Source organism: Paenibacillus marinisediminis (assembly GCF_054343325.1).
Genome location: NZ_JBTGUH010000004.1, coordinates 1 through 57,671 on the forward strand (window position 1 = coordinate 1; position 57,671 = coordinate 57,671).

General features: G+C 48.7%; 48 protein-coding genes, 1 rRNA gene and 2 other annotated features (1 of these 51 running past the window's edge). Of the genes, 2 read left to right on the top strand and 47 right to left on the bottom strand.

Going from position 1 to position 57,671, the window contains the following annotated elements:
• The 16 genes from ACXX53_RS11240 to ACXX53_RS11315 all read right to left on the bottom strand — a co-directional run.
• Positions 1-66 (bottom strand): 16S ribosomal RNA (locus tag ACXX53_RS11240); the annotation flags it as partial.
• Positions 67-417: 351 nt separating this feature from the next.
• Entirely contained in the window at positions 418-1,998 is a 1,581-nt protein-coding gene (locus ACXX53_RS11245) for a LysM peptidoglycan-binding domain-containing protein (protein ID WP_458568746.1), read from the bottom strand.
• Between the two features lie 449 nt (positions 1,999-2,447).
• Positions 2,448-3,329, bottom strand: a complete 882-nt coding sequence (pheA, locus tag ACXX53_RS11250) for a prephenate dehydratase (protein WP_458568747.1) — start codon at positions 3,327-3,329, stop codon at positions 2,448-2,450.
• A 63-nt stretch (positions 3,330-3,392) separates the two neighbouring features.
• Positions 3,393-4,355, bottom strand: coding sequence for a homoserine kinase (gene thrB, locus ACXX53_RS11255; protein ID WP_458568748.1), 963 nt, complete (start codon positions 4,353-4,355; stop codon positions 3,393-3,395).
• A complete protein-coding gene (thrC, locus tag ACXX53_RS11260) occupies positions 4,355-5,422 on the bottom strand; it encodes a threonine synthase (protein ID WP_458568749.1) in 1,068 nt (355 codons plus the stop codon). The genes thrB and thrC overlap by 1 nt, the downstream gene beginning before the upstream one ends.
• Before the next feature lie 37 nt (positions 5,423-5,459).
• A complete protein-coding gene (locus ACXX53_RS11265; protein ID WP_458568750.1) occupies positions 5,460-6,746 on the bottom strand; it encodes a homoserine dehydrogenase in 1,287 nt (428 codons plus the stop codon).
• Positions 6,747-6,779: 33 nt separating this feature from the next.
• On the bottom strand, positions 6,780-7,217 hold the full coding sequence (locus ACXX53_RS11270; protein ID WP_458568751.1) for an ACT domain-containing protein: 438 nt from the start codon (positions 7,215-7,217) through the stop codon (positions 6,780-6,782).
• 260 nt (positions 7,218-7,477) lie between these two features.
• A complete protein-coding gene (locus ACXX53_RS11275; RefSeq protein WP_458568752.1) occupies positions 7,478-8,431 on the bottom strand; it encodes a carbohydrate ABC transporter permease in 954 nt (317 codons plus the stop codon).
• Positions 8,432-8,445: 14 nt separating this feature from the next.
• Entirely contained in the window at positions 8,446-9,336 is an 891-nt protein-coding gene (locus ACXX53_RS11280; RefSeq protein ID WP_458568753.1) for a carbohydrate ABC transporter permease, read from the bottom strand.
• A complete protein-coding gene (locus ACXX53_RS11285) occupies positions 9,333-11,954 on the bottom strand; it encodes a DUF5696 domain-containing protein (RefSeq protein ID WP_458568754.1) in 2,622 nt (873 codons plus the stop codon). Before ACXX53_RS11285 ends, ACXX53_RS11280 begins: the two co-directional genes overlap by 4 nt.
• A gap of 9 nt (positions 11,955-11,963) precedes the next feature.
• Positions 11,964-14,027, bottom strand: coding sequence for a YIP1 family protein (locus tag ACXX53_RS11290; protein WP_458568755.1), 2,064 nt, complete (start codon positions 14,025-14,027; stop codon positions 11,964-11,966).
• A 15-nt stretch (positions 14,028-14,042) separates the two neighbouring features.
• Complete coding sequence (locus ACXX53_RS11295) at positions 14,043-14,912, bottom strand: carbohydrate ABC transporter permease (protein ID WP_458568756.1); 870 nt, start codon at positions 14,910-14,912, stop codon at positions 14,043-14,045.
• A 5-nt stretch (positions 14,913-14,917) separates the two neighbouring features.
• Complete coding sequence (locus tag ACXX53_RS11300; protein WP_458568757.1) at positions 14,918-15,898, bottom strand: carbohydrate ABC transporter permease; 981 nt, start codon at positions 15,896-15,898, stop codon at positions 14,918-14,920.
• 11 nt (positions 15,899-15,909) lie between these two features.
• Positions 15,910-18,855: an extracellular solute-binding protein gene (locus ACXX53_RS11305; RefSeq protein ID WP_458568758.1), complete on the bottom strand. Its 2,946-nt coding sequence runs from the start codon at positions 18,853-18,855 to the stop codon at positions 15,910-15,912.
• Positions 18,856-18,950: 95 nt separating this feature from the next.
• The gene (locus ACXX53_RS11310; RefSeq protein ID WP_458568759.1) at positions 18,951-20,378 is read right to left on the bottom strand and encodes an ABC transporter substrate-binding protein; all 1,428 of its coding nucleotides are present in this window, start codon (positions 20,376-20,378) and stop codon (positions 18,951-18,953) included.
• Positions 20,379-20,659: 281 nt separating this feature from the next.
• A complete protein-coding gene (locus tag ACXX53_RS11315) occupies positions 20,660-21,814 on the bottom strand; it encodes a GntR family transcriptional regulator (protein ID WP_458568760.1) in 1,155 nt (384 codons plus the stop codon).
• A gap of 335 nt (positions 21,815-22,149) precedes the next feature.
• Between ACXX53_RS11315 and ACXX53_RS11320 the strand changes: the two genes are divergently transcribed.
• Positions 22,150-22,971 (top strand): hypothetical protein, encoded by an 822-nt coding sequence (locus ACXX53_RS11320; RefSeq protein ID WP_458568761.1) that lies wholly within the window; start codon positions 22,150-22,152, stop codon positions 22,969-22,971.
• Positions 22,972-23,041: 70 nt separating this feature from the next.
• Here ACXX53_RS11320 and obgE read toward each other — a convergent pair whose 3' ends face one another.
• The 23 genes from obgE to hemL all read right to left on the bottom strand — a co-directional run bounded on the left by obgE (position 23,042) and on the right by hemL (position 48,865).
• A complete protein-coding gene (obgE, locus tag ACXX53_RS11325; RefSeq protein ID WP_458568762.1) occupies positions 23,042-24,352 on the bottom strand; it encodes a GTPase ObgE in 1,311 nt (436 codons plus the stop codon).
• A 9-nt stretch (positions 24,353-24,361) separates the two neighbouring features.
• The gene (locus tag ACXX53_RS11330) at positions 24,362-25,138 is read right to left on the bottom strand and encodes a Spo0B domain-containing protein (protein ID WP_458568763.1); all 777 of its coding nucleotides are present in this window, start codon (positions 25,136-25,138) and stop codon (positions 24,362-24,364) included.
• A 128-nt stretch (positions 25,139-25,266) separates the two neighbouring features.
• A complete protein-coding gene (gene rpmA, locus ACXX53_RS11335) occupies positions 25,267-25,578 on the bottom strand; it encodes a 50S ribosomal protein L27 (protein ID WP_458568764.1) in 312 nt (103 codons plus the stop codon).
• A 14-nt stretch (positions 25,579-25,592) separates the two neighbouring features.
• Entirely contained in the window at positions 25,593-25,928 is a 336-nt protein-coding gene (locus ACXX53_RS11340) for a ribosomal-processing cysteine protease Prp (protein WP_458568765.1), read from the bottom strand.
• 10 nt (positions 25,929-25,938) lie between these two features.
• Entirely contained in the window at positions 25,939-26,250 is a 312-nt protein-coding gene (rplU, locus tag ACXX53_RS11345; protein ID WP_458568766.1) for a 50S ribosomal protein L21, read from the bottom strand.
• A 13-nt stretch (positions 26,251-26,263) separates the two neighbouring features.
• Positions 26,264-26,343, bottom strand: a sequence feature (ribosomal protein L21 leader region).
• A gap of 68 nt (positions 26,344-26,411) precedes the next feature.
• A complete protein-coding gene (locus tag ACXX53_RS11350) occupies positions 26,412-27,659 on the bottom strand; it encodes an Rne/Rng family ribonuclease (protein ID WP_458568767.1) in 1,248 nt (415 codons plus the stop codon).
• A 122-nt stretch (positions 27,660-27,781) separates the two neighbouring features.
• Entirely contained in the window at positions 27,782-28,678 is an 897-nt protein-coding gene (locus ACXX53_RS11355; RefSeq protein WP_458568768.1) for a M50 family metallopeptidase, read from the bottom strand.
• Positions 28,671-29,621 (bottom strand): peptidoglycan DD-metalloendopeptidase family protein, encoded by a 951-nt coding sequence (locus ACXX53_RS11360; RefSeq protein ID WP_458568769.1) that lies wholly within the window; start codon positions 29,619-29,621, stop codon positions 28,671-28,673. The genes ACXX53_RS11355 and ACXX53_RS11360 overlap by 8 nt, the downstream gene beginning before the upstream one ends.
• A gap of 173 nt (positions 29,622-29,794) precedes the next feature.
• On the bottom strand, positions 29,795-30,946 hold the full coding sequence (locus ACXX53_RS11365; protein ID WP_458568770.1) for an FtsW/RodA/SpoVE family cell cycle protein: 1,152 nt from the start codon (positions 30,944-30,946) through the stop codon (positions 29,795-29,797).
• 7 nt (positions 30,947-30,953) lie between these two features.
• Positions 30,954-31,748, bottom strand: a complete 795-nt coding sequence (gene minD / locus ACXX53_RS11370; RefSeq protein WP_458568771.1) for a septum site-determining protein MinD — start codon at positions 31,746-31,748, stop codon at positions 30,954-30,956.
• 5 nt (positions 31,749-31,753) lie between these two features.
• A complete protein-coding gene (gene minC / locus ACXX53_RS11375) occupies positions 31,754-32,413 on the bottom strand; it encodes a septum site-determining protein MinC (protein WP_458568772.1) in 660 nt (219 codons plus the stop codon).
• A gap of 124 nt (positions 32,414-32,537) precedes the next feature.
• On the bottom strand, positions 32,538-33,065 hold the full coding sequence (mreD, locus tag ACXX53_RS11380; protein ID WP_458568773.1) for a rod shape-determining protein MreD: 528 nt from the start codon (positions 33,063-33,065) through the stop codon (positions 32,538-32,540).
• The gene (gene mreC, locus ACXX53_RS11385; protein ID WP_458568774.1) at positions 33,065-33,961 is read right to left on the bottom strand and encodes a rod shape-determining protein MreC; all 897 of its coding nucleotides are present in this window, start codon (positions 33,959-33,961) and stop codon (positions 33,065-33,067) included. Before mreC ends, mreD begins: the two co-directional genes overlap by 1 nt.
• A 97-nt stretch (positions 33,962-34,058) precedes the next feature.
• The gene (locus ACXX53_RS11390; RefSeq protein WP_458568775.1) at positions 34,059-35,093 is read right to left on the bottom strand and encodes a rod shape-determining protein; all 1,035 of its coding nucleotides are present in this window, start codon (positions 35,091-35,093) and stop codon (positions 34,059-34,061) included.
• Positions 35,094-35,136: 43 nt separating this feature from the next.
• Positions 35,137-35,823, bottom strand: a complete 687-nt coding sequence (gene radC / locus ACXX53_RS11395; RefSeq protein ID WP_458568776.1) for a RadC family protein — start codon at positions 35,821-35,823, stop codon at positions 35,137-35,139.
• A gap of 95 nt (positions 35,824-35,918) precedes the next feature.
• On the bottom strand, positions 35,919-36,527 hold the full coding sequence (locus ACXX53_RS11400; protein WP_458569048.1) for a Maf family protein: 609 nt from the start codon (positions 36,525-36,527) through the stop codon (positions 35,919-35,921).
• Between the two features lie 295 nt (positions 36,528-36,822).
• Positions 36,823-38,103, bottom strand: a complete 1,281-nt coding sequence (locus ACXX53_RS11405) for an SPOR domain-containing protein (protein WP_458568777.1) — start codon at positions 38,101-38,103, stop codon at positions 36,823-36,825.
• A gap of 204 nt (positions 38,104-38,307) precedes the next feature.
• A complete protein-coding gene (gene murC / locus ACXX53_RS11410; protein WP_458568778.1) occupies positions 38,308-39,681 on the bottom strand; it encodes a UDP-N-acetylmuramate--L-alanine ligase in 1,374 nt (457 codons plus the stop codon).
• Positions 39,682-39,685: 4 nt separating this feature from the next.
• Complete coding sequence (locus tag ACXX53_RS11415; RefSeq protein WP_458569049.1) at positions 39,686-41,062, bottom strand: bifunctional folylpolyglutamate synthase/dihydrofolate synthase; 1,377 nt, start codon at positions 41,060-41,062, stop codon at positions 39,686-39,688.
• A 118-nt stretch (positions 41,063-41,180) separates the two neighbouring features.
• Positions 41,181-43,850 carry a valine--tRNA ligase gene (locus ACXX53_RS11420; protein WP_458568779.1) on the bottom strand — a complete coding sequence of 890 codons (2,670 nt, stop codon included), beginning with the start codon at positions 43,848-43,850 and terminating at the stop codon, positions 41,181-41,183.
• A 78-nt stretch (positions 43,851-43,928) separates the two neighbouring features.
• Positions 43,929-44,229 (bottom strand) — a binding site (T-box leader).
• A 707-nt stretch (positions 44,230-44,936) separates the two neighbouring features.
• Positions 44,937-46,490, bottom strand: coding sequence for a LysM peptidoglycan-binding domain-containing protein (locus ACXX53_RS11425; RefSeq protein ID WP_458568780.1), 1,554 nt, complete (start codon positions 46,488-46,490; stop codon positions 44,937-44,939).
• Positions 46,491-46,598: 108 nt separating this feature from the next.
• Positions 46,599-47,489, bottom strand: coding sequence for an RluA family pseudouridine synthase (locus tag ACXX53_RS11430; protein WP_458568781.1), 891 nt, complete (start codon positions 47,487-47,489; stop codon positions 46,599-46,601).
• A gap of 74 nt (positions 47,490-47,563) precedes the next feature.
• Entirely contained in the window at positions 47,564-48,865 is a 1,302-nt protein-coding gene (gene hemL, locus ACXX53_RS11435) for a glutamate-1-semialdehyde 2,1-aminomutase (protein ID WP_458568782.1), read from the bottom strand.
• A gap of 82 nt (positions 48,866-48,947) precedes the next feature.
• On the opposite strand from hemL, the gene ACXX53_RS11440 reads away from it, so the two are divergent.
• Entirely contained in the window at positions 48,948-49,625 is a 678-nt protein-coding gene (locus ACXX53_RS11440) for a Crp/Fnr family transcriptional regulator (protein ID WP_458568783.1), read from the top strand.
• 85 nt (positions 49,626-49,710) lie between these two features.
• On the opposite strand, the gene hemB is transcribed toward ACXX53_RS11440, so the two are convergent.
• From hemB to ACXX53_RS11480, 8 genes are all read right to left on the bottom strand, one after another.
• Entirely contained in the window at positions 49,711-50,709 is a 999-nt protein-coding gene (gene hemB / locus ACXX53_RS11445; RefSeq protein ID WP_458568784.1) for a porphobilinogen synthase, read from the bottom strand.
• Positions 50,710-50,789: 80 nt separating this feature from the next.
• A complete protein-coding gene (cobA, locus tag ACXX53_RS11450) occupies positions 50,790-52,412 on the bottom strand; it encodes a uroporphyrinogen-III C-methyltransferase (protein ID WP_458568785.1) in 1,623 nt (540 codons plus the stop codon).
• The gene (gene hemC / locus ACXX53_RS11455; protein ID WP_458568786.1) at positions 52,409-53,341 is read right to left on the bottom strand and encodes a hydroxymethylbilane synthase; all 933 of its coding nucleotides are present in this window, start codon (positions 53,339-53,341) and stop codon (positions 52,409-52,411) included. The genes cobA and hemC overlap by 4 nt, the downstream gene beginning before the upstream one ends.
• On the bottom strand, positions 53,338-54,039 hold the full coding sequence (locus ACXX53_RS11460; RefSeq protein ID WP_458568787.1) for a precorrin-2 dehydrogenase/sirohydrochlorin ferrochelatase family protein: 702 nt from the start codon (positions 54,037-54,039) through the stop codon (positions 53,338-53,340). The genes hemC and ACXX53_RS11460 overlap by 4 nt, the downstream gene beginning before the upstream one ends.
• A 5-nt stretch (positions 54,040-54,044) precedes the next feature.
• The gene (locus ACXX53_RS11465) at positions 54,045-54,872 is read right to left on the bottom strand and encodes a cytochrome C assembly family protein (RefSeq protein ID WP_458568788.1); all 828 of its coding nucleotides are present in this window, start codon (positions 54,870-54,872) and stop codon (positions 54,045-54,047) included.
• Positions 54,873-54,902: 30 nt separating this feature from the next.
• On the bottom strand, positions 54,903-56,318 hold the full coding sequence (gene hemA, locus ACXX53_RS11470) for a glutamyl-tRNA reductase (protein WP_458568789.1): 1,416 nt from the start codon (positions 56,316-56,318) through the stop codon (positions 54,903-54,905).
• A gap of 328 nt (positions 56,319-56,646) precedes the next feature.
• Positions 56,647-57,045 carry an adenosylmethionine decarboxylase gene (speD, locus tag ACXX53_RS11475; protein WP_458568790.1) on the bottom strand — a complete coding sequence of 133 codons (399 nt, stop codon included), beginning with the start codon at positions 57,043-57,045 and terminating at the stop codon, positions 56,647-56,649.
• Positions 57,046-57,582: 537 nt separating this feature from the next.
• Positions 57,583-57,671 carry the 3' end of a non-ribosomal peptide synthetase module gene (locus ACXX53_RS11480; protein WP_458568791.1) on the bottom strand. 499 nt of this gene lie beyond the right edge of the window, so the window shows 89 of its 588 coding nt (coding positions 500-588); the start codon falls outside the window, past its right edge; its stop codon occupies positions 57,583-57,585.

Genomic DNA, 57,671 nt, shown 5'->3' on the forward strand with positions numbered 1-57,671 from the left:
CTCGACTTGCATGTATTAGGCACGCCGCCAGCGTTCGTCCTGAGCCAGGATCAAACTCTCCATAAAAGTGTTTGACTTGCTCATTTGTATTGCTGACGAGTTTAACTCGTTAATTTCTAACATTCGCTCGTTGTTCAGTTTTCAAAGAACAATTATGATACTCTGTCGCTTCAGCGCTTCAAATGATTCGCTCAGCAACAGGATCTAATGTTATCACATTGAGTTGAAGATTGTCAACATTGTTTTTAAACTTTTTTAAAGCTGTTCAAGTTGACATTCATCGTTTCATCCTGTGTCCGACGCGATATCTCGCGGCCGGATTTATAATATATCACGGCCTGTCCATTTCTAGCAACAGGAAATATCAACCACAACAATATGTAATCATCATGGTTGATCAATTCCTGTTGTGCATCATTATCTATTAATCCAAGGTGTACTACTCCGTTTCAATTGAGACGCAGAGTGACTGCGCACCTTTGCTTTCTTCTTGCCTGTCTTATAGACCTTCTTTGACTGTTCTTTCTTCATCTCCACTGAAGACGGTGCCGTAGCAGCATCTGTTTGCTGCAGATGACTTACTTGAGAACCATCATAGAAATCAATATTATAGACCCCATCTTCGCGCGGCGTGATCATATTAACACCACTATCATTCGCTTGATTCGAGATGATCGGGGATGACATCGGCGAATAGCTCATCCCTTTGACATTGCCCATTGCATTGTATCCACTGTTCGAGGTATGGTGCATATTTTCATATGGATGAGGAAGGCTTGAATTGTCATATTCCATACTGTGAGTATAACCAGTGGAAGAAGGTTCGATCAAAGGCGGCGCAGGATTGACTGGTGCATTATAGGTATTATATTGCGCATACATGGTGTTAGCAGGCATTACGCTCCAATTTCCAATTGGAATAGTGCCTGGAGGACAATTGCCTAGATACACCCCCTGCATGCATGGCTTTCCCTTCATATGGCTATGGCCCCAACCATACATACTAGTGGTTCCGTATACAGGGTATTGCATAGATGGCATCATCGGTGTATAGCCCTGCCCCATCAGCATATTCATCGAATATCCGTCGCACGGAACGAGGTTATTCATCGGAAATTCCGCAGCTTCTTTGCTTTCTTTGCCGCTAACCCCTTTCTCAGGAAGGGGTTGGGCACCGGACATTGCTGTCATATTAGGTACCGCTGTTTGCGCGAAAGGTGTTACTGCTTTGGATAAAGGTGCAGGAGCAGATGGATGCGGCATACTTGGCATTTTCATTTTTGGTGCAGGATTCACAGGGAGAATTGGAGCAGCAGATTGATACGGCTTTAGTTCAGCTTTTAGTGCAGAAGGCTGGTAATACTGCGCAGGTGAGATTGGGGTAACCGGTTTATATTCCATTTTCATTTCAGGCTTCATTTCGTGCTTCATTTCGGGTTTCATCTCGGGTTTCATCTCGGGTTTCATCTCAGGCTTCATCTCAGGCTTCATCTCGGGTTTCATCTCAGGCTTCATCTCAGGCTTCATCTCAGGAATGTTTTCAGCTTTAGGCTTTGTAATTTCTGCTTTAGGCTGTGTTATTTCTGCTTTCGGCTTCGGAGCAGTCAGCTTCTTCTTCACATTCTCCACGAAGGATTGTTCGACTACTTCCTCTTCCACCTTCTGACTTCCTAGTTTCGGAATGTTGATGACCTGCCCAACCAGCAGCACGTTAGGATTTTTCAATTGAGGATTCGCCGCGATCATTACATTCAATGGCACACCCCAAGCCCTGGACAGCTTCCATAACGTATCGCCTTCCTTGACGACATGCTTATGGATGATTTCGTACCCGCCCGTCGGGTAACTGGAAGAAGGCACTTTAATCTTCATCCCGACAGATAACTGATTAGGATCCGTCAATTGTGGATTCATAGCGATAAGCTGGTCTAAAGAGACGCCATATTTTTTCGACAATGAATAGAGGGTGTCTCCTTTTTTGACAATATGAATTTTCACGTGTTGTTACCTCCTGAGCATTCGTCGTGAATACCGTTTATTCCATCAACAGATTACAACTTGTCAAAAGAACTCTCGGATACAGTGAATATCCGACATCCTCCTTGAGGCAGGTCATTCGCCCGCCCAATCAATACTACATCGTATGCAGCAACTGGGCATTTGACATCCCTATGTACAAAAAAAGTATCCACTATGCTCAACAACGTATCACGGGAGTGATTAATTCCATGGGATTGTATTGCAATAATCGCATCTGGGTATACTCTACGGCGACATACGTGGGTGGCAATAAGAGCATCATGTGACGTTTCTATAACTTCAGATGAACCCTGCAACCAATAACAAAGGGACTGGCCCCTAGGTAAATATCCCTAAAGAACAGTCCCTTCATATTCGATCAACTCTGTTGTGCTAATAGCCGTCTAAAGGCAATCACCATTCTCGCTCTATATCTTGAGCTGGTGCGGCTTCCCTTGTACCCATTTTTCGCTTGAATAACTCGGGTAAGAGCCCAATACACGAACCTGACATCCAAGTGCTTCGATCTCTTCAAGAGCGGATGGCAGCAGTACGGAGTCGAGCGACATTTCGATATCCATATAAAAATAATAGCTTCCAAGCTTAAGCTTCGTCGGACGAGACTCGATCCGCGACAAGTTGATGCGTCTCCATGAAAATGCGGACAGCACTTGATGCAGCGCACCCGGAAAGTCTTCCGGAAGCGTCACCAGAATGGTCGTCTTCATCGTTGCTGAAGGTGCCGCCGCAATCGGTTCCTTGCCTACCAGCACGAAGCGTGTAAAGTTGTTATTATGATCCGTCACAGCTGATTCGAGAACATCCAGCTGGTGTGTCTTAGCACCCTGGTTTGTGCCGATGGCAACCCATCCTTGGCCTGGATTGCTCTTCACAATCCTAATCGCTTCTGACGTACTGCTGACATGCTCCTGCTCAGCATGGGGCAGATGTGTTCGCAGAAACTGCGTACACTGCGCCATTGCCACTGGATGCGACAGCACCTTCGTCACACGAGACCAGTCACCCTCCACTTCATCGCGGCGGCCGACCAGATTCTGAATCGATGGATAGACCCATTCCGCTCGGAACGGCAGATCCACCTCGTGCACGATCCAATCCATATGCAAGTTGACGGAACCTTCAATTGTATTCTCAATCGGAATAACACTATAGTCGGTTAAACCATTAACCGTAGATATAAATACATCCGATATCAGCTTGCTGTGCACATATTCATGCTCTTCTCCAAGCAAGTGCACAACCGCTTCATGCGATACGGATCCTTCCGGAAGCAAAGCAATACGCGCCATGAGAAGTGATGCTCCTTTATGTCTTGGTCATCTTAATCTAATAAGACTTCATAACCCTTTAACTTACCGAGCGTTCTCCGACATAGAAGGAATGACGGAAGAAATGTCTTCTCCTTCGATATACACAGCGCCTTCCATACAAGGGTTTAATTCGTATACATCCGCTTCAACACCGTGATCAGCCAATGTACGCTGCATGAATTCGATCAATTCAGCCGATGGCTTACTCTTATCGATCAAGGCAATCAAGGTCGGGCCAGCTCCGCTCAACGCTGCTCCCAGAGCGCCATGCTGGTTCGCTTCAGCAAGCAGCTTGCTCATTCCAGGAATAAGCGGCGCGCGATATGGCTGGTGCAAACAGTCCTTCATCGCTTCATGCAGCAAGCCGAATTGTCCCGTGCACATAGCCGCAACGAGCAAGGATGAGCGGCTTACATTATGGACAACATCGGACAGCTTATATTGCTTAGGGAGCACGCTTCGCGCCTGCTTCGTCTCCAATTGGAAGCGCGGAATCGCAACTACTGTTCCAAGCGCAGCGCTGGGCTCAAGCCGTACATAATGAGCCGTGCTTCCATCCCATGATGCGACGACCATGCCACCAAGCAGGGAAGCTCCTACATTATCGGGATGCTTCTCAATCGCTGTGGCCATGTTGAACAGCTGTTGATCCGAGAATGGCTTGCCCAATAGCCCATTCGCGGCAACCAATGCCCCTACAATAGCGGATGCACTGCTGCCTAGCCCCCGCGTTAACGGTATATCACTGTACATATCGACTTCCAACGGAACGGCAGGCACTCCCGCTTCCGCAAACACCCGATGAGCTACCTTTACGATCAGGTTCGTCTCATCCGTTGGAATACCGGATAATTCCGTTCCATAGAGTCGGACAATCGTCTTGGATGCAGGCTTCATCGCAACCCAAATATACTGGGATAGTGCCATTCCTAAGGTGTCAAAGCCTGGTCCTAGATTGGCTGTGCTGGCAGGCACTTTCACCAGCACGCCTTCCTGCCGCAACATTATTGTTCACCCTCTAATTGACGAATGGCCTCCATAACAGCCTCTTCGGTATCTTGAACGACTACGGGCTCGATTCCCGCTGTTTTAAGTGCAACATTCGGATCTTTCAGGCCGTTGCCTGTCAGTACGCAGACAACGGATTCACCGCCTGCGAAGTATCCCTCACCATGCAGCTTAATTACACCTGCCAGCGACGCGGCGGATCCTGGCTCACAGAATACGCCTTCCTTCGCGGCAAGCATCTGATAAGCAGCAAGTATCTGCTCATCCGTCACATAGTTGATCTGACCGCCAGATTGATCCGCTGCTTCAACTGCAGTCTTCCAGCTTGCTGGATTGCCGATACGAATCGCTGTTGCGATCGTCTCCGGCTCCAGAATCGGCTCGCCTTTCACAATCGCCATAGCGCCTTCAGCTTCGAAGCCGACCATCTTAGGCAATTTATTCGACTTGCCTGCTGCATGGAATTCCTTGAATCCTTTCCAGTAGGCAGTGATATTTCCGGCATTGCCAACAGGAATCGCAAGCACATCCGGCGCATCTCCAAGCTGCTCGCACACTTCAAATGCAGCCGTCTTCTGACCTTCGATTCGATACGGGTTAACTGAGTTCACTAGTGTGATCGGATGCTTCGCCGTAATCTCACGCACAATCTCAAGCGCGCGGTCAAAGTTGCCTTCGATCGCGATCACCTTCGCACCGTAGATCATCGCTTGAGCCAGCTTGCCAAGCGCAATGTTATTGTTCGGTATAAGGACGATGCAGTTCAAGCCGCCGCGCGCTGCATACGCAGCAGCCGCCGCTGAAGTGTTGCCTGTCGAAGCGCACATGATCGTCTTGCTGCCTTCTTCCATCGCTTTGGCAACTGCCATAACCATCCCCCGATCCTTAAAGGATCCGGTCGGATTCAACCCCTCGTACTTTAAGTATACATTCAAGCCGAGCTCAGCAGAGATCCGCTCAGCGCGGATAAGAGGCGTGTTGCCTTCATGCAGTGTAAGCTTCGGCGTAGCTTCAGTTATTGGTAAGTAAGAACGGTATGTTTCTAGTAATCCCATGTATCTCATCGTGGTTTCTCCTTCCGGACCAAATCGGCCGTGCTCTTTATCCTTCTACGCGATATACGCTCTTAATCTTTTTGATTACATCGAGGTTCTCGAAGTATTCAAGTACCCGATTCATATTCGCTTGACTTGCATGATGAGTAATGATGACGATCTCCGCGTCTGGATTGTATGGGTTCGGCTGTTGAACTACAGACTCCAAGCTGACATCGTACTTCGCAAATGCCTGCGTAATCTGCGCCAACACTCCCGCTTTATCATGTACATGCAGCAATATGAAATTCTTAGAAGAGATATCCTCTTCCGTCTTAAGCTTCTTCACGTTATAAGCTTGATGCGCTTGTTTGCCGTTTACGCCAAGACGCATATTTTTGATAACAGCTACCAGGTCTGCCACTACTGATGTTGCCGTTGGCATTTCCCCTGCTCCAGGACCGTAGAACATCGTCTCGCCGACTGCCTCGCCGTACACGTATACAGCATTGAATACCCCGTTAACAGAAGCCAGCGGATGGGAAGTGCTGACCATGGTAGGCTGAACAACGACACTGATCTGATCATCCTGACGTTCTGCAATACCGAGAAGCTTCATTTCATAGCCAAGACGCTTGGCATATAGAATATCTTCCTTCTTCACACAAGAGATACCGCGAACGTCCACATCTTCTAGACTCACATTCGTATGGAAGCCTAATGTTGCTAGAATCGTCATCTTGCGAGCAGCATCGAGTCCCTCCACATCAGAAGTCGGATCCGCTTCAGCGTAGCCAAGCTCCTGTGCTTCCTTCAGAACTTCTTCGTAAGCTGCGCCTTCCTTGCTCATTTTCGTCAAGATATAATTCGTCGTACCGTTCACAATCCCCATAATCTTCGTGATTCGATCCGAAGAGAAGCCTTCAGTCAGCGTGCGAATAATCGGAATGCCTCCGGCCACACTCGCTTCAAAGAGCACATCGCAGTTGTTGGCATGTGCTTTAGCCATGATTTCTTGCCCGTGAAGAGCCATCAGATCCTTGTTCGCAGTAACGATATGCTTGCCCTGCTCGAGTGCCGCCAGCATGTATTCCTTCGTCGGATCGATACCGCCCATCACTTCGATAATAATATCGATTTCGGGATCATTAATAACTTCCCAAGCATCCTCAGTCATCAGCTCATGATCTATTGGAAGATTGCGCTGCTTATGCGCATCTTTAACGAGCACTTTGCGAATATGAATGGGAGAACCGACTTGACTGCTCAAGTCCTCCTGATGTCCTTCAACGATACGTACCACACCAGTTCCCACAGTCCCCAAACCTAATAACCCCACATTAATCGGTTTCATTCCTGTTCCTCCCTTATCTTCTGCCCATATATGTCAGCCTTGACCTATTACATTGACGCGCTTAACGCCTGGAATATCTCTTAACGTATCCAGCATCCGCCCGAACGGCTCGGCTATGAGCGAAGTTTCCACTGACAGCACGACGTTAGCGATTCCTTGCAGCGGAATCGTTTGATGTATAGTCAAGACGTTCCCTTCAAAATTAGCAACAGACCCGAGCACTTTCGAAAGAATGCCGGATCGGTGATCCAAATCAAGTGAAATCGTTACAATTCTCTCCCGCTCCAATTGATTAAGTGGGAAGATTCCGTCCTTATACTTATAAAATGCGCTCCGGCTCAAGTCCACACGCTCCGCAGCTTCATGTACCGTCTTAACCTCACCTGCAGCAAGCAGTTGTTTAGCTCTAACGGTCTTCACTACCGCTTCCGGCAGGATGTCTTCTCTGACTAAGTAATATCGATCGGCCATGTTTCGTCCTCCGTATGAATACTAATGTTTCCTCTAGAAGGACATTATAACGAATCATGTGAGATAGTGCAATAGGTTGAATCTAAAGTTGAGTCCATTATACATGAAAAAGTGAACAAGCATTAAGATCGTACTTCAAGAAATATTCACCATATCGAAAATAAAAGAGAGACTTGCTCCGAAGATCGAATGATCTCTTAAGGAACAGCCTCTCGCATTAAACTATTTTCATACTGCCATAAAGGCAACTTGCTCCGTGCTCAGCCCACGATACCTGTTCGCTCCACACTTTCTACAAAGTACCTCTGCACAAACAGGTACATAATGATTAACGGCGCGGTCATAAGCAGCACCCCTGTATTCAGCAGCATCGACTGATAGACGGGATCAGGCTCCTTTAGTCCGATTCCCATATTCATTAACTGAGTCGCGAGTACCTTAACATCATTTAAGAACAATCCTACATAATAACTATCATTCCACTGCCAGACAAATGAGAACAGAGCAACTGTCACAATGGCCGGTACGGCGTTAGGCAGCATAATGCGCAAAAACGTGCGCGGCACCCCCGCTCCATCCACTAGCGATGCTTCCTCTAATTCCTTCGGTATCCCGCGGAAGAATTGCCTGAATATATAGATGTATAATCCATTCTTCAAGCCCATCGCAGTTGAGGATGAAATGATAAACGGCCAGAAGGTGTCGATCAGATTAAAGCTTGCTTTGCCTGTCAGCATCGGCACTAGTCCGAACAGATCGAAGTACCGATAAGTCAAGTACAAGGGTATCATAATCGTTTGCGGCGGTACAATGATCGTAAATATGACGAGCGCGAATAGGATCCCGCTCCCCCTGAATTTCAGCCTGGCAAAGGCATATGCCCCTAAAGCGCAGGACATAAGCTGAATGACTGTCGTTCCACCGGAAATAAATATCGTGTTGAGCATGGTGCCGAAGTAATCCGTCGTCTCAATCGCGATACGCAGATTATCCCAAGTAAAGTTACGGGGGATCCACAGCACAGTCGGATCATAGATATCGGCACGGTCACGAAATGCTACTGACAAACGAAGAAAGAGCGGGAATAGGATAATGAAGCAGAAGCCTGCGACGAGCAAGCCTCTTAGCCAGATCCATAACCACCTCTTCCCTTTCTCTACTGGATTGAAGCGAATAACGATGGCATCCGCTCGATCTGATAGCGAGGTTCTCACTGCAATCCGCCTCCTTAATCGTAATAGAACACTTTGCGCGACAGAATTCCCGCAGCCACGGAAAGCAATATAGCGACTACAACAAAGTAAATCCACGACATCGCTGCACTCAATCCGAAGTCAAACACTTTAAATGCGGTTTCCGAGACGAGCTTATTGATCTTATCTCCGCTGAATGAATCGATGATCGAGTAGACCATATTCGTCAAAATGAGCGGTGTCATCATCGGAAAGGTGACTTTCCAGAACGTCTCGTATCCTGTAGCGCCTTCTATCTTGGACGCTTCATACAAAGAAGGCGAGATCGACTGCAGACCAGCCAGGAAGATCAGCATCTGCACGCCAGATGAGCTGATAATTTCATAGATGCGATCCACAGCGCCCGTTAAATAATCGACAAATATTTGCCCCATACCTGCTTCGAGCATCATTTTCTTCAATTCAAAGCTCTCCAATACCGTCCCGCTGTCTCCGGCATTATTCCCTGAGATTGACCCGCCGACGAAGGAGCTGATGTCCATGCCCGCGATAGCGCTGGATGCCAATATAACTGGCAGAAAGAACACCGCACGCGCGAAGGAGCGGCCTCTAAACTTCTGATTGAGCAGTACGGCAGCAAACAAGCTGAATATAATGATGATCGGAACATTAATGACCATATTCACGACCGATTCTGTTAATTGGCGCATATAATCCGGATTCGATACCAATAAGCTGCGATAATTGTCAAACCCTTTAGGTATAAGCTCAAAGCCTCCTTCTACTAACTGCAAACTGCTCATGCTGTATCTGAAGGATTGGATAAGCGGCAAGATAAAGAGCATGATCAGCCCGATGATTAGCGGCAGCGCGAACAAAACTCCCCACCAGGCTTTACGCTGGCTCAACGACATCATTCTCTTCATCTTGTATCACCGCCCGTTCCGATTGCGAAGCTGAGCCCCTCAATAGTAATGTCATCCATCTGCACTGCGGAGTCGTTGTAATTGACGACTACGGTTATGCCGTTCGCATACTGAGTCCAGGTCACTCCCTCTGCCAGCTTGCGATGCCCTGTAATCGGCTGCTCTCGTGTTAGAGAGCTTAGTTCGTACAGTTCCTTGTATTGGGATACGGCTTGCTCGAACCAGATCTGATAATGATTCGACATGTATTGGTCATAATCCGTCTCCTTAACAGTTGCCGCGTCGGCATAGAACCAATCTACGAATACGTTCATACCCGTTTCAGCGGCCCGCAGCAATGCTGTACGATCATGAACCGCGCCGCCTTGATTGAATGGCGCACCAGCCAGATCCACGTAGCCATGCAGCACGATCTGATACAGAGGAACATCTTCATCTGTCATGTTCATTCGACTGCTGCGCTCAGGAGCGTTAATAACCGCGGCTGCGTATGGCAGGCCATAAGCGTTTCCTCCATTGAACATCAGCTTAGGCACTTGCTTATGAAGCTCCTCCGCAGCAGTTGTCGCCTGAAGCAGCGCCCCTTGTCTAGAAACAGCTTGTGATGGATCAAAGTCCGAATACACCATTTCACCGAGGTCTCGAAGCGATAGAGCGCCCGTATTCCATTCCTTATAATCATCCAGAAAGGCAGAGGTCTTATCCAAAAGCTTATTAGGCGTTAAGAGCAGATAGTCCCGCACTGCATTATCCTGCTGCTTCATCACCGGATCATATTTATAGACTCGCGCTTTATCCTGAGTTAAGAAGTATGCGGCGTCTCGGGACCGATAGTACTGCTGCATCAGGGCCGTATCCGGATATATAGTAACCCCCTTGCTGCTGTAGTCCATCAACTGCTTGAATCCACTTGCTCCACCCAGCACAGAATCAATCCGAATAGAATCAGGCGATTTATGACGAATCCCTCCATTAAACCAACCCACATAACGCAGATCGATCCTGCTGATCCCATTGTCCTGCAGCAAGCCAATAATCTGTTCCGCTTCGGTAAATGAAGTCAGCGCTATATCTGACTCATACGGAATACCTAGAAACGATCGTTGGATCGGAATGTCTCCCTTGAGCTCCAGCATAAAAGGTACTTCCGCCTTCTCCAGCTTGCGCATTCCTTTCTTATCTTCTAAGAACGACCTATACACTTCGCCCATGCCAGCATAATTCGCGCGATCACCTGTCGTGAATCCGTAGCGTATAGCGAGATCGCCTTGATACGGATTCTCTTCAAACATCGGCACCGAGCTCGATTTCGTTCCAGATGTCAATGTATAGTAGTCCATTGCCACAATACGAAATCGTGAAGCCGCGCTGTTATAATTATGGTTGCGGCCGCTTATATCCGCCATTACGCTAGCCAGCGCATCTCCCTGCTCGATCATGCCGATCCAAGCTCGCTGATCCGCCATCAAGCCGAATATAGGCAGCCTTGCCTTCTCGTTCTGCTGCCACTTCTCTTTCACGTTAAAGGTATCATCCTCGCCGTATATCGGCATGACATAGGGCTCGGCGTTCCATTTGCGATTATTCAGATGAATGAGAGCACCAGATCCGTCGGGCACGAGCATGTAGCCCTGTGAATCGAGTCCTGCCGCACCGAAATGCGGCAGCACCTCAATAAATGCCGCGGGATAGGATTTCGTATAGGACAGTTCCGCAAGGGGAACCGACACCGTCAGCTGCTCTCCGTCCAAGCGATAGATGAGCGGCACCGTGAACTGAACGCGCTCCTTCTCCACCACAGCCTCACCTTGCTCGATCCCTTCATCGCTTCTTGCGTCCTCGGCTGTATAGCCGATGGTTTGCAGCAGATCTCTCATCTCCTCCGCTACATAATCCTGCAGCTTCCGCACTCGGTACACCTGTGCCGCTTCATCCAGCTTATAGCGCGCCATAAAGCGATCACGTTCCGCAGTATCAGCAATCTTGCTGAGAATGGCAGTCTCCATCCGCTCCTTGCTAATCACCTTCGGAATGGAGTCATTTCCTTGAGGAGCATTGCCAAATGTATACGTGATCTTCAGCTGCTCGGCAGAAGCATCAATAACAAACTGCTTCTTCACCGTACTCTCCGTGTAGCTGTTCATGCGATTCAGCTGACCCTTATCATTGTAATAGGATAGAATGATCTGCGATGATAACTCCGACTTATAGAGCGGTGAAGCCAATGCATCCTGTTCTCTGCCCTGAGGATTGGAGAACCAGGTATACTTCTGCTCCTTAATCGTTACAGCAGTCTCAGCCGTTTCTCGATTGATATACAACGCTAATTTCTCATTCTCCAGCACCTTTTCCATGTGCCCAAGCGCTTGCAGCTCCTCAGCCGTATTGTCGCGCGGCTTCAACTTATCCCGCTTTACAGCTTTAGGGAGCAAGGAGCTATTCACTTTCAGCACTTCCCGTACGGAACCAGCCATTGGAGCTGCGTTGACTTGTTCAGTCGGGGACAAAGATACTGCCGCCTGCTTGATGTCGCTCCATAGGAACACGATGAGGAGAAGAGAAATTGCGATCACCGTAAGACTGATACCCCGTTTGATTCCATTTGATCGTAATATCACGTTTACACCTCACAATCGGAACGACAGTTCGCGGTAGATGGATATAGCAAAGTTAATCATTTGCTGCATCATACTGAAGAACAATATGCTGAGGAACACGATGATGCCTATAACGATAAGAGTGAGCAGCATCGTTGCAATCGTCTTGCCCGGGCTGTATTGATGAACGGTCATTGTCCCGACGAACAGCAGCCAGAGCGACCAACCATATGCGATAACATCCAGCAAATAATAGAAGGGACTCTCGCCATTGGTCATCAAGGTACTGATTAGCGTCTGAGGCAGGAAGATGATAACTAGCGGCAGCATCGCATACCCTGTTGCCATGACGATATCCTTGAACTTGCCTTCGCCATCCATCAGTGTAGTCAACGACCAATTCGCAACGCACCACAACAGAAACGGAAGCAGGATGTACAGCAGCTCTTCCAGACTGTTCAGCTTGGAAGACTGGTTAAAATTCACGACAAAGCCGCTGAACTGCTGTTTGACGATCGTGAATATCGTCAGCAGCCCCAATAAGAGAAACGCGATCGTTAGGCGGCCCTTCTGTTCATACTTCATCTCCCAGAAGCCGTTGAACGGATGGATCATCGTATAGAAAGGGTTTCGCGCGATTCCTACATTATCATAGTGTCTTAACGCAGTATGCTGTCGGCTCATACGAATAGCAGTCACGCATGCTGCTGCGCCCAGAACGACCATGAGCACGATCGTACCGAAATGATTGATAACAATCTCTTTGCGATATTGCTTGAACGCTTCGGAGTAGTTCTCGCGATGATTGCCAAGCTTGAAGTATCTCATCGCGGCTTCGTAATCGCCCTTCTTCATCAGTGACTTGCCGATGCCGATATAGGCGACATCGAAGTTGCTGTTCATAGCCAACACTCTCTGCCAATCTAGCGTAGCTTCATCCACTCGACCATCGTACATATTCTGCACAGCACCGCGTATCGCACGACCGTACTCGGTAGGAGCCAGCTCTGTTATTCGAGCTAGATCCTTATCCAACACGAGCATGCGATCATCTTTCATCGCTACAGCAATGGGCGTACGGAACTTTCCTTGTTGGCTGCCGCGTCCGCCGGAAACGTACAGCAGATTGCCATCCTTGTCATACGAGAATATTCGTCCCCGCTTCGAATCCAGCGCATGGTAGATGCCTCCTTTATCGGAGGCGACGTCTATGAAGATCGAGCTGCCAGGTGCTGAGCTCGTTTGCGAGACCGATAGATCTCCCTTAGGAACGGAATAGCCTTTGCTGCGCAAGATGTCTATGCCCGAAGGATTCATCCGCTTAATCGGCTTATCTGCCGTTTCCTCAGAAGTAGTCGTAAACAGGAAGCCTTCGTCATCAAGATCGATATTGTTAAATTCGAGCGGGATGAACTGCTGCATCTGATCACGCTGTTCTTTCGTGGATATGCGTTTCCATAATAGATCAACAGGATTGAACCTTACGCGGTTCGTTCCAATAAAGCCTTCAAACATTCCATCCGCATTAAACTCCATGACCCCTTCATAGGAGCCTCTGCTAATCACGTATACTTGCCCTTCAGCATCCGCAGCTACTTTGATCGGCGTATATTCGAAGCCTGCACGAATGAGATTGGACTCCGGAGCTGCAATCGCCTTCACAAATTGCCCATCCGCGTTCAGCTGGACGATGCGTCGATTGAACGTATCCGCTACATATAGCTGGCCTGCGGTATCAACGAACACACCTTCAGGTTGATTGAAGGCATCCGTCTGACCATTATGATCGAACGACTCAATCACTCGCTGGACTTTCCACTGTTCATCCAACATGATGATTCGGTTGTTGCCGGTATCCGCGATCACGACTTGGCCTTGCGGACTGACGAATAGGTCCTGCGGTACGTTCAGATCACCCACAAGGAGATCACTCCCAAACCATATGCGAGCAGTTGTATACGGAGCTGGAGCCGGCACAGGTTCACCCCAGAAAGAGTACGTATAGCTCTCATCAGGTTCGGCATAAACGGCTGATGCTGTCGCGAGGCCGATGACAAACGCGCAGCACAAGGCTATGGCCTTCTTGATTATCATCTCGACGCCTCCCTGTTATTCCTTCAGTCCCGAAGTCGACATCGTCTTGATGACATTGCTCTGCGTGATGATGAACACCGTAATCGGGACGAGCATCATTAATAAGGTAACGGCTGCCACAGCTCCAGTTCGGGCAATACCGCCGTTCGCGATCTGACCGAAGACAGCATCAACCGTTTTCAGCTGCTCGCTATAGATGTATCGAGTCCCTGCTACATTTCCGCTCCACAGACCCTGAAGCGAGAATATGATCAGCGTCAGCCAAGCTGGTCTCACGATCGGCATCACGATCTGCCAGAAGATGCGGTATTCGCTCGCCCCATCTACCTTCGCCGCTTCAATAAGCGCGTCTGGAATCTGCTCCATAAATTGCTTCATTAGATACAGCCCTAGCGCCATGCCGAATGCAGGCACAATGACAGCCCATTGTGTATCGACCAGTCCTAAGAAAGTCATCGTCATATAGTTTGGAACTTGTGTTACATAGGGCGTAAACATCAAGGCCATAACGACAATGCTAAACAGCAGCTTTCTCCCCGTAAAACGCACCTTGGCAAGCGGATATGCAGCTGCCGACGCGATCAGCACATGCCCAGCTGTACCCAAGATCGCGATAAAGAATGTGTTGAATAAGTACCTTGAGAACGGAATCCATGAATCGGAAAATAAATTCCCAAGCATCTTAAAATTATCAATCGTCGGATTGCGCACAAAAAACTTGGGCGGAAATATGAGAATCTCATCTAATGGTTTGAATGCATTGCTGATCGTAAACACGAGCGGAGCTGCCATAAATGTAGCAATTGCACCAAGGAACAACATCAGCAGGAGATCAGCAAGCCAGGAGCGATTCTCTCGTTTACTGCGCAGCCTCCATATCTTCATTAGCGTTATTCACCTACTTTGCGCAGCATCTTCTGCGTGATCAAGTTGGTCGTAAGCATTAACGTGAACAGTACCGTCGCAATTGCAGAGGCGTAGCCCATCTCATAGCGGATCATACCGTAGTCGATCAGATGCGTCACAATCGTATGCGCCGCATAATCTACACTTGGGAATCCAATCAGATAGATCGAGATTTCCGCTACGGTAAAGGCGTTCGTAATCTGAATGACAGCGCCGAACATCAGCTGCGGGCGCATAGAAGGCAGAGTAATAAACCACAGCTCCTGCCAGCGATTACGGATTCCGTCAATCGCTCCAGCCTCATACAAGGAGGCGTCTACATTTTGTAAACCCGCGATAAAGGCTAGAAATGAAGTTCCTAAGCTGAGCCACAGTTGAACAAGAATGAGAATAGCGAGCATGTATCGCGGATCCTGCAGCCATTGAATCGGCTCAAGAATAGCTCCATATTTCATCAAAAAGGAGTTGATAAAGCCATAAGAATCGCTGCTGAACAGCAGATTCCAGATCAGATAGGTGTTGCCCGCAATTGACGGGGCATACAGGATAAGCGTCAGCAATGCCCGCAGCTTAGGAGGCAGACCATTGATCAACCAAGCAAAGAAGAAGCATGCCATATAGCTTACCGGTCCGGTAATGGCTGCGAACAGCAGCGTGTTCTTTAAGGCTATGAGAAATACATCATCCTGAGCAAATAACCGCGCATAATTGTACCATCCTACCCATCTAGGAGCCTCCAGCATATTAAAGTAGGTAAAGCTAAGCACGAGCGATATAACGACCGGAAGCACCGTAAACGTACCGAAAATAATGAAGTACGGCGCCATTAGCACGTATGCCTGACGATTATTTTTCCATTCGCGCCTCAACGCATTCTTCAGCCTGCGAAACCATCCCGCTGTAATTCCTTGCTTCGATCGGATACCTGTTTCAGGCGCAAGCTCCGATTCAGTCCTAGCATTCATGAATGATCCCCTCATTCCTTATAGGGAAGATTGAATTCTTTGCGTTTTAGCGTTATTTCTTCATTAATATAGCGGACGTAGTAGTCGAGGGACTCTCTAGCATCTTCCCCCTGCACCACCACTCTGCGAAATGCATTATCCAGATGACGGCCTGTAAAGTACCCTCCAGGGACTTCAGGAATTCCTTTCACCCACTGCATCTGACTTTGCAGCTTCTTCAATTCACTGGACTGCCATGGCAGCTCTGCGAAAGCTTCCAGATTCGCCGTCGGATAACGAGCTGCTGCGCCCATGCGTATCTCCATCTCCCGTCCAAACTGCAGCTGCGCTTCTTTACTCGTCCACCACTTGAGAAATTCCCATGCAGACTCTTGATCTGACGTCGAGTTGAAGATCATCGCCGCAGTACCTCCGCTGCCGGTTTCGCGTCGGATCGTGCCGTCAGCTTGACGAACACCCGGCACTGGCGCGAATTCCCACAAGCCTTTCAGCTCGGGAGCGAATACATTCAGCTTGTTGAATAACGTGTAGTCTTCAATCCCGATCGGCATTTCACCTGTGCGGAATCGATTGCCGAAGTCTGCTCTGATGGGCAGCTTATAGTTGATATACATATCCGTCCAACGCTTAAACATTTGGACAGCTATTTCTGACTCCAGACCGCTCGTTATCCCTTCATCCTGATAAAAACTTCCCCCGTTCTGGTATAAGAGCATCGTATAAGCTGGATTAGGAGCAATGCTTACAATATCCGTATTCGCAGATTCGTTGCCAAGGGCGTTCAGCGTCCGTTCAGGCAAACTAATCTGCAGGTGGTGCCTCTGCAGCTTCGGAATGAGCGCTTTCAGCTCATCCCAAGTCTCCGGCACTTCCAGCTTGAGCTCATCGATCAGAATATCCTTGCGATAGAACATAACTGGAAATGTCTGTGTCTCAGGCAGCGCATAGACTTTGCCGTTGAATTCAAATGGAACGATCGCGCTTGGTAGGAAGCGCTTTGTAACTTCCTCAAAGTCCGGGAATTGCGACAAGTCCAGCATTGCGTTGCGACTCGCATAATTGACCGGAAGATCATTGCCGACTTGAATCGCGACGTCAGGTCCCTTGCCTGAGAACGTTGACGGCAGCAGCACGTTAGAGGGAACCAGCTTAAGCCGTACCTGAATACCAGTCTCGCTCGTAAAACGGTCATCAATAAGTCGCTTCAGGATCAGCGCCTGATCGCGAGCAGAGGTTAGCCATACATCCAATACCTTCTGCTTGTCGCCTCCGGTTGTGCCGAATTGATCGTAATTCTCAATAAACGATGCACCAAACGATTGCGTACCTGCCCACAACTGCTCCACCCTAGATGCTTCCGCTGCCGGAAGCTTGACATCCGGGGATGCGAGAACCAAATAATCAATGACTAGAGGCTGTTCATTCATCGATGGGAGCCATGCGCCAAGTGCGCCGACGTTGGACTTGAAGCTCTCCACTCGTGAAGGCACCGTTTCAGGCCGCTCCGCCATGTCCTTAAGCTGATAGGCAAGGGTATTCAAGATCGCCGTTCGATCTTTGCTTCCGCTTGGTCCTTCAATCATTTGCGCAATTTCAGTGAGCAGCTTGTACTGTTCAGCGAAGGTCTCCGCCATCTCAGGAATGCGCGTTTCCAATTGATAATCACGGAATGAATCTGGCACAGTCCCTGTAAAGCTGATGATCTTTCGGTACATTCCGTTCAGCTCTAGAATGCTTGATTCCACCGCACGAATGATTGGCGCAATCTCACCCAAGGTTACTTCCAGCCGAATCGTATGCTTGCCTTGTGACAATGGAAGCATATACGGCTCCCCATCACTTCCGCCAACCGTCTTCATCTGCCATTCCGTACTATAAGGAAACCCAATTCGATCCGCTTCTTGATACGGCAGCTCTCCGTCTATGGTGAGTGTCCGCAGAGAGGACATTCCCGGTAAATAATTTTGCAAATGCTTGAACGATAACGTATATAGTCCCGACTCAGGCACATCGACTTCCCATTCGAGCCACTGGCCCGGAAGTCGCCACGCATACGCGCCTATGATGTTGTTACGCAGCTTGGACACGTGATACGGCTCAACTGCAGGACTTGCGCGATGATTGGCGGGCAGCAAGGTCGGCGATGATTTGTATCGCGCATCTTCACCCTGCACCTTAATGAGCACGCCGCTTGTCGGCTTCATGCCTGCTTCCTTGTATAGGGTCGCCAACTCCTCATAGGTTGGCGTTGCTTGCGGATTATAGAGCTTGATTCCGGCAATAGCCATCGGCTCTCTCACAGAAGTCAGGCTAAGCGTATGAGTACCTGCGCTAAAATAAAAAAGGAGCGGCTTCGGCTCATATCCCGTTGCATCTCTTAGCAGCACCTTCTGCCATGCTTGATGCTCTATTTGCCGCGGTGTCAGATCGTTGCCATTCGCATCTCGTTCCACCTGCACTTGCTCATTCATCCATATTCGCTGAAACATGATGCTTCGCGCTTCTGTGAAAGGCACCTTTCCGTCAATCTGCAGCTCGCGTTCAATATCTGAATCCTTGCCCTTCATAGGCATCACATTCATCTCAATATGATATAAGCCCGATTCCGGGACTTGAAAGCTCCATGAGATTGATCCTTCTGCCCCAGTGATGATGGAATGCGCAACCGAGCCTTGCGGCTGCTCCAGCCTAGGTTCTGGCATACCAGCAGCATGGTCATAGCTATCCGGCTGGATCATCACTTCCGTATCAGGTAGAGGCATATGCTTATATTGCTGGATATACGACTGATAGCCGCCCTGCTTCACTCTGTCAGTAATCTGCATTAATCTTGAGCTATCAATGGGGTAATCTATTCCTGATGAGGCGCTGCTCCCACCCATCAACAGGAAAGCCCCGGAGGCTACCACAACCGTAATCACCAGTGCGGATATCGCTCTACGGTAACGCTGCCGCATGGACTCCCCCCTCACATACTGCTCCGTCCCTGTCTTGATACTTCATGAACAGGGACGGAGTACCAGTGTGTACTACTTTCACTAACTATCGTTAACTATTGCTTGCTATCTTCCTGGAGCTTCTTAAGATTAGCTTCGAACTGTGACTTTACCTTTTCTACTGCCGTTGCCGGTGTCACTTTGCCTTCCGTAATATCGGTGACAACCGTTCCAAACAGCTTGCCGGAGTCTGGGATTGCGTAGTAGCCGCCAAGATAACCAATCTTGTCATACATCTGCTTACGTGTATCGAGCATTTCTTTCGTAGGGAATGAGGTCTCCCATGCTTGGAACGTAATCTCGCGGCCTTTTTCGTGGAGGTTAATTTCATCGAAGATATGGATAGCTGCTTCAGCATTCTTGGAATGCTTCGCTACCATGTACATATTGCCGAATGGAGTATAAGACATGTAGTCAGTTGCATTAGGTGCTTTCGGGAAGAACACCCAGCCAAGCGTCTTGTCTGGCATCTTCTCTACGAGGCCGCCAAGCTCCCAGCTGAAGCCCGCATATATGACACCCTTGCCGGAAATAAACTCTTTTGTAGCATCTTCTGGAACCGGTTGCATAATGGATTTGTCTACATTGTAGAGATCAGACACGAACTGCAAGGCGTCTAACGCATTCTTGTTGCCCAGGGAGAAGTTCAGATCACCCTTCTCGTCTCGATCCACAGAGCCTTTATTCGTATAAATGAATTGCTCCGTCACAGCGTTCATCTTGCCATAGCTGCCGGCAAATCCATATACATCAACTTTACCGTCGCCGTTCGTATCCTTTGTTGCTTTCTTGGTGAGTTCACGGAATTTATCCCATGTCCATTCTCCCTTTTGCTGCAACTCATATGGATCTTCAAGTCCCATCTCCTGAACGAGCGTCTTGTTATAGAACATGCCGTAAGGGGACGGAGCGGAGTCATAGAAGCCGTATTGCTTGCCATTGAAAGAACCGCCGGTCTTCATCCAGTTGTTGTACTTCGGATCCTTCATGTCAATCCATTCATCAATCGGAGCGATAAAGCCTTTGTTCACAAGCTGCGGGAATGCCCAGAACAACTCAAGCACAACGATGTCGGCAAATGGTTCACCTGCGAGCGATGTCGTCGTAAAGTTCTCTACATACTTTTCATAATCTGCGAACTTTACGAATTCAATCTTGGTGTTGTACTTCTTCTCAGCCGCTTCGATTAGCTTGATCTGCTCCTCAACACCGACGTTGCGATCCGCTTCTGGAACCGTGCGCGGGTCGGCGCCTTCCCACCACAAGCCGATCTTGATCGTTTCGCCTTTCAGATCAAACTTGGCTGCGTTCGGGTCTGGCTGAGCTGGAGGCGGGTCCTTCTTCTCTTCAGCAGGCGGTGTAGGCGTGGTTGTCTTAGGCGTATCCGTGTTCTTAGGAGGTTCACTTGCATTGTTACCGCTAGCACAAGCGACCAAAGAAGCGAGAAAAAAGACGGATACAAGCATCAACTTAAGCGCTTTCATAAAAATCCCCCATCCGATTCATTTTTGAAGCACTACTCGTGAAATGATATAACCGCATCATTCATTTTGCCGAGTCTCTGCTACGAATCGTGCTGCCATGTGGACAAAACTTCTAATTTGGTATACCAAAAAGTGATTACACGATGTATTATAACTGCTCATTTTTGTATTGTAAATAATGGATATTCGACTAAATAATTGTTTATTTTACACAAAACTGCCCTAAACTCATCTCTGATGCATCCAGGGCAGCTTCTTCCGACAAAATGATCATTGTACTATCATCGTTCGCCAATCGCATTGTCTATAGATGCGGAAGAAAGCCTTCTCTTCATCTCGACAGGTATCATAGCTAAGTTCGTGTCAGGGTCTGTGGCAGATGGATCGTTAAACTGGTTGATCAATAGCTGCGCTGCGCATTTACCGATTTCATAATAATTCTGGGTGACAGTTGAAAGAGGAATTTCATAGTGGGAGGCCATATCGATATCATCAAATCCTACAAAAGACAGCTGCTCAGGAATTCGTATTCCGCCTTTCAAGCACGCGCTCATCATCACCAGCGCCAATTGGTCATGCTCAGTCACGACTGCGGTTGCTCCTCTAGCAATCAAGGCTCTCGCCATGTCCTGATAGAAACACATTTCGTTATCGCTTGAAAGTTGGCGGTAGAAATCACAGATGACCAATTCTGGGACAAACCTTACGCTATGTTCCTTAAGCGCCTGACAATAGCCAAAGTAACGGTCGCGCACAGAGGTGCGATATTCGATGCCAATGCTGGATACATAGGCAATGCGGCGATGGCCCAGCTCGATTAAGTGCTGAGCGGCGAGATAGCCTCCTCTGCGATTGTCTGAGACTACGCTTGGCAAAGGGATACCGTCATAATATTGGTCAATCGTCACCAACGGGTATCCGTTCAAATAGTGCATATGAACGATATCAAGATTGTGCATAGACCCTAAGGGATACAGAATGATACCGTCAAAGCCATGCTTCGGAAGGCGAATAAGCAGTTCCCTTTCTTTCTCCGCGTCCCAATCGCTGGAATGAAGGCTGAGATAATAGCCCTTTGATTCTAGCAGATCGGAGATCCCCTTTAAGTATCCAACATGGCCGTTCTCCACCATATAAGGCAAGATAATCGAAATAATTCGTTTGGAGGGGAGCAGCTCTGCCGTGCGCTGAATGTCTAGTTGCTCGGATTGCTGACGTTCCTTCACATAGCTCCCGCTGCCGCGTCTGCGGTATATCAAGCCGCTTCGTTCAAGCTCTACCAATGCGCGCTTGGTCGTAATGCGGCTGACGCCAAACTGCTCCGCCAGCTCCATCTCAGTCGGAATCTGGTCATGGGGAAGGAACTTACCTTCTTCGATCTGGCGTTGAATATGTTCAATGATGAGAGCGTACAATGGTTTGTTTGGGATGTCCATTACGCACACAACTCCAATTCATTCACTTATTTGGTTGCGTTTCTTGCACTGATAAATTCCATATTATAGCATTTACTGGAACTAAACAAGAAAAAGATATATCTAATCATTAAATTATTGAACTAGTGAATATATCAATTGATAAAGAATTTTTAAGATCGTCTCTTTCAACTTGCGTTCATGGCCAGCTTGACTTGCTATGAACACTTTGATATATTGTGAACGATAGTTAAATTATGGTTCGCTTACGATGGTAGCACCCGTAAGATATGGTCGATATCGACCTGTCTTGCGGGTGCTTTTGTCGTTTTAGCGACGATGAGGGAGGTTCGTTTATGATTAAAAGGAGTATGATGATCTTCATGGCATGCGTATTGTTTATGCTGGCTCCGCTTAGTGCGGCAGCAGAATCAGTCGAATTATCAGCCACGATGAAGAAAGCGTTTGACAAGCTTATGGAGGATGCGGACGCCGCTCAGGCTAAGTCTATGAAAGCACTCTATCAGCAGGCGCTTGATTATCAACGCCAGATCACGCAGCTCGATCAGAGCATCAAGACGCTCAGCAGCGAGAATGATGCCGCGGAAAGTAAGCTAAGAAAGGAGATCATGCAGATCGACTCTGCTAAGCTGGCTTCACTGGATGCCAAGCTGCAGCAGACGAAGGATCGTTACAAGCCGCTGTTCAATTCCTACACTTTAATCAATCAACAGCTGGCAGCCGCCCGCAAGCTGAAGGATAAAGATTTGACCTCGATCCTTAGCCTTCAGGCGGATCAGATCAAGCTGCTCGTTCAGCTCGCGCGCGAGGACATCAAGTCGAAGGAAGCCGCACTTAAGGCTGCGAAGGATCAAGCAGCGAGCCTCATGAAGCGAATCCGCGATACACTAGCAGGAATCGACAAGCTTGAAGCGCGGATCAAGAGTGAACGAAGCTCCGTCACAGCGCTTAATAAGCAGACGTCAACGATGAAGAGCAGTGTATATCAGGCAATTAAGCTGAAAGATGTCAAGCTGTTGAATAAGTCACTCACCACGTTAGCATCTCATGTCCGCACCATCGTCACGCATAAAGAAGCGATCATGAAGCTCGAGCAAGAAATAAAGGGCGTCATCTCGAAAGCGAGAGCGATGCTCCCTCCTGGTTCCACTGTATAAGTAAAAAAACAGTAGCCCAGGAAAAAACTTTCCTGGACTACTGTTTTTGTGTTGCAGCGCGCTTATCTCATCAATAATAGCTGCTGCCTTCGACGAATTCGAATTCAAAGTCGGCAATTCGAATGATCGTGCCATCCTTCGCTCCGCGCTTGCGCAATGCATCATCAACGCCCATGCGGCGCAAGGTGCGCGCAAAGAGCAGGATCGCGTCATGCGAATTCATCTGCATGCGCTTCAGCATGCTCTCGATTGCCGCGCTCTCCACAACGAAGATATCGTTCTCGCGGCGAATCGTGAACTCCGTCTCTTCCTTCTTCTCGAGACGGTAGATCTTCCGCTCTTCCACCTCAGCTACTTCCTCAACCTCCGGTGCTACTGGGAGCTGTTCCAGCGTGCTCATCGCTTTATACAGCAGCTCCTGCACACCTTTCTTCGTTAACGACGAGATTGGCATAATCTCGATATCTGGGCGAACTTCCTTTAATTGCTCACGGAAGCTCTCCAAGTACTCTGCCGCTTCCGGCATATCCATCTTGTTCGCGGCAACGATCTGAGGACGTTCAGCCAGCTTCGCATTGTACAGTCTAAGCTCGTCATTAATCTTCTGCCAATCCTCGAATGGATCGCGCCCTTCTGTACCCGCCATATCTACGACGTGGATGATAACTCGCGTCCGCTCGACATGGCGCAGGAACTCATGGCCGAGTCCAACGCCGGTATGAGCGCCTTCGATCAATCCTGGCAGATCCGCCATCACGAAGCTTCTGCCGTCACCTACATCCACCACACCCAAGTTAGGTGTGATCGTTGTGAAGTGGTACGCGCCGATCTTCGGCTGAGCGCTGGATACGACCGACAGCAGCGTTGATTTCCCAACGCTCGGAAAACCTACCAGTCCTACATCCGCCATAACCTTCAGCTCAAGCACGACCCAACGTTCTTGTCCTTCTTGACCGTGTTCCGCCAGTTCAGGCGCCGGATTCGTCGGTGTCGCGAAGCGAATATTGCCTCGTCCGCCTCGTCCGCCCTTCGCAATAACAACCTGTTGGCCGTGACGAGTTAGATCCGCAATTACATCCTGCGTATCATCGTCAACGATAACCGTTCCAGGTGGAACACGCACGATCATGTGCTCTGCATTCGCGCCGTGCTGACTCTTATTGCGTCCTTTCACCCCGCGCTCCGCCTTGAAGTGCTTCTGATATCGAAAGTCTACGAGTGTTCTTAGTCCCTCATCGACTCGAAAGATGACGTCGCCGCCATTCCCGCCGTCGCCGCCCGCAGGGCCGCCATTCGGGACGTATTTTTCACGACGAAACGCAACGAGACCATCGCCTCCGTCGCCGCCTTTAACATATATCTTCGCTTTATCTACAAACATGCTGTCACCTCATTCAGTCATGCATGGCAACATCCACTGCAGTACAGGGAAATCACCGTTTGCATCCTGTTCCTTGTTCGACAACTGCTCCAGCCGCACGCCGCGTTCAGTTGCCATTTGTTCATATTGATACTTCACATCGTCCGGCCGAAGCAGTTTCCCACCGTATTCATAGCGTACAATGAATTGATCTTCCTGTCTGATCAACGATAGCCTAAGCGCTGCATAACATTCATAGCTGTCTTGAGGCTTCGGTGCAGTTCGAAATATCATTACGCTTTTCGCAATCATATCCATCAACTCATCAGAGCTTAAGCTTAACTTTAGCTTGGAAAGCTCGATAGCTTCAGGGATATGGACTTCAATCGGCATCGTGCTGCCTGATAGCCGCAGCTGCATCAGAAATAGTATGAGCTCCGAATACCCAAGCTTAGCAATCCGACTCTCTTCCTCCATGCGAAGCTTGATCTGCTCCACACATTGAGGCAGCTTGTCAAGCTTGTTTAACCGCACATAACCATATAACAACTGCAGGTCGTTCATCCAGTCATGACGTTGGTGATTCAAGATGTCCACCGCTTGCCTAGAAGCGGCCTGAATTAGACGCTGCTGCTGCCGCATCTTCTCCTGATCGAAGATTCTAACTCCGGTACCTATGCTTATGATGAGTAGTGCGACAGCGATTATACGCCATAACAGCGGGATATCCCATCCGATTAACGCTGCGGCTGAACCGAGCGCAACGAACAGGCACAACCCCATCCCCATACGGGTACTGCTTAACATATGCTCACCGCTCCATTTCACGTATACATACCAATTCCAAGCTATAGTATAGCATGTCTACGCATCCTCGTCATGCAATCTATATACCAAAAAACCCTCGGCGTTAGCCGAGGGTTTCAGAAGACGTCTTATGCTTCCACAGCTGCTGCAACCGGTGCAGCGTCAACTGGGTAGACGCTCACTTTCTTGCGATCGCGACCCCAACGTTCGAATTTAACAACGCCTTCTACTTTAGCGAAGAGCGTGTCGTCTTTACCAATACCAACGTTGTTGCCTGGGTGAATCTTAGTTCCGCGTTGGCGAACCAAGATGCTTCCAGCTGTAACGCCTTGACCGTCTGCACGCTTAACGCCTAGGCGCTTAGATTCAGAGTCACGTCCGTTCTTTGTGGAACCAACACCCTTTTTAGATGCGAATAACTGAAGGTTCAGCTTCAACATGTTGTCTACCTCCTTTATTTATTGTTCTTCTCTTGTATCTGAAGATACGATCCGTATGAATCTTCAATAGACTTCAAGCTAACAATCATGGATTCTAACAGGAGTTGAACCTGCTCTGAAGTCCGTTCATTCTCAAGCTGCGGAACACCGCTGCTTAGAAATCCATCCTTCATTCGGCTGTCCATAATTACACCAGTTAGAGCTTCAATCGCGTTTACAACGCCCACGGTTACGGCTGACACGCCTGCACACACAATATCTTCGCCATGCTTGGCATAGTTTGCGTGTCCTTTGACGGAGAAGCTGTCAATCGAACCATCTCGTTTCCGTGTGATAATGACACGAATCATGTCACACCTCTTACGCGTTGATGCTTTCGATTGTTACTTTAGTGAATGGCTGACGGTGACCTTGCTTGCGACGGTAGTTTTTCTTAGCTTTGTACTTGTACACGAGAACTTTCGCGCCTTTTCCATGCTTTTCAACTTTCGCCGTAACAGCAGCACCTGCTACCACTGGAGCACCTGTAACAAGACCTCCGTCTTTGGACACTGCCAATACGCGGTCAAATGTTACACTTTCTCCTTCAGCAGCGTTCAGCTTCTCGATGTACAATACATCGCCTTGTTGAACCTTGTATTGCTTACCGCCTGTTTCGATAATTGCGTACATTGTGTTGCACCTCCTCATGTCTCAGACTCGCCATAATCAGGTGATGACCATAAGCCATACTTGTGAACCTGTTCCGAGCGGTTACAGCATGTGTGCAGGTAATTAAACTAGACACATACTCAATGATAATAGCACAAGCCACCTGATAAATCAACAATGAATTACACTTGCCAGCTAGCTTGTGCTTTCTTCCCCGTACCTTCACATACTGGACATACCGAATACATCCGATTCATCACCTGTTCACGCACCTTTTTGCGCGTGATCTCAAGCAAGCCCAGCTTAGTCCATCCTACGACCAGACATTTAGTGCGGTCTTTCTTTATCGTCGCCTCTAGACGTTCTTCAACATGCTGCCGATGCTCTTCTGTATTCATATCGATAAAATCGATAATAATAATGCCGCCGATATCTCGCAAACGAATGAGACGCGCGATTTCTTCCGCCGCTTCCATATTCGTCAAGTAAACGGTATCTTCCAAGTGCGTCGTGCCGGTATATTTGCCCGTGTTCACATCTACGACCGTCAGTGCTTCCGTCTGGTCCCATACGAGGTAACCGCCGCTCTTAAGCCATATCTTGCGCTGGAAGGCTGTCTCCAGCTGTTCTGATATGCCATAGCGTTTGAAAATGGGCACACGGTCATGATACACACGAACACGTTCACTTAATTCCGGATCAAAGGTACGAACAAATGACAGAACATGTGTAAGCTCGCGTTCATCATCAATTAGCAGCTCATCCACATGACGCGAGAAAGCATCGCGTATGAGTCGTTCAACCATGTTAAGATCATGGTGCAGAAGCGAAGGAACTCCAGCAGGTAGCGACCGCTGCATTATCCTTACCCACTGCTTGCGCAATGCTTCGATATCCGCTTCCAGCATCTCCGTCGGCACATCCTGCGCTACCGTCCGGATAATGATTCCTTCCTCGTCCTTGCGAATGCGATCGCCGAGCTGCTTCAATCGTGAACGCTCAGACTCTCGATCAATCTTCTTCGACACGCCTACGTAATCTGCCTTAGGCATATAAACCACATATCTCCCTGGCAGCGAGTAATGCGTCGTTACGCGAGCTCCTTTGCCGCCTAGCGGCTCTTTCATCACTTGTACGATTAGTTCTTGTCCAACACGAAGCATACTTGATATAGGCGGTTTCTGTTTCGGTTGCTTCTCTAGATGAGGGTGTAAACAGTCATCAACATATAAGAATGCATTCTTCTTATGTCCGATATCGACGAATGCAGCTTGCATCCCGGGAAGCACATTTACGACGCGTCCTTTAAAAAAGCTGCCCACAAGCATTGTTTTCTCTGCGCGTTCTACTGCATATTCGATCAACTGACCTTGCTCCAGCAACGCCATCTGCGTTATCTGTTCCTCACAGTGAACAATTATCTGATTCATGGCATCACTCCTGCTCAAGCGCGTCAACATTTATTTTATCATGAAGAAGGAAGCAGTGAACATGTCGGTTTGTGGAACATAGATACATTTCAGCCTATATCATAGAAAATGGTTTTGAGTTCCTAACTGGAGATTGCAGGCGGCTTAGACTTAGGGTTCGGCAGATCCCATTTCGATGAATCCTGAAAGTAAGCGTCAATTAACTGCTGCTCCGGAATAATTCTCCGTATCTGCCCTTCTTGCCCCATAACATAGACTAAGTGGTAGCAGTCGCGGCGAAAATTTTTTAAGATATCAGTCATTGGCTTTCCGGCTTGTACAACGATCGGTGTCCCCAACTGTCCATGCTCTTCCCATCTCCGAAGCCGCTGTGGTCGATTCATCAGAAAGCGCACGAAGCGGTAAGGCACATGACGCCGCTCTATCCAGTTCGACCATAGTAAGAAGATGGCCAATACCAGCACATTCAGGTTGAACAATTGATGCTGCAGCATAGGAACCAGCGAATATAGGACAAGTGCCAGGCTTGCTGCGATACTCATCCAAGCGCCTAGCAGCAATGAGCGATGGAAGCTCATCCATCTGCTGCTTAGCGCCTGTAGAAACCGACCGCCATCCAATGGAAGAATCGGTAACAGGTTAAAGCCGCCAATCAGCAGGTTGGCTTCGATAAAATAATCAGCCCACCCCTCGCTCCACATCCCTGTCACTCGGCATAGGTATGCAATTCCGATTAGAATGCCGTTCTGCATCGGCCCCGCAATGGCAACCAGACACTCTTGCCATGCAGGAGAAACAGCGCCGTCTTTCGTTTCCGCTACGCCTCCGAACGGGAGCAGTTTAACTTCCTCTATCGACCAGCCGCACCAGCGAGCCGCTGCCACATGGCCAAGCTCATGAATAACGACGATGGTAAACAACGTAATCAATTCAAGCACATGTCCTGTAATGGCTGACATAGCCAGCAGCATCACAAAGAGCGGATGCAGCGAATATCTTGTACCTGCCCAGTTAATCAATATCCATCACGTCCATCGGATTCACAAACTGTCCGTTCTGCTTAATAGCAAAATATAAGGAGGAAGTCCCCTCCTTGGACATGGAGCCAATCCGATCTCCCGCTTCAACCCAATCATTCACACTTACTTCCGCGGCGGCCAGCTTACTATATATCGTTACTAAACCTTCAGTATGCTGGATGATCACCGTTACGCCTGCTTGTACATCCCTTACAACGTCTACAACTCTGCCCTTGGCTGCACTAACTACTTGAACAACCCCATGCTTCGGCAGAAACTCAACACCCTTCATGGATATCGTGAACGGCTGCAGCAGCTCACCTTCAATTGGCTTCAATAGCCGAGTGCCTGCTTGCACAGCTTCTGCTTCACTATCCGGCTGCTTCCATATAGGTATAAACGCTGGTGAACCACCAAAAGTTTCTTCATACCACGAAGCAATTGCAGAGAGATTCATTTCCTGCTGGAGAGAAGTGTTTACCCACTGGCTTGCTTGCTGTGTCCAAGGCATCGGAAAACGGAGCAAAACAGATCCGATCGCGAATACAAGCATTGCTCCGACGATCTGCAGCCTTAACGTATGAATGATTGGTCGGTGACCGCTCTTGTCATGATGATCTTCCCATCCGTACTGGCTGCTCCATTTCCGCCGTGATGCATTCCACTCCGTTTCAGGGTCACGTTCAACTATTATAAGCGGATCATCCGCTCGTGAATGAGCTTGAAGCTGCTCATCTATTAACCCTTGATGACCATACGTATCGCGCAAATCCCCTTGTTCTCTCTGTTCCATAATGTGCGGTTGATTTCTTAGAAAATGAGGAATATCTTCATGTTTACTCGATTGGCGATGAATGTCCGGGTCCGATGATGTTACTAGGGCACTCGCGGTTGTAAGCTGACGTATACGGGCTTCGCGTCGTTTGCGGATATCTTCCTTCATCGATGTCCCTCCATCCTTGTCCTTTGCTCTCGTAGCTATATGTATGACAAGCCCGTTCACGATATGAGCATGAAAATGGACATGACCATGAATAAGACCTGCGAATATGAAAAAAGCTGCCTTCCGAAGAAGACAGCTAATCACAACAATATATAATGCTTTAACAGCATCGTTTATTTTTCCAATTGATATTTCTCTTGATAGATCTTGATGCTCATGACCAAGGCAATACATATAAAATTCAACAACAAGGAAGTACCGCCATAACTAATAAACGGGAGGTTAATGCCCGTAACAGGCATCAAGCCGATCCACATTCCGATGTTCTGGAAGATCTGGTACACAAACATGGACACGACCCCGATAATGACGTAGGCTCCCCTGATGTCATAGCACTGAAAGGCAATAAGAATCATCCTGTAAATGAGCAAGAAATACATCAGCAGCAGGATTGAACCGCCTTGAAACCCGAACTCCTCGCCAACGACGACAAAGATCGCATCCGAGTACGTATACGGGATGAAGCTGCGCCGCTTCAATTCACCCTCCATATACCCGTCGCCGCTTAGACCGCCTGAACCGATCGCGATCATCGCATAGTTCGACTGATGCTTGGCATCGTTAGAGGCTTCTTCAGGATTAATGAACGTATTGATTCGTTCATACCAATGTTCCTGTCCCAGTGTATTTACGAAGAAATCCTTCGTTTGATCATTAAATGCGGTAAACATCGTTATAACCAGCGCGAGGCAGCCCCCAACGATGACCGCTCCCGTGAGAATGTGGCGATATTTAATTCCTCCGATCCACAGCATGCCTACTAAAATAACCAGGTAGATAAGCGCATTCCCCAAGTCTGGCTGAACGACTACGAGCCCAAACGGAATTAGCGTTACTAATCCTATGGGCAGAAGATCACGAGTAAACGTTAGAGGATCTCCCTCACGGCGGCCCAGCATATAAGCCAGGGCGATAATAAGCGTAATCTTCGCAACCTCTGCTGGTTGAAACGACATGGAACCAGGAAGATCGTACCACCCTGTTGCGCCATTTTTATCGGAGCCGAAGAAGAAGATACCCACGAGCAAAATCGTCGTTATTCCGAATGGAATGTACCAATATTTTAACAGGATACGATAGTCAAAGAGCGCCAGCACAAACATGAGTCCGAATCCTGCTACGAAGAATATGACGGTCTTGAACGGATAACCAGAGTACTGCGGATCACCTGCTGTTGCGCTATGAATGAGCATCGGACTAATGACCATAAAGCAAAGAAGGATAGCGACAATAATCCAATCAATTCTTTTAAGTTTATTCAGCAACTTGCAATCATCCCATTCCCAAAAACTTCTTCATCTTCGTCAGCATGCCCTTCTTCTGGTGAAGCGGCATGAGTGGGACCGTATCCCCTAGAATCCGGCGGGCAATATTGCGGTATGCGATCGCAGCCTTCGAATCTGGGTTCATCACTGTTGGCTCACCGAGATTAGCCGCCTTGATGACATGCTCATCATCAGGTACGATTCCGATCAGATCAATGTTAAGCACCTGCATGATATCGTCAATATCAAGCATCTCGCCGCTCTTGACCATATTAGGACGTATACGGTTAACGACCAGCTTAGGCGAGCTTAAGTTATTGCTCTCCAACAAACCGACGATACGGTCCGCATCTCGCACCGCTGCATTCTCAGGTGTAGTCACAACAATCGCGCGGTCCGCGCCTGCGATTGCGTTCTTAAAGCCCTGCTCAATACCCGCAGGACAATCAATGATAATATATTCGTATTCTTTCTTCAATTCTAGTATAATGTCTTCCACTTGCTTAGGCGAAATGGCCAGCTTGTCCTTTGTCTGCGCAGCAGGAAGCATGTACAGCTCGTCAAAGCGTTTGTCCTTAACGAGTGCTTGATTCAGACGGCAACGTCCATCGACAACGTCGCATATATCATAGACGATGCGATTCTCCAGACCCATAACAACGTCTAGATTGCGCAATCCGATATCTGTATCGACCATACATACCTTTTTCCCCAGCAAAGCAAGCGCTGTGCCTAGATTCGCGGAGGTCGTCGTTTTACCGACTCCGCCCTTTCCAGAAGTAACGACAATTGCCTCTCCCATGCTACTTACACTCCTTTGAACATTTTGAGGTCCTGTCGAATGCGGTGAAGCTGTGATACTTTGTCAATCTGCATCTGTTCATCATGGACATATGCAAACTCCATCTGCGTCTGAGCAACACCCCATTCATCCGGTGGACGACTGATAATATCTGCAATACGCAGCTGAGTTGGTGCGAATAAAGATGCGACGATAACGGCACGATCATTTCCTTCATAACCTGCATGCGCCGTACCTCGCAAAGCACCGCTGACTACAATATCACCAGTGCACTGAATGATACCGCCTGGGTTCACATCGCCAAGAAACAACAGATTCCCTTCATGACGTAGAACTTGTCCAGAACGAACGATTCCTGTCAGTGTCTGTATGATATAGCCTTGGTCTTTCTGCTTCGATTCGTCATCCGATTGCAAGGATCGAATAAGCAAATTACCACGCTGTCTTAATATATCTAGTATTTTTGTCTTATGCTCATCTTGAACGTTGCGAGCCCCGAGCTTGACATCAACATAGACAATAGGCCCACTAAAAAAATGAGGCGTATGCTCAAGTTTGTTGCGTAATTCCTGCAACAAATCATCAAATTCACATTGATCATCAAGCAAGAACACAAGACCGTCCTTGACTCCCTTTATCGTAACCATTGAATTGGCTGTCATCACGAAGCGTCCCTCCCAACGTTATCTTTTTCGTTATGAATGAGACAAGTTCCTGCATTACTTCACAAATTTCACAAGGAAATAAATAACAGGAAGAGCCGTACGGCATACCGCACCGTAACGGCTCTTATACTTCTTCTTCATCGGCAGAGTTGTTCGCGGGAGATGCGTCAAACCATTTGCGCATAGGAACGTATACGACCATGGCAAATAGCAATTGGATCAACAAGCTTGGAAGCATGTATTCCATCAACGCATATTGGAACGTATATTGATGCAGATTGAACAAAGAATAGATACCGAATAGAATCGACTGGTACGCAAAGGACCCCATTATTGAAATGACCATCATGGTACCCATCGACACATTGCGAGTATTGAACAACAAGCCTATTAGATAACCAAGCAGACCCATGCTGAACGCATGAGGTCCAATCATATGTCCATAATAAACTACATCCTGCAGAAATCCAAAGCCCAGCCCCATTAGAAGCGCTGTATGTCGATGCTTGTAAACAGCATGGTATAGCACAATGATAAAGACGAACTGAGGAACAATTCTGCCCATCCATTCATCAGGAATGAAGATTGGCAGCAGTGTACCTTCGATCAGAAACAATACAAACATGAATAAGATCATCCAGTTACGATTCATTATGGAGTCTCCTGTGTTTCTGCCTCAGCCTTATCCACTACGACGAACAACTCGCGCCAGTCCTGATAAGTAGCAGCAGGCTTGATTTGCGCCGTATGCGTTAGCCCGAAGTCACCCACTTGTCTCGAATCAACTGTACCAATAACAAGACCGCGAGGGAACGTACCTCCAAGACCGGAGGAAACGATGGTATCCCCTTCCTTCAAGGGATCACTTTCTGCAATTCTTGTCATCGTAAACGTTCCAGTACTCTGATCATAGGATTCAATCATACCAAAGGACTGGTTCTCTTTGCCAAGAACTGTAGCTGAGATCGCGCGAGAATTCGGATCCTTATCATCCATATTCGTCAGCAGCTGTACCGTAGAGGAGAACTCATAAACTCGACCGATGACACCTACCACACCATCAACCGCGATAACAGGCATACCTTCCTTAATGCCATCTTTCTCACCTAAATTAATATTAATCGTCTGATTGAAAGGGTCAGCCACATTAATTGAAGTTACCTGTGCGATACGATAATCATAAGGAAGATTCAGCTGTTTCTGACGCTCTGTAAATCCAAGCTCTTCCTTATAACGTTCATTCTCTGCTGCAACCGCATTATACCAAGCCTTATCACGAGTATACTGAGCGAGTGCTACCTTTAACATCTCATTCTCTTCGTAAGTTTCTTGGAGATTGGATACATCATGGAAAAAGTCGGCAATAGCAGAAGCAGGCTTGTAGAAGATCTGCTGCACGAACGTGACTGTATCGTGTACGATCTTCTCTGGCCAAGACAGCTTGCCGCGCACACCAAGAGTGAATCCCATTACCGTAATGAATAGTATAAGTCCTACCATTAGAATAAATAGTCGCTTGTTGCCTAACAGTTTAAACAGGATAAACACCTTCTCGTCGTAATGCAGTTTTCATTTTCGTCCGAAATAGATGGACCGCGCCGTACTTTAGATCCGACGCGGAGCCAGGTTGCTAAAGTTGCTTATATTACCACTTTGAACGAAGTGCGGAGCTGCTGCGAGTTTTAAAAAGGTGAATATTATCAAGCGCGCGTCCCGTACCAATCGCTACACAATCAAGTGGATTCTCAGCCACGATGACTGGCATGCCTGTCTCGCGAGCAAGCAGCTTATCCAGGTTGCGAAGCAGTGCTCCTCCCCCTGTCAATACAATGCCGCGATCCATAATGTCAGCTGCGAGCTCTGGAGGACACTTCTCCAATGTAACTTTAACAGCTTCTACAATCGCACTCACAGTGTCTGCAAGCGCACCAGTAATCTCATCGGAAGTAATGCTCAGCGTCTTCGGCAAGCCTGTCAGCAAGTCGCGTCCGCGAATTTCCATCGCTTCTTTCTCATCAAGAGGCAGCGCAGATGCGATGTCCATCTTCATCTGTTCTGCTGTACGTTCACCAATCATCAGATTATATTGACGCTTAATGTATTGGATGATAGATTCATCCATCTCATCGCCTGCTACGCGCACAGAGCGGCTCGTTACGATACCGCCAAGCGAGATGACCGCAACTTCAGTTGTACCGCCGCCGATATCGACAACCATGCTGCCTGTCGGCTCCCATACTGGAAGATCAGCGCCGATAGCTGCCGCAAACGGCTCTTCAATCGTGTAAGCTTCACGCGCTCCCGCTTGCTTCGTCGCATCTTCAACAGCGCGCTGCTCAACAGCTGTAATGCCGGAAGGCACACATACCATCACGTTTGGATGGCGCGGGAACAGAGAGCGTTGCTTCTGCGCTTGACGAATAAAATATTTAATCATCGTTGCCGTCGTATCGAAATCAGCAATAACGCCGTCCTTCATCGGACGAATTGCTCGAATATTGCCTGGTGTACGGCCGATCATCTTCTTAGCTGATTCACCTACTGCTTCAATCGTCTTCGTATCTGTGCGAATCGCGACAACAGAAGGCTCGCGCACAACGACACCTTTACCGCGTAAATATACCAATGTATTTGCAGTTCCCAAGTCAATTCCTAGATCTTTAGTTAAGCCACCAAACATGTTGTCAATCTCCTTTATAGTTCCTTCAATCTTATCTATTATATTACACGAGGCCTCGTTCCTTCAAACTCACATATTGGTTATCGCCAATAACGATGTGATCCAGAACTTCGATGCCTACCAACTCTCCAACTTCCATTAATCGCTTCGTAATATTTATGTCCTCACGGCTTGGTTCCGGGTCACCGCTCGGATGATTGTGCACACAGATCATCGAAGCAGCGCCATGCTTCATTGCCGCCCGAAACACTTCCCGCGGATGCACAAGCGATGCATCAAGCGTACCGATCGATATCGTTTCCTGCGCCAGCACTCGATTCTTCGTGTTCAGAAACAAGCACACGAAATGCTCCTTGCGCAGATGGCGCATCGACTCCATGACGAGATCTGCCGCATCTTCAGGGCGGCGCACCGAGAATGCGTCGGTAAGCTTGACTCGCGCCATCCGTCTTCCAAGCTCCAGACCTGCAATTAATTGCAGCGCCTTAGCTGGACCGATGCCGCGCACCTGCGTCAATTCCGTCATGGATGTATCAGCAAGCTTATCCAAGCCTCCAACACGGTTCAGCACACGCTGTGCCAACAGTAAAGCTGATTCTTCCTTCGTACCGGTTCTAAGCAGAATGGCCAGCAGTTCTGCATGGCTTAATGACTGCGCTCCGGACTGCATCATGCGCTCTCTCGGTCGTTCATCTTGAGGAAGGTCGCGCAGCATAGGGTATGATGCCATAACAATCGCTCCTCTTCAACTATTCATGCCGTATCTAGTACGGCTCTAATGAATGTATAGAACGCCGATCCGTACGCACGGATACAGGCAAGGCGTCAGGGTGTCTCCACCTCATATTCGGTCAGCATGTCTGCTAAGAGAGATACTGGCAAACCAACAACATTATAATAGCAACCGTCGATTCGATCGATCATCGCAGCACCGACACCTTGAATGCCGTATGCCCCCGCTTTATCGAGAGGTTCCCCAGTCGCAATATAGCGCTCGATCTGAGCATTCGACAGACTTCTCATCCACACGCGAGTCAGGCGATGTTTAACCATCGTATGACCTGAACGAAGATGGATACAAGCGACACCCGTATACACTTCATGCGAGCGTCCTTGCAGCATCGACAGCATGCGGAAAGCATCCGCGTCATCTTTCGGTTTCCCTAAAATCATATGATCCAGCACAACAATCGTATCTGATCCGATGACGATCTCATCATTCTGCGTTCGTCCTCGTCGCTCCGCTACGTCAGTTGCCTTGAGCAGCGCGAGTTGTTCCACGGCTTGTTCAGGAGTCCAATGCTCCTCTATAATTTCATCGGCTCCGCTAGGTATAATCTCCACGGGCAGTCCCAGCGTATGAATCAATTCTTTCCGACGAGGAGAGGATGAAGCGAGTATGAGAAGCGGCATAATTCGATCGTTGGCTTGCATGTTCTCCATTTTTTTACACCTTCTTCATTATACGTTCTCTTGGACGGGTTGACAAACTTAATATTACGCTAATTGCCCATCCAATTTATGCAAGCACGGACAAAGGATGCGAATACGACATACGCAAAAAAAGTCACAATGTTAAATATACCCCATATGGATGCAAAAAGTTACTTTATACGACAAAAAAATAAAAAATTGCTGTGATACACCGCCGCATCTGAAATGGGTAATAATAGAGCCGGTCTCTGTATAGTAGCAGAAACCGGCATATATATCGCTGGAAGAATTGTGATTATATCTTCATACCGTTCAACCACTCTTGTTCCAGCAGCATATATTGCATGCATGCCTGCTGGATATTCCATAGATGTGAAACAGCGGGCTTCTTGTTGTATTCATTTACGGCAGTAATTGCTGTATTCATAGATTGAACGAGCTTCAGCCATTGAGCAGCTTTATCTTGCGTCATATTTTGCTGTAATTTCTGTCCCCATTGTGTCCAGCGTAAATGCTCTGTTCGCAGCTCGTCCATCAGCTTCATTTCGAACGCTTCCTGCTTCGTCTGACGCAGCATGCGCGAGGAGTGCTTAATGAGCCATTCGCGTACGACATCGCTCTGCATGATGAAGCTGTTCAAGGTCTCCGGCTCACCATCGAATGCAAGCTCCGTTATCGCAGGGCGATCCAGCGAACGCACGTAGAGCGAGATTTGCTTCGCTTGCAGTGCTTCGCCCAAGAGCATGGCATCATCTCGCTGCAGCGCAATCGCGGTATAAACGCGTTGATTGCCATCAGCGTTGGAGAGTACAGCTCCTAGTCCAAGTTCCCGAAGTTCAGCGATTGCCTTCTCCGCGCCTTCCGGCTTCGAGAATACACCGTATTGCAGCACATAAGCAGTCGAAGCCGGAATGTTAAACTTCGAAGCATCCTTGTTGTCAGGATTATTCGTCCCCGCGGTGTTGGAGCCGCCTGTCACCGAGCTGCTGTCTTCAGTCTGCGGTCGCGTTCCCGTTTGCGCGATTGGCTTCCCTTCCTTCTGCACAATCGCTGGAACCGTCTGATTAACGTTCGGCAGATCAACTTCACCGCGAAGCAAGGACAGGGCTAGGAAACCAAACAGCAGGCCGGTCGCAATCGCACCTACCACAGAACCCGCAACCTTAATGATCGAAGGTGATCGTTTTCTGGTATGTGAAGGTCCAAGAACTTCATATTCTTGCATTTCATAAGCGGAGCCATTCTCCCAAGCCCATTGCCCTCGCTGGTAATCGGTCTCTAATTCACGCATCTCCTGCGGTTGCTCTGCCTCTCTGAGACTATTCACTGCAGAATCTGTAGAATCTGTAGAATCTGTAGAATCTGTAGAATCATTCATATCCGTCTCCCGAATCCAACGTTCTACTCGTTCCACCTCGGACTCTTCCACTTGATTGGGATCAAGCGTGTTCCACTCACTCCATAAGACGTCACTTGTAGGGATATGCTCTTCACTTTTGGGATCAGTATTTATCTTATGATCATTTCCACTACGCTCTTGGAAGCGAAATGTCATCTTAGTCGGCTTCGATTGCATCCTCAACCCACCATCCTTGTCCACTAGGTTACTATAAGCTATATGATAGATTCATATGTTATAGAACTAGAGCGCGGCATGATGTGCATATATTCTATGAATTGATTGCAATTTGGTTGTTGATAGAATAAACCAAATAAAGTCCGGAGCCGACCTCGATATGAGGAAACTCCGGACTTCATAGATACTGAATTAGAGAGATGCTCAGCCCTTAAGATATGCTGCTAGATCATATGCTACACGCCATATGTCGCCCGCACCCATCGTCAGCACCAGATCGCCAGAACGTACTTGGTCCTTTAATTGTGCAAGCACTTCGTCTTTCGTCGGCACATAATGAACATTCTCATTGCTGTTCACACGAATTCGCTCAACCAGCTTGGAAGCGTGCACGCCTTCGATTGGCTGCTCGCCGGCTGGTGAATAGATATCCGTTATGAACACCTCATCAGCCTCTCGAAAAGCCTGACTGAACTGCTCGAACAAGAAGTAAGTTCGAGAATAACGCTGCGGCTGGAACACAGCCACGATACGCTTGCCAGTCGCTTTTGCCGCAGTGAGTGTCGCCTCAATCTCAGTCGGATGATGCGCGTAGTCATCGATGACGAGTATATCATTGACATCGCCGATCACTTGATAACGGCGCTTCGCTCCTGTGAAGCCAGCGATCGCTTCCGCCGCATCAGCGAATGCAACACCCGCGCGCATCGCCACGATCAACGTCGCCATCGCGTTCAGCACATTATGCTTGCCTGGTATAGACAGCTCTACCGAACCCAGCACTTCCGCGCCGTGCTTCATCGTAAATTTCATATGACGGTCAACTGACTCGATATCGCACGCCATATAATCTGCAGCTTGATCAATTCCGTAGGTAATAACGGAGTTAGTCAAAGCAGGCATCATCTCGCGGAGGATGGGATCATCACCGCATAGCACAGCTGTTCCTTCAGGGTCAACTTGACCTAAGAATTGAACATATGCCTGCTTCAGATTATTAAAGTCTCCGCCATAATTCTCGAGATGGTCAGCCTCGATATTCGTCACGACAGCCATGTATGGATGATAGGCCAGGAATGATCCGTCACTCTCATCCGCTTCAGCTACTACATAATCACCTGTACCTGCCTTCGCATTGGTTCCCAGGTTCGTTACCTCACCGCCGATAATAAACGTCGGGTCCACATTGCAGCGGTCCAGCACATAGGCAATCATGGACGAAGTCGTCGTCTTGCCATGCGCGCCAGCTACTGCAACACCCTTCTTCGCGTTTAACAAACGCGCCAGCATCTCCGATCGATGAAGCACAGGAATACCGCGTGCTTCTGCCGCAACTCGCTCCACATTGTCCTTTGGAAGTGCAGTTGAATAGACGACAACGTCGGCTTCCTGTACATAATCAGCATGATGACCGATATGTATTGTGGCTCCTTTAGCACTGAGCTTTTTCGTTAGTTCTTGAAGAGCTACATCAGATCCAGTGACCGTGTATCCCATTTCGAGCATGACACGAGCAATCGCGCTCATGCCATAGCCTCCGATGCCTATAAAGTGAATGTGTTCCATCTTGTTCAACACGAACTCACCAGCCTTTTTCAGAATCCTTTTGGTACAACAAATATGAACGAACATCTGCGATCATATAAAGGGTGCCTGTTACGACCCCTAAGTCTTCCGCAGACGTCATAGATTGAAGCTTATCTAGTGCAATACGCCAATTCGGCTCTATCACAATCTCGGGACGATCTTCCTGATCCCCGAGTACTTCTTCCGCTATTGCGGCAAGCTTATCCGCATCAAGCTTCTTCCGAAAATCAGGTTCGGAGAAGATGACCGTATCCGCTAAAGGTAGTATATGACGCAGCGCGTCAGGATGATGCTTCGTAGAGAGCATCCCCATCATGATGTGACAGCGTTTAAATTGATACGTGTCCTTGAGTGCTTGCGCCAGTGTTTCCATGCCTTCAGGATTGTGAGCGCCGTCCAGCAAGATGCGCGGATCGCGCTTCACCATTTCCAGCCGGCCTGGCCAAGCCGCTTTGCGCATTCCATCAAGCAGCGCCTCATCATCGATGACAATCGCCATATAATTGCGCAGCACTTCCAAAGTCATAAGTGAAACAGCCGCATTCTTCAGCTGATGGGCGCCATTCATCGTAATCGTCACAGAGTCCAGGGCACGAAACGGACCTTGGAACGAGAACGCCTGCGCGTCTTCTATCCGAGACTCCGACTCATAACGGAACTGCTCGCCCATGACATACAGCGTAGAACGGCGTTGTTCTGCCGTACGGCGAATCACTTCCAGCGCTTCCGGCTGTTCCACAGCCGTCACGACAGGGACGCCATGCTTAATGATGCCTGCCTTTTCAGCAGCTATCGCCTCGATGGTATCCCCGAGAATATCCATATGATCATGGCCGATATTCGTGATGACAGATACGATCGGCGTTACAATGTTCGTTACGTCGAGGCGCCCGCCTAATCCTGTTTCAAATACGACGATATCGGGATAAGCAACGGTGGCGTAATATAGAATCGCCAATGCCACAGACACTTCAAACATAGTAGGCGAGCCTAATGGAGTAGCGGCGATCTGCTCAACAACCGGACGAAGCTGATTCACAAGAACAACGAGAGTTTCGTCAGGAATATCTTCATTGTTATATTTCAAGCGGTTTGAATACTTCTCGATATAAGGCGACGTAAACGTACCTACGTCAAAGCCCGCCTCCATGAGCACACTAGTCAGCATGGCGCAGGTCGAACCTTTACCGTTCGTGCCTGCCACATGAATAAACTTGAGCCTGCGCTCCGGATGTCCAAACTGCTCCATTATCTGTTCAATACGTTCAAGACCCGGACGTATGCCAAACGGAATTAATGAGGTAACCCAATCCACTGCTTCGTCTACATGTGTAAATAGGGCGCTGTTGCCCATTCCCATCGTCTCTGACATCTCACTCATCCCTCTGTCCCATAGTCATGAGGCGACCGAATCCCGCAGCGCGGAGATTCGGCCGTCTGAATACACTGCATAATGAAAGAAACGGTCTCTTACTAGATCATACTCCGATTTATACTTCTTGCAACTCTTGTATGCGCGCAAGCACTTTGTCGCGTTTATCGCTGTAATCCTGCATCTTCGCGCGTTCTTCCTCTACCACTTTAGCCGGAGCCTTCGCCATGAAGCCTTCATTCGCAAGCTTCTTCTCGACACGCTCCACTTCTTTGGTCAACGTCTCGAACTCTTTCTGAAGACGTTGAATCTCTTGCTCGATATCGATAAGCCCTGCAAGCGGCAGATACATCTCTACGCCTGTTACGATCGACGTCATCGCCTTATCTGGAGCCGCGGCATTCATATCGATGTCCAGCTTGGATGTGCCGCAGAAGCGTTCAATCGCAATCAGATTGCGCTTCACGATTTCTTGTGCGCGGGCATCTGTCGGCTTCACGATCATCTCAACCTTCTTGCTCATCGGAACGTTGACCTCGGCGCGGATATTGCGCACCGCGCGAACCATATCCATCAGCAGGTTCATTTCTTGAACCGCTTCTGGAGCCTCGAACTTCTCGTCGTATGTCGGCCAAGCAGCAAGCGTAATCGTCTCGCCTTCATGCGGCAGATGCTGCCATATTTCCTCGGAAATGAATGGCATGAACGGATGGATCATGCGCATCGTACGATCGAGCACATAAGCGAGGACGGATTGCGTATTCTTCTTCTTAACGTCGTCTTGACCGTACAAGTTGAGCTTCGCAATCTCAATATACCAATCGCACAGATCATCCCAGATAAAGTTGTTCAACAATCGTCCTGTTTCGCCAAACTCATATGCATCCATAAGACGAGTGATCTCACGAGCCGTCTCATTCATGCGATGCAGAATCCAGCGGTCCGCTGTTCCAAGATCACCGCTGATATTGATGTCATCATACGTAAAGCCTTCCAGATTCATCAACGCGAAGCGAGACGCGTTCCAGATCTTATTCGCAAAGTTGCGCGCCTGTTCAACGCGTTCGTAGCGGAAGCGCAGATCCTGACCCGGCGTACTGCTGGTCGAGATCATATAGCGCAATGCATCCGCGCCGTATTGATCAATCACATCGATCGGATCTACACCGTTGCCGAGTGACTTCGACATCTTGCGTCCTTCGGGGTCACGTACCAAGCCGTGCATAAGCACATCCTTGAACGGCGCTTCATCGGTAAATTCAAGCGCAGTGAAGACCATGCGTGCAACCCAGAAGTAGATGATGTCATAACCCGTTACAAGCACATTGGTCGGATAGTAGCGCTTCAGATCCTCGCTGTCCAGATCCGGCCAGCCCAGTGTGGAGAACGGCCACAATGCAGAGCTGAACCAAGTATCCAATACGTCTTGATCCTGTTCCAGATTCGTGCTGTTACAGGAAGAGCAGCTGTGAACTTCGTTATGCGCAACATTGATATGTCCGCAATCTTGGCAGTGCCATGCTGGAATGCGGTGTCCCCACCATAACTGACGGGAGATAACCCAGTCGCGAACATTTTCAATCCAATTGTAAAATACTTTCTCGAAGCGGTCAGGAACGAAGTTAACGCCCTTGCCCGCCTTCTGTGCAGCAATCGCGCGTTCAGCGAGCGGCTTCATCTTCACGAACCATTGTGTAGACAGATACGGCTCAACAACAACGCCTGTGCGCTCGCTGTGACCAACCTGATGCACATGCTCCTCGATACGAATGAGGACGCCCTGCTCCTGAAGATCCTTAACGATCTGCTTGCGGCACTCGAAGCGATCCATACCTTCGTACGGTCCTGCCAGCTCATTCATCTTCGCCGTTTCGTCCATCACGTTGATCTGCGGCAGATTATGACGAAGACCCAGTTCAAAGTCGTTCGGATCATGAGCAGGCGTAATCTTAACTGCGCCGCTTCCGAATTCTTTATCCACATAATCGTCAGCGACGATCGGAATCTCGCGATTTACGATCGGCAGCATTAACGTCTTGCCGATCAGATGGCTGTAGCGCTCATCCTTCGGATGAACCGCAACCGCCGTATCGCCAAGCATCGTCTCTGGACGTGTCGTTGCGACTGTGATAGAGCCGCTGCCGTCTGTCAATGGATATTGCAGATGGTACAGGGCGCCTTGCAATTCTTTGTATTCAACCTCAATATCAGACAGCGCAGTACGAGCAGCCGGATCCCAGTTGATAATGTATTTGCCGCGGTAAATAAGACCCTTCTCATACAGCTTAACGAATACTTCCTTAACCGCATCGGACAAGCCTTGATCCAATGTAAAACGCTCGCGGGAAAAGTCCAGCGACAGTCCCAGCTGTTCCCATTGGCTGCGAATGTTCGCTGCGTAAGTATCCTTCCACTCCCATACCTTCTCCAGGAACTTCTCGCGACCGAGATCATAGCGAGTGATCCCCTCTTCGCGCAGCTTTGCTTCCACTCTCGTCTGTGTTGCGATACCCGCATGGTCAGAGCCTGGGAGCCACAACGCGTCATAGCCCTGCATACGCTTCGAGCGGATAATAATATCCTGCAGTGTGAAGTCAAGTGCATGACCGATATGAAGCATACCGGTAACGTTTGGAGGAGGAATAACGATCGTGAACGGCTCCGCATCTTTGTTGCGTCCTGCTTGGAAGAAGCCGCCTTCCATCCAATATTTGTACCATTTCTGTTCGGCCGACTTCGGATCATAAGTCGTCGGCATCGACAGTTGCTGTTCGTTCGTTTCAGCCATCTATATCCCTCCAAATTAAAATATTCTCATTCATCCGCAATCGGTGGGGCCTGATTAAACGCAAAAAAACCTTTCGTCACAAAGGACGAAAGGCTAGCTTCCGTGGTACCACCTTTATTCCGCAGCTTCAGCGAGTCACCATTAACGGTTCCCCCGGCAGGTTGCTCCTGCCCGCTTAAACTGCAGCACTTCCAAGCACATAACGGCTGCTACCGTCCTCATCTAGTTGAATAACTCCACGCCTATCATCTGGAGATCAGCAATTCAATAAGGCGACTCCCGGGTGACTTCAACGACGATTGTCCTGCAGGCGTCCCACCGCATCGCCCTGCTCTCTGTAAGGATTCCTTCGCTTACTGGTCCCGTTCTCGGTCTTTATCAATTGGTGAAACATTTACACTTCATTTTACATTTTCACATCAGCGGAGTCAATAGACGGTTTAATTCCGTTAAACATAGTCATTGCCCAATTCCATCTGTTTCATAACTCGTGTTGCAAGATTCCGTACGCGCATGTCAAATGCACTGCTAATTGCATTTCATACAATTAATTGGATTCAATTGAGTCAATTTCATAATTGCTTTATCACACGTTAAAAACGAACATTAAACGATAATGTTCGTTTTTTGGAATGCAACATTTCCTACCCAAACCCTTGCCCCTTGCTCTACTCCCCCTTAATCTCTGAGTTCGTTGGCAAATGTATAGATTGGGATTACTCCCGTTTCCTTTTCTCGAGTTTGATTTAGTCGCTTATTAATTCGAGATTTAGGGAGGTACTCCTGTTTTTACGGTCAAAAAACCAAGCTAAATCAAGGGATCTGAATTATGAAATTGACTCAATGACTCTAATTTACGAGGAGTAAATGTATTTTGTACAGCTATTTCATGCCTGTCTTGTCGTTGATCGCTCACGCAGCCAAATTAACTGCAGGAAATACATTTAGATCCTCAGAAGATCTTTCATCTGTCGATTGAACTGTACAGAATGCAGCTAGTTCGTACACTCACGCTATTGGCAGCCTTGAGCCTCACTTAGAACAAAGAGACTGTCTCCGCAGAGACAGCCTCTTCTTCCATTACTATTATACGGCGGATATCGGAATGTACAATACTTGACCTTCCGATATAGAAGGCTCTGATAAGCGATTATGCATCGCAATTTCCCGAGGATTCATCTGATAGCGAGTCGCGATCTGATCCAGCGTATCGTCGCGTTGAACGATGCACATCCGAACCTTGCTGAAGCGACGTTCCTCACCCACATGGTTCAGGAATATAGATTGCCAATTGACGTCATCACTTACGGTATCACGCGCGGGAACCGGCTCAGGCTTCTCTTCCTTAACCGGCTGCTGCACCGCATCCGCCTGCGAGCTAGTGCGCAACAACGAGCCGAAGCCCAGCTGACCCTTCTCACTAACAGGCTCCGACTTCGAGCTTCCAATCGCAACCTTCATTGCGCTCTTCTCAGGCGCAGCTTCCACTGCCGCAGGCACTGGATCTGACTGAACGTGCTCGCGTTCCAGTACATCTTCAGCTGCGATGTCTACAGCTTCAACCGCTGAAACCGCATTGGCTCCTTCGCGCTCTGCCTCCTCATCAGACTCACTTCCCGCCTGATGACGAGTAGGCTCCGATTCTGAGGCGTTTACGGAGGAGGCAGTATCCCACGGTGAATCCGCCCACTTCCATGAAGTGGAGGCTGGTGGCTGAGGTTCCACCTGCGAACTTATCTCCTCCGACTCCACCTGCGCGTTGAACACTTGAGCTTGACGCTCAATTTGCGTTAACGATTGCTGCATCTGATGCGCCGCGTCGAAGCTTGACAGCCAGCTTTCAGTATGAGCAGCATCCTCTTGCGGCTCATCATCTGCGAAAGCCGCTTGAGGAGCACGTTCTTCATCAGTCTGAGCGTTAAACGTTACTACCAAGCCGTCTGCGGCAGCTGTGTATCCAGCTTGCTGCGTATCCATGAATGTCGGCGTATGATCAGCAGCCTCCTCGCCCTCCGCCTGCTCGCCTTCTTCACGCAACGCTATATCAGCATCTGCTGCAGCTTGAACGTTGGCATCTTCCGACGTTTCCTCTTGTGCGGCAAAGTCAGGCTGACCATAATCACGCAGCCAAGTGGGCTCGGTCGCCGATACATTCAATTCATTTGGTTCGCTTGATTCATGTGCTTCATGAATGACAGTGAATTGCTCTGATTCCCATGCAGGCTGCTCAGGCTGTTCCATATAAATGCCTCTAAGGGACAGCACTCCCGTAATGTTAAGCGAACGAGTAGATAATAGATCCACATCAAAATTTTCAATATCCACCCGAATCTCATCCAAGCTGCGAACACGATTCAGCGGCAGTGTAATCTCAACAGGAATCCAATGCTCCAGTGTCTGGCTTCGACGGTCTTCCGATGTTCCAATATACGCTCCAGCGAGCAGCAAGCTGCCTCTGACGGTAACCTGCTCGCCGGCTGGCAGCACTTGAATGTGAGGAGTTAACTCCACCTCCTCCAACTGATCAATGCCGACATGCTCGTCAGATAAATGCACACGTTCATAAATATCAAATCTTAAACCATAAGATTCATCATACACCGACTGCTCCTCCTCCCGCAGTTCCAACCTGCTATCCATGCCTTGCTCAAAGTAATGACACAGCGATTGCCCGCTTTATGGTCAACCTATCGCAAAGTCAGACTCTGTTCATTACTTCATCATATGGATGTTTTGGAGGGAGCATGACTATATTTTTTCACAACAATGGGCCATATCCGGTGGCATCGGTGCTTGTACCTTGATCGCTTGTCCACTAAACGGATGCGGGAAGCATAGTTCAACTCCATGAAGCGCCTGCCGCTGCAGAAGCTTCGTTTCTCCGCCGTACAGTTCATCCCCGACGAGCGGATGACCGATGTGGCTCATATGTACGCGAATTTGATGTGTTCTGCCGGTTTCAAGCTCCAGCTGAACTAAGGAGTATCGATCCCCTGCCCGCAGCACTTCATAATGTGTCACCGCTCGGTCACCATTAGGCGATACACGTCTTCGTCCGCTGCGATGACGATCCTTGCCTATCGGCGCGTCGATTACGCCCTTCATTTGCATTACTCGCCCATGGACAAACGCTGTATAGGTACGCCGAATCCGTTTCTCGCGCATCGCTTCATCCAGTATCGCATGCGCGAGCGCATTTTTGGCGTATAGGACAGGTCCTGTCGTATCCGCATCCAGTCGATGAATATGCCGAATGCGAACTTCTTGACCTGTCCACACATAATGACAGGCTACGGCATTCGCAAGCGCCGCTCGCTCTGCTTCCTGCTCACTCGAAGCAGCGTGCACCGGCATGCCCGCCGGTTTATAAGCAACCAAACATGCATCATCCTCATATAAGATGTCGGCAGGCTGATCCGCGGCTTCGATCCCAACTGATTCCGGCTCAAATACATGCAAGCGAAGTCGATCGCCCGCGATCTTGATGCCTTCATTCGCTTTCCAGCTGCGAAGCAGGTGCTGCGGTACATGCAGCGTCTCCCTCAACCACTGTTCGACATGTTCTTGATCCTGCAGTATCGCGCGCCCTGGTGTAAGCTCCAGCCATTCGCCTCTTCGAGCCCAGTTCCGTGTACTCATGTATAGAATACATTCCTTTCCCGCTGAAAATATAAAGGACGGACTCTAAGCAGTCCGTCCCCTCACAATCGCAATTATAGCTGCTTCAATGCATTATAATGCGCTTCTATCGTCATATCAATGTCAGCATCCGTATGGGCGTTGGATACAAACATGCCCTCGAACTGAGATGGAGCAACGCTCACGCCAAAGTCCAGCATAGCTTTAAAATAGCTGCGGAAATGATCCAGATTCGACTTCTTCGCTGTCTCGAAGTTAGTAACAGCTTCACCTGTGAAGAATGGACATACCATGGAGCCAACACGGTTCACTACGCTTGGGATCCCCAGCTCTTTAGCATTTCTCTCCAGCCCAGCCTGCAGTCTAGCCGACTTCGCCTCCAGATTGTCGTACACTTCAGGTGTTAGCAAAGTCAACGTCGTATAGCCTGCAACCATCGCCAGCGGATTGCCGCTGAGCGTGCCTGCCTGATAGATTGGACCGCTTGGCGCGATCTGCTCCATATACTCGCGTTTACCGCCGTACGCGCCGACTGGAAGTCCGCCGCCGATTACTTTGCCGAAGCAGGTAAGATCAGGCGTAACGCCAAAGCGGCCTTGCGCACAGTTAATATGCACGCGGAAGCCTGTCATCACTTCATCAAATATGAGCAGGCTGCCATACTGCTCCGTCAAGCTGCGCAATCCTTCAAGGAAACCAGGCAGAGGAGGCACGACGCCCATGTTGCCCGCAATCGGCTCAACGATTATACATGCGATATCTTCGCCATATTGCTCGAACGCGAGTTTCGTTCCTTCCAGATCATTATACGGAACCGTTATCGTGTTGCTGGCTACACTTTGTGGAACCCCAGGGCTGTCAGGCAGCCCAAGCGTCGCGATCCCGGATCCTGCCTTGATAAGCAGGCTGTCCGAATGACCGTGGTAAGAGCCTTCAAACTTTACGATCTTGTTTCGCTTCGTTATGCCTCGTGCTAAACGAATAACACTCAGCGTCGCTTCTGTACCGGAATTAACCATCCGCACGATGTCAACGGAAGGTACCCGCTCTACAACAAGTTTAGCCATCGCCGTTTCCAGTTCAGTTGGAGAGCCGAAGCTTGTCCCTTTCGCAGCCGTTTCCTGGATCGCACGAATGACTTCCGGATGCGTGTGCCCAAGAATAAGCGGTCCCCAAGATGCTACATAGTCGAGAAATACGTTGCCGTCGATATCATATACACGCGCACCTTCTCCGCGCTCTATGTACAACGGTGTTAGCCCGACTGATTTAAACGCGCGAACAGGGCTGTTCACTCCGCCAGGAATATATTTCTTAGCTTCTTCAAATGCTGCATACGAACGTTCATCACGGCGTCTTTGTGAATTATTCGTCAACTTCAACAACTCCCATCTATAATCATCCAGTTGATTGTGCTACACTAGTTAAAAACATACTTGGAACAAAGAGGTTATATTCATGATTGAGCTTCTTAAGCAGGTTCCGTTGTTCTCCGGACTAACGGATGACCAGCTTATTATCGTATCCTCTATCACGTCCCGCCTTGAATTCAACCCTAATACCGTGTTGTTTGAACAGGGAGACACTATTCAGTACTTTTGTATTATCATTCGCGGATCCGTCAAAATTTACATCTCCAATCGTGAAGGACAGCAAATCATATTATCTACTTTGCACGCTGGAGACAGCTTCAACGCATTAGCGCTGATCGCTGGGCAGCCCCGCTCCTCTACGATAGAGACGATGGAAGAAACGATCCTGCTGACGATAACGAATGACAATTTTCACCTGTTGCTGCGAACGCATTTTGATATTGTGCAAAATCTCATGCTACAGCTAAACAATCATCTCAGAGCGAGAGAGTCTCAGGTGTACGACCTGACATTTCTAGAACCATCCGCGCGGGTCATCAAACATATCGTGCGTCTTGCTCAACAACAGGGCAAGCGTGTCGGAGACAGCATTCTCGTTGACACCCCGTTCGACCGCGAATATATATCAGGGTTGTCAGGCGTTCATCCTGCAGAACTGAACGACATTCTGCAGCAACTGGAACGAGAACAAGTGATTCTACTAAGCCCGAACCAATATACACTAGATGTAACTCGTCTCTATGCCAGTCAATATGTGAATTAATTCAATACGACGAACTAACGAGCAGGTCGGTGAGCCGCGGAATGTCAATTCCCAGTTACCGGCCTGCTCCTTTACTATTACACATTTAAGCTTGAAGCCAACGTGCGGCGTCCTTCGCATAATAAGTCAAGATCATATCAGCGCCAGCCCGCTTCATTCCTGTCAGCATCTCCAGCGCGATTGCACGTTCATCCACCCAACCTAACTGTGCCGCCGCCTTGACCATCGCATATTCTCCACTCACATTATAAGCAACAACCGGCAGGTCAAACTGCTCCTTGAGTGAACGAATAATGTCCATATATGCCAGCGCGGGCTTGACCATCAGCATATCAGCACCCTCGAGCACATCCGCTTCTGCTTCGCGCAGCGCTTCTCGAGCATTGGCCGGATCCATCTGATACGTCTTCCGATCTCCAAACTGCGGGGCGGAGTGCGCCGCGTCACGGAATGGTCCGTAGAATGCGGATGCATATTTGACCGAATAAGACATGATCGGAACATCGGTATAGCCCGCTTCATCAAGCCCAACGCGAATCGCATGCACGAAGCCGTCCATCATGTTAGAAGGCGCGATAATGTCTGCACCTGCTTCCGCTTGCGATACAGCAGTCTTCACGAGGAATTCAAGCGAGGAATCATTATCTACATCGCCCACTTGACGCCCATTCACCTCATGCACATGCACCATGCCGCAATGGCCATGATCTGTAAATTGACACAAGCAAGTATCCGCAATAACCACAAGATCCGGGAATTGGGCTTTGATTTGTCGAGTCGCCTGCTGCACAATTCCGTTCGTATCGAATGCTGAGCTTCCTACAGCATCCTTAGTCTCTGGGAGTCCAAACAGAATAACCGCTGGAATGCCAAGCGATACGATCTCTTCCACCTCTTGATTGAGCAAGTCTAACGAAAAATGATAGACCCCAGGCATAGAAGCGATCTCTTCCTTCACTTGCGTGCCGCCAGTAACGAATATCGGCATGATGAAGTCATTGACATGAAGCACAGTCTCACGCACCATGCTGCGGATGCCTGCCGTCTTCCGAAGTCGGCGCAATCTTGTAACGGGATAAGTCATAGGTGTAGTTCCTCCTCGAGCATGTAATCTTTCATATCTTCTAAGTATATAAAATGCTGTTTCAGCTTGTAAGCAGTTGTTTAGTCTATTAAGTTACGATTTAGCATGGTGTGCAGCAGCCCCTCCATCGTGGAATGCTCCGCGACAGCATCTACCAGGAGCCCCGCTTCACGCGCTGTACGCGCCGTTATCTCGCCGATACATACGATTCGAGTTCGATTCAAGAGCTCAATGGCATCATCCGCGCCTTGGCGGCGTATAAGCTCCAGCAGATTCGTTACAGTTGAGGAACTGGTAAACGGGATGCAATGGATCGCGCCTTCGCGCAGCAGCTCCAGCATATGAGGATCATCCTGCTCCGGCAGTATAGTCTCGTAAATGTCTATTTCATCTACTTCTATACCTGAAGTACGCAGCTGTTGCCCTAGCCACGGACGAGCCAGATCCCCTCTTGCCATCAACACACGCTGTCCAGGTGATAGTTCCTTTTCTAACAAGGTCCATAATCCTTCTTGGCTGAATTGCTCCGCTACGAGATCTGGAATCAAACCATACTCTCGCATCGCCTCTGACGTCTTAGGGCCGACCGAGACAATTCGCAGTCCGCCGAGCTTACGAACATCCATTTCTAAGCGGCGCATATGCTCCATCCAATAATGAACACCGTTAATGCTCGTTAGGATCAGCCAGTCATACTGACTGAGCTGATTGAGTCGTAATTCTACTTCTTCTAGCGCTGCGGTGGATACCGGCATCCTCGTTTCGATCACGGGATATTCATATGGCTCGCCGCCCAGATCTTCTATCGCTCTAACGAAGGATGCGGATTGAGCACGAGCTCTTGTCACTAATATGCGCTGTCCGAATAACGGACGCAGCTCAGCCCACTGCAGCTGATCCCGCTCTAGAACAACATCACCGATCACGATGACGGCTGGAGAACTGAAGCCGATTCGTTCCACTTCATCAGCAATTGTCGACAACATGCCTGTTAACGTCGACTGCTCAGCATAAGTTCCCCAACGCACGAGCGCGACTGGCGTATTCGGATCACGGCCGCAGCGGATAAGCTGCTCAGCGATAAATCGCAGATTGCCTACGCCCATCAAGAAGATGACCGTGCCGACAGCCTTCGCCAGTCCTTCCCAAGAAACGAGATTCGCAAGCTGGTCCTGCTTCTCATGTCCTGTTATGACGGTGAAGGAAGAAGATCGGTCACGGTGAGTGACAGGTATGCCCGCATACGCGGGCGCAGCCACAGCCGAAGTGACGCCAGGCACGATCTCATACGTGATGCCATGCTGCTTCAGCAAGGCGGCCTCTTCGCCCACCCGCCCGAATACGCACGGATCTCCGCCTTTCAGCCTGACGACTGTCTGACCTGCTGACGCCAGCTCGACGAGCAGCTCATTAATCTGCCGCTGCTCCATAGCATGACGTTCCGGCAGCTTGCCGACATATATCTTGCGCGCCCCCGGCTTCGCCATCTGAACTAAGCGCGGCCCCGCCAAGCGGTCGTATACGACGACATCTGCTTCCTGCAAGCAGCGGAGTCCCTTGACGGTGATAAGGCCGGCATCTCCCGGCCCTGCACCGACTAGGAACACTTTGCCGTGCTTGACTGCATCGGGTGGATATTCCGCTCCCCCCGCATTTCCCGTCGCTCCTGCAATGCCGACATCCTGCTCTCCCACACGCTTCATCCTCTCCACTGGGACAATATGTGATCGGCTCCTCGCTCGATCAGTTGTTCAGCCACCGCTGTACCGAGCTTCTCTGGTTGATTCAACGTTAATGATGCGCTAAGAATTGTGCTTCCATCCGGAGTGCCTACGAGACCCGTCAGACGGATCATACCGTCGGCGCCTTCCTGTGTCGCATAAGCGCCAATCGGAACTTGGCAGCCGCCGTTCAGCTTGCCAAGGAACGCCCGCTCTGCGCTTACCGTCTCGGCTGTTGCCTGACAGTGGTAACGCTCCAGCAGCCTCAGAAGCTGTTCATCATTGGTTCTGCACTCGATGGATAGTGCGCCTTGACCAACCGCAGGCAAGCAGACATCGGTTGGAATATACGAAGTTATCTTGTCTTGCCAGCCCATGCGGTGGAGTCCGGCAGCAGCTAGAACGATGGCATCGAACCCTTCGGTCTCCAGCTTCTTCAATCGGGTATCAATATTGCCGCGCAGCGACTCAATCTGAAGATCAGGGCGCTGTGCTTGAAGCTGAGCAGCTCGACGCAAGCTGCTAGTTCCCACCTTAGCTCCATGAGGCAGATCGTCCAGAGATGAGCCGGTACGCATAATTAAACAATCGCGCGGATCCTCTCGCTTCGGAATCGCACCGATGCACAGACCTTCTGGAAGCTCCCATGGCATATCCTTCATACTATGAACAGCCATATCGATCTCTTCGTCCAGCAGCGCTTGCTCAATCTCTTTCACAAACAGCCCTTTGCCGCCAACCTTGGACAAGGTGACATCCAAGATTCGATCTCCCTTCGTCACAATCTTATGGGTTTCAAACTGAAAGGGCAATTGTTCTTCTCGACATATCGCTTCCAGCGCAGCTATAACATGCCCCGTTTGCGTCAATGCCAATGCGCTCTGTCTCGTACCTACTCGTATCGTTCTCATCCTGTTTCCTCCCCGGATTGTCCTAGCTGCGATATCTGATTCCATTGCCGTTGTTCCCATTGAGACCACTCTGGAAACGGCTCTTTTCGCTCCCATGCCGCCCAGCATAGATCACTATAACGGCGCAGCCATTCCATGCGCTGCTCATCATGCTCGATATGACGCTGTGCTTCGCTCCGAGCTCTATGCAGCTTATCCGCAAGCACAGCTATTCGATCATCGATAATATGGTCAACCTTATCTATGATATGACGTGTCAGCGTTGGGCTTGCTCCACCTGTGGAAACAGTAACTTGTACTGGCCCGTATCGAAGCACGCCTGGATTGGTAAAGTCAGACCTCGTTGACGCATGAGCCACATTTACGAGAACCTGTGCCGCCTGGCAATCGATAGCTACTTGTTCATTTACTATGGGATCATCCGTAGCCGCGAACACGAGACATGCGCCATTGATATCGCACTCCTCATATTCACGCTCCACGTGCTGAATCGCACGCTGCTCAACTAGTTCTGCCAATTCAGCAGACAGCACAGGGCTGATGATCTTAATCTCAGCTCCGCACTCCAGCAGCTGCCTTATCTTTCTTGTCGCAACCCGACCTCCGCCTATCACTGTGCACAGCTTGCATTTCAGATTCAACATAATAGCATATTGCGGATAATCGTGCTCCTCATCAAGCCCCGTATCATTCCCCATCATTTCTACACCCCTAACCAGCGATGAAATGTGCTCACGGAATTCAAACAACAGTTGATCAGCATGGCTGAAAAGCATATCAAATTAAAACAAGCAACCTGCAAGCCCGTTAGCTTCTTCCTTTTACGTTTGACGATATAAATACCGTACAAACATAGGGATACAGCTGTAAGCAGCACCTTAGAGTCAAGCAGGATTTCAACGCGCCCCCCTAAAAATACGGCACCAACCGCTACCGATAGAGATAGTAGAAAGAAGGCAACGCCGATCGACGCAGCAAGCAAGGATGCTTGCTGTATACGTTCCAGGCTTGGCATGCGGCGCACAGCGTCAGACCATTTTCTCGATTTGAGCCGATGATGGAGAAATATATACATTCCCGCGTACACGGCGCTTATCATAAGCACCGCAAAGCCTCCTGCCGCCAGAGCAACATGGAAGGTTAGTATATTGCGCATCATCTCCCATTCCATCAAAGCCGAAGGAGACGTAGGATCAAGCAGCATATTTATTATAATTACGGCAAAGCCGAATAAATTCACAAAAAATACGATGAATTCGATATGAAAAAATCGATTGATGACAAGTGATGCCGTCACCAGCGCCCACGAAATTAGAAACATAAACTCATAGCCGCTGAACATGGGCATATCCTGATGACGAAACAGCCTTACTACTAAAAAAGCCGTCTGCATCACCCATACAAAAACAAGAAGCCCTGTGCCCATCCGCTTCGCTCCCCGATTAACACCCACAACATCGGAAAAATAAAACAGAAGGCTCAGGGCATATGTGTAAATGATCGCATCATATATCCACGTACTGGTTACCATGTAACCCCGTCGCCTCCCGTCGTCAACCACTCACCACGTGACGGTCGCCCACGACAGAGCAGGTCTGATTCGCTCTGAATCATCAACCTCTCCATTCGCTTGATGCGCTAAATTGCGCTTCTGCGCACCGCTTCGGTCGGCATCGTTATTTTTCATATCATGATCCCCATCATGTTTCAGCTCGTGGCTCAATGCGAACAGCTCAGTAAAATATTTCAACGCATCATCACCATTATGGTCAGAGGCAAGCTCTTTCAGCTGTAAAATAGGGTCATGCATAAGTTGATTCAGCATACTTTTGGAAAGCCTGCGAATAATCTGAGCTTCTCGTTCCGTAAGATCGGGAAGCTTGTTGAACATGCTGGTCATGGTTTCTTGATGAATTCGATCCGCCTTCGCTTGAAGGGCGCGGATAAGCGGAGACACGCCAAGCATATTAAGCCATTGATGATATTGATGTATCTCTCCGCGAATCATCGCCTCAATCTTGACGGCTTCTTTTTGACGCTGCGCCAAATTGCTCTCTACGATACCTTCCAGGTCATCAATGTCATATAGAAATACATTCGATAGATCCGATATCGCCGAGTCTAGATCTCGAGGAACTGCAATATCGATCAGGAATATGGGACGAGCACGTCTATTCTTCATGGCGCGTTCAACATCCTCTTTATGAAGAACATAGCCTGGTGAACCAGTTGAGCTGATCACGATGTCAGCATCAACAAGCAACTGATCCACTTGATCCAATGTGCATGATCTGCCGTTATATTGTTTAGCTAATTGCTCCGCCCGCTCGAGCGTACGATTGGCGACCATAACCTCCGCCGCACCATTTGCGTACAGATGCTTAACCGTTAACTCGCTCATCTTGCCTGCTCCCAGGATAAGTACCTTTTTACCTGAAAAAGAGCCGAATATCCGTTTACCCAGCTCAACTGCCGCATAGCTGACAGATACTGCATTATCGTTTATATTCGTTTCTGCATGCGCACGCTTCGCCAGCGTTATTGCCTGCTTGAACAAGTGGTTAAAGCAAGTGCCTGTTGTGCCCTGCTGCTGCGCGAATAAGAAGGCTTGTCGAATTTGTCCTAATATTTGCGTTTCACCAACGACCATTGAATCTAGGCCGGCAGCGACTCGGAACAAATGTTCAACAGCCTGATCACCTTCATGGATATACAGGTACGGAGTAAACTCCTGTCTAGACATACCATACCATTGCTCCATGAATCCACGTATGAAATGTCCGCACATGTGCAGCCGATCCACGACAACATACATTTCCGTACGGTTGCAGGTAGATACGATGACGCATTCAAGTACACTCTTAACTTGTCTAAGATGATGAACGGCATCGGCCCACTGAGCCTCGGGCAGCGCAAATTTCTCACGAATTTCGACTGGAGCCGTTCGATAGTTCATGCCGACGACGACTACATGCATCGATGTTCACCTGCTTTATACGTAATTAGAACAGAATTGTAATAATAATAATTCTCATTATAACATAATTCACAAAATTGACTTCCGACAAATTTGAATAAACATTGAAAATGATTCCAGTTCTAGTGTCTCAGCCGGATCTCATCCTTATACATGAAATGAAGGATAATTTTGCTATGTGAGTTAGCGATAGAAGCACACATGAACCCTATATCGAAAAAAGACCCATCGAGCATAACTCGACGGGTCTTAATGACGCTGCGACAATCAATGCCGCTGTAAAGCATATCCTACGTTCGTCGTACCGGTGCTGTTCACGCTGGACGTATTACACAAGCTCCGTAACATTCATCTCTGGCGTTTCTACTTTCAACTCACCAAGTCCTCGAACCAATTTTTTCGCGTAAGTCTTCTCTGGTTTCAACACCGATACCAGGTAATCAATGGCCAGTTGCGGATCAACTGTTTCTCCGCAGGTGTAACAGTCGATTGCAGCAAATTTCCGCTCAGGATAAGTGTGGATGGACAAATGACTCTCCGACAACAATACGAGCACTGTAGCTCCTTGAGGTTCAAATTGCTTAGATTGGACCGACAACACTGTCGCTCCACAAGCTTCTGCAGCCTCTACCAGTTGAGACTGGAGGAAATCAGCATCATTAAGTAAGTCAAAATCGACTCCCCACGTGTCAACAGCAACGTGTCTTCCGAAAGTTGAGTATTCCATCTTTCGGTTCCCCCTTCCTAGGAATAAAATGTTTGAAATAAATTTCATCCGCTAGGACCTACGTCATTCACTTCCCGAGGGAAAAATCTCTCGCAACATACAATGTCCTGAGTGAATCCTGGTTCCTATAATGTTTTCAACGAGATTAAAAATAACATCTAACGCTGATTATTGCAACTACTTTTTTTGTAAATCGCCGGGCCTCTTAATCCGAACATTAATTACCTACTTTCACCATATGATTCGGATGCCTGTACCGTGATAGCGATTCTGCTAGGTTATGGATAATTATCGTTCGTCTCAACACGATGCCTTCACTGTATTCGCCATGTTATGACACCGCAATCGTTCAGCTCGTTCAGAAATCGGGCCTTGGATGGATCGTAAATATTTAGAAAAAGGCACGCTGTATATGCTATGCACGCTGTGGACAAAGTGGTTCCGACCATTGCGCATAGAAAGCGCACATCCATTAAAAAAAAGCCGCATCTCCTGAGTAGAAGATACGGCCTCTCTTATTAACATCATGTATTATTCCTAAGCTTCCAACATAAACAGCTGTTGAACCATGGATTGCAGTTCGCCATCGATGCCAGTGAGCTCATCGGGATCATGCGTACGGTTGC

Excerpts from the sequence above, each read along its gene's own strand:
- pheA (WP_458568747.1), bottom strand. The coding sequence starts at position 3,329 with ATGGCGCGTATTGCTTTGCTTCCGGAAGGATCCGTATCGCATGAAGCG.
- thrB (WP_458568748.1), bottom strand. The coding sequence starts at position 4,355 with ATGTTGCGGCAGGAAGGCGTGCTGGTGAAAGTGCCTGCCAGCACAGCC.
- thrC (WP_458568749.1), bottom strand. The coding sequence starts at position 5,422 with ATGAGATACATGGGATTACTAGAAACATACCGTTCTTACTTACCAATA.
- ACXX53_RS11265 (WP_458568750.1), bottom strand. The coding sequence starts at position 6,746 with ATGAAACCGATTAATGTGGGGTTATTAGGTTTGGGGACTGTGGGAACT.
- ACXX53_RS11270 (WP_458568751.1), bottom strand. The coding sequence starts at position 7,217 with ATGGCCGATCGATATTACTTAGTCAGAGAAGACATCCTGCCGGAAGCG.
- ACXX53_RS11280 (WP_458568753.1), bottom strand. The coding sequence starts at position 9,336 with ATGAAGAGAATGATGTCGTTGAGCCAGCGTAAAGCCTGGTGGGGAGTT.
- ACXX53_RS11290 (WP_458568755.1), bottom strand. The coding sequence starts at position 14,027 with ATGATAATCAAGAAGGCCATAGCCTTGTGCTGCGCGTTTGTCATCGGC.
- ACXX53_RS11295 (WP_458568756.1), bottom strand. The coding sequence starts at position 14,912 with ATGAAGATATGGAGGCTGCGCAGTAAACGAGAGAATCGCTCCTGGCTT.
- ACXX53_RS11300 (WP_458568757.1), bottom strand. The coding sequence starts at position 15,898 with ATGAATGCTAGGACTGAATCGGAGCTTGCGCCTGAAACAGGTATCCGA.
- ACXX53_RS11305 (WP_458568758.1), bottom strand. The coding sequence starts at position 18,855 with ATGCGGCAGCGTTACCGTAGAGCGATATCCGCACTGGTGATTACGGTT.
- ACXX53_RS11310 (WP_458568759.1), bottom strand. The coding sequence starts at position 20,378 with ATGAAAGCGCTTAAGTTGATGCTTGTATCCGTCTTTTTTCTCGCTTCT.
- ACXX53_RS11315 (WP_458568760.1), bottom strand. The coding sequence starts at position 21,814 with ATGGACATCCCAAACAAACCATTGTACGCTCTCATCATTGAACATATT.
- ACXX53_RS11320 (WP_458568761.1), top strand. The coding sequence starts at position 22,150 with ATGATTAAAAGGAGTATGATGATCTTCATGGCATGCGTATTGTTTATG.
- obgE (WP_458568762.1), bottom strand. The coding sequence starts at position 24,352 with ATGTTTGTAGATAAAGCGAAGATATATGTTAAAGGCGGCGACGGAGGC.
- ACXX53_RS11330 (WP_458568763.1), bottom strand. The coding sequence starts at position 25,138 with ATGTTAAGCAGTACCCGTATGGGGATGGGGTTGTGCCTGTTCGTTGCG.
- rpmA (WP_458568764.1), bottom strand. The coding sequence starts at position 25,578 with ATGTTGAAGCTGAACCTTCAGTTATTCGCATCTAAAAAGGGTGTTGGT.
- ACXX53_RS11340 (WP_458568765.1), bottom strand. The coding sequence starts at position 25,928 with ATGATTCGTGTCATTATCACACGGAAACGAGATGGTTCGATTGACAGC.
- rplU (WP_458568766.1), bottom strand. The coding sequence starts at position 26,250 with ATGTACGCAATTATCGAAACAGGCGGTAAGCAATACAAGGTTCAACAA.
- ACXX53_RS11350 (WP_458568767.1), bottom strand. The coding sequence starts at position 27,659 with ATGAATCAGATAATTGTTCACTGTGAGGAACAGATAACGCAGATGGCG.
- ACXX53_RS11360 (WP_458568769.1), bottom strand. The coding sequence starts at position 29,621 with ATGAAGGAAGATATCCGCAAACGACGCGAAGCCCGTATACGTCAGCTT.
- minD (WP_458568771.1), bottom strand. The coding sequence starts at position 31,748 with ATGGGAGAGGCAATTGTCGTTACTTCTGGAAAGGGCGGAGTCGGTAAA.
- mreD (WP_458568773.1), bottom strand. The coding sequence starts at position 33,065 with ATGAATCGTAACTGGATGATCTTATTCATGTTTGTATTGTTTCTGATC.
- ACXX53_RS11390 (WP_458568775.1), bottom strand. The coding sequence starts at position 35,093 with ATGTTTGGTGGCTTAACTAAAGATCTAGGAATTGACTTGGGAACTGCA.
- radC (WP_458568776.1), bottom strand. The coding sequence starts at position 35,823 with ATGGCATCATACCCTATGCTGCGCGACCTTCCTCAAGATGAACGACCG.
- ACXX53_RS11400 (WP_458569048.1), bottom strand. The coding sequence starts at position 36,527 with ATGCAAGCCAACGATCGAATTATGCCGCTTCTCATACTCGCTTCATCC.
- ACXX53_RS11405 (WP_458568777.1), bottom strand. The coding sequence starts at position 38,103 with ATGCAATCGAAGCCGACTAAGATGACATTTCGCTTCCAAGAGCGTAGT.
- ACXX53_RS11415 (WP_458569049.1), bottom strand. The coding sequence starts at position 41,062 with ATGTCAGAGACGATGGGAATGGGCAACAGCGCCCTATTTACACATGTA.
- ACXX53_RS11420 (WP_458568779.1), bottom strand. The coding sequence starts at position 43,850 with ATGGCTGAAACGAACGAACAGCAACTGTCGATGCCGACGACTTATGAT.
- ACXX53_RS11425 (WP_458568780.1), bottom strand. The coding sequence starts at position 46,490 with ATGGATAGCAGGTTGGAACTGCGGGAGGAGGAGCAGTCGGTGTATGAT.
- ACXX53_RS11430 (WP_458568781.1), bottom strand. The coding sequence starts at position 47,489 with ATGAGTACACGGAACTGGGCTCGAAGAGGCGAATGGCTGGAGCTTACA.
- ACXX53_RS11440 (WP_458568783.1), top strand. The coding sequence starts at position 48,948 with ATGATTGAGCTTCTTAAGCAGGTTCCGTTGTTCTCCGGACTAACGGAT.
- hemB (WP_458568784.1), bottom strand. The coding sequence starts at position 50,709 with ATGACTTATCCCGTTACAAGATTGCGCCGACTTCGGAAGACGGCAGGC.
- cobA (WP_458568785.1), bottom strand. The coding sequence starts at position 52,412 with ATGAAGCGTGTGGGAGAGCAGGATGTCGGCATTGCAGGAGCGACGGGA.
- hemC (WP_458568786.1), bottom strand. The coding sequence starts at position 53,341 with ATGAGAACGATACGAGTAGGTACGAGACAGAGCGCATTGGCATTGACG.
- ACXX53_RS11460 (WP_458568787.1), bottom strand. The coding sequence starts at position 54,039 with ATGGGGAATGATACGGGGCTTGATGAGGAGCACGATTATCCGCAATAT.
- ACXX53_RS11465 (WP_458568788.1), bottom strand. The coding sequence starts at position 54,872 with ATGGTAACCAGTACGTGGATATATGATGCGATCATTTACACATATGCC.
- hemA (WP_458568789.1), bottom strand. The coding sequence starts at position 56,318 with ATGCATGTAGTCGTCGTCGGCATGAACTATCGAACGGCTCCAGTCGAA.
- speD (WP_458568790.1), bottom strand. The coding sequence starts at position 57,045 with ATGGAATACTCAACTTTCGGAAGACACGTTGCTGTTGACACGTGGGGA.